The 56009-nt window shown below is 59.3% G+C and carries 55 protein-coding genes and 1 pseudogene (2 of these 56 cut by a window edge); 25 read left to right on the top strand and 31 right to left on the bottom strand.

The window, feature by feature from the left end:
• The 3 genes in view from QCD60_RS02465 to QCD60_RS02455 are tightly spaced (each overlapping or abutting the next) and all read left to right on the top strand, a layout consistent with a single transcriptional unit that may run on beyond the window.
• Window positions 1-620, top strand: the 3' portion of a protein-coding gene (locus QCD60_RS02465; protein ID WP_279782096.1) for a (Fe-S)-binding protein. Its footprint begins 1375 nt before the window's first position; the window shows 620 of its 1995 coding nt (coding positions 1376-1995); its start codon lies beyond the left edge, outside the window; the stop codon is at window positions 618-620.
• Complete coding sequence (locus QCD60_RS02460; RefSeq protein WP_279782094.1) at window positions 620-1885, top strand: electron transfer flavoprotein subunit alpha/FixB family protein; 1266 nt, start codon at window positions 620-622, stop codon at window positions 1883-1885. Before QCD60_RS02465 ends, QCD60_RS02460 begins: the two co-directional genes overlap by 1 nt.
• Complete coding sequence (locus QCD60_RS02455; protein ID WP_279782092.1) at window positions 1875-2669, top strand: electron transfer flavoprotein subunit beta; 795 nt, start codon at window positions 1875-1877, stop codon at window positions 2667-2669. Before QCD60_RS02460 ends, QCD60_RS02455 begins: the two co-directional genes overlap by 11 nt.
• Window positions 2670-2711: 42 nt before the next feature.
• On the opposite strand, the gene QCD60_RS02450 is transcribed toward QCD60_RS02455, so the two are convergent.
• Together QCD60_RS02450 and QCD60_RS02445 are read right to left on the bottom strand one after the other, a co-directional pair.
• Window positions 2712-3908 (bottom strand): hypothetical protein, encoded by a 1197-nt coding sequence (locus QCD60_RS02450; RefSeq protein ID WP_279782090.1) that lies wholly within the window; start codon window positions 3906-3908, stop codon window positions 2712-2714.
• Entirely contained in the window at window positions 3908-4162 is a 255-nt protein-coding gene (locus tag QCD60_RS02445; protein WP_279782088.1) for a hypothetical protein, read from the bottom strand. The genes QCD60_RS02450 and QCD60_RS02445 overlap by 1 nt, the downstream gene beginning before the upstream one ends.
• A 327-nt stretch (window positions 4163-4489) precedes the next feature.
• Between QCD60_RS02445 and cynS the strand changes: the two genes are divergently transcribed.
• Window positions 4490-4939 carry a cyanase gene (gene cynS, locus QCD60_RS02440; RefSeq protein ID WP_279782086.1) on the top strand — a complete coding sequence of 150 codons (450 nt, stop codon included), beginning with the start codon at window positions 4490-4492 and terminating at the stop codon, window positions 4937-4939.
• Between the two features lie 52 nt (window positions 4940-4991).
• Here the strand turns inward: cynS and QCD60_RS02435 are convergent, their stop codons facing one another.
• From QCD60_RS02435 to QCD60_RS02405, 7 genes are all read right to left on the bottom strand, one after another.
• Window positions 4992-5471 (bottom strand): MarR family transcriptional regulator, encoded by a 480-nt coding sequence (locus tag QCD60_RS02435; RefSeq protein WP_279782083.1) that lies wholly within the window; start codon window positions 5469-5471, stop codon window positions 4992-4994.
• Window positions 5472-5597: 126 nt separating this feature from the next.
• Entirely contained in the window at window positions 5598-6380 is a 783-nt protein-coding gene (locus QCD60_RS02430) for a class II aldolase/adducin family protein (RefSeq protein WP_279782081.1), read from the bottom strand.
• A 34-nt stretch (window positions 6381-6414) separates the two neighbouring features.
• A complete protein-coding gene (locus QCD60_RS02425; RefSeq protein ID WP_279782079.1) occupies window positions 6415-7419 on the bottom strand; it encodes a 2-dehydropantoate 2-reductase in 1005 nt (334 codons plus the stop codon).
• Window positions 7420-7476: 57 nt separating this feature from the next.
• Window positions 7477-8235 (bottom strand): ABC transporter ATP-binding protein, encoded by a 759-nt coding sequence (locus QCD60_RS02420; protein WP_279782077.1) that lies wholly within the window; start codon window positions 8233-8235, stop codon window positions 7477-7479.
• The gene (locus QCD60_RS02415) at window positions 8232-10034 is read right to left on the bottom strand and encodes a branched-chain amino acid ABC transporter ATP-binding protein/permease (RefSeq protein WP_279782075.1); all 1803 of its coding nucleotides are present in this window, start codon (window positions 10032-10034) and stop codon (window positions 8232-8234) included. The genes QCD60_RS02420 and QCD60_RS02415 overlap by 4 nt, the downstream gene beginning before the upstream one ends.
• A 5-nt stretch (window positions 10035-10039) precedes the next feature.
• The gene (locus QCD60_RS02410; protein ID WP_279782073.1) at window positions 10040-11092 is read right to left on the bottom strand and encodes a branched-chain amino acid ABC transporter permease; all 1053 of its coding nucleotides are present in this window, start codon (window positions 11090-11092) and stop codon (window positions 10040-10042) included.
• 206 nt (window positions 11093-11298) lie between these two features.
• Window positions 11299-12444, bottom strand: coding sequence for an ABC transporter substrate-binding protein (locus QCD60_RS02405; protein ID WP_279782071.1), 1146 nt, complete (start codon window positions 12442-12444; stop codon window positions 11299-11301).
• 855 nt (window positions 12445-13299) lie between these two features.
• Here QCD60_RS02405 and QCD60_RS02400 point away from each other — a divergent pair.
• From QCD60_RS02400 to QCD60_RS02355, 10 genes are all read left to right on the top strand, one after another.
• Window positions 13300-14430, top strand: coding sequence for an amidase (locus tag QCD60_RS02400; protein WP_279782069.1), 1131 nt, complete (start codon window positions 13300-13302; stop codon window positions 14428-14430).
• Between the two features lie 14 nt (window positions 14431-14444).
• Window positions 14445-15617 (top strand): acyl-CoA dehydrogenase family protein, encoded by a 1173-nt coding sequence (locus QCD60_RS02395; protein ID WP_279782067.1) that lies wholly within the window; start codon window positions 14445-14447, stop codon window positions 15615-15617.
• 72 nt (window positions 15618-15689) lie between these two features.
• Window positions 15690-16052 carry an IacB protein gene (locus tag QCD60_RS02390; RefSeq protein WP_279782065.1) on the top strand — a complete coding sequence of 121 codons (363 nt, stop codon included), beginning with the start codon at window positions 15690-15692 and terminating at the stop codon, window positions 16050-16052.
• A 23-nt stretch (window positions 16053-16075) separates the two neighbouring features.
• A complete protein-coding gene (locus tag QCD60_RS02385) occupies window positions 16076-16618 on the top strand; it encodes a nuclear transport factor 2 family protein (protein ID WP_279782063.1) in 543 nt (180 codons plus the stop codon).
• A 59-nt stretch (window positions 16619-16677) separates the two neighbouring features.
• A complete protein-coding gene (locus tag QCD60_RS02380; protein WP_279782061.1) occupies window positions 16678-17964 on the top strand; it encodes an aromatic ring-hydroxylating dioxygenase subunit alpha in 1287 nt (428 codons plus the stop codon).
• Window positions 17965-17970: 6 nt separating this feature from the next.
• Window positions 17971-18453: an aromatic-ring-hydroxylating dioxygenase subunit beta gene (locus QCD60_RS02375; protein ID WP_279782059.1), complete on the top strand. Its 483-nt coding sequence runs from the start codon at window positions 17971-17973 to the stop codon at window positions 18451-18453.
• A gap of 42 nt (window positions 18454-18495) precedes the next feature.
• Window positions 18496-19248, top strand: a complete 753-nt coding sequence (locus QCD60_RS02370) for an SDR family NAD(P)-dependent oxidoreductase (protein WP_279782057.1) — start codon at window positions 18496-18498, stop codon at window positions 19246-19248.
• Window positions 19249-19340: 92 nt separating this feature from the next.
• Window positions 19341-20309 (top strand): PDR/VanB family oxidoreductase, encoded by a 969-nt coding sequence (locus QCD60_RS02365; protein WP_279782055.1) that lies wholly within the window; start codon window positions 19341-19343, stop codon window positions 20307-20309.
• Between the two features lie 15 nt (window positions 20310-20324).
• Window positions 20325-20831 (top strand): flavin reductase, encoded by a 507-nt coding sequence (locus QCD60_RS02360; protein WP_279782053.1) that lies wholly within the window; start codon window positions 20325-20327, stop codon window positions 20829-20831.
• Between the two features lie 136 nt (window positions 20832-20967).
• Window positions 20968-22134, top strand: a complete 1167-nt coding sequence (locus QCD60_RS02355) for an alpha-hydroxy acid oxidase (protein WP_279782051.1) — start codon at window positions 20968-20970, stop codon at window positions 22132-22134.
• Between the two features lie 32 nt (window positions 22135-22166).
• On the opposite strand, the gene QCD60_RS02350 is transcribed toward QCD60_RS02355, so the two are convergent.
• The 7 genes and pseudogenes from QCD60_RS02350 to QCD60_RS02320 form a co-directional block, all read right to left on the bottom strand.
• Window positions 22167-23381, bottom strand: coding sequence for an MFS transporter (locus tag QCD60_RS02350; protein WP_279782049.1), 1215 nt, complete (start codon window positions 23379-23381; stop codon window positions 22167-22169).
• A gap of 133 nt (window positions 23382-23514) precedes the next feature.
• A complete protein-coding gene (locus QCD60_RS02345) occupies window positions 23515-24300 on the bottom strand; it encodes a carboxymuconolactone decarboxylase family protein (protein ID WP_279782047.1) in 786 nt (261 codons plus the stop codon).
• Window positions 24269-24763: a cupin domain-containing protein gene (locus tag QCD60_RS02340; protein WP_279782045.1), complete on the bottom strand. Its 495-nt coding sequence runs from the start codon at window positions 24761-24763 to the stop codon at window positions 24269-24271. The genes QCD60_RS02345 and QCD60_RS02340 overlap by 32 nt, the downstream gene beginning before the upstream one ends.
• An 18-nt stretch (window positions 24764-24781) precedes the next feature.
• A complete protein-coding gene (locus QCD60_RS02335) occupies window positions 24782-25552 on the bottom strand; it encodes a glucose 1-dehydrogenase (RefSeq protein ID WP_279782044.1) in 771 nt (256 codons plus the stop codon).
• A gap of 55 nt (window positions 25553-25607) precedes the next feature.
• A pseudogene (locus tag QCD60_RS02330) lies at window positions 25608-26255 on the bottom strand (NAD(P)-binding domain-containing protein); the annotation flags it as partial.
• 71 nt (window positions 26256-26326) lie between these two features.
• Entirely contained in the window at window positions 26327-27484 is a 1158-nt protein-coding gene (locus QCD60_RS02325) for an iron-containing alcohol dehydrogenase (protein ID WP_279782042.1), read from the bottom strand.
• 143 nt (window positions 27485-27627) lie between these two features.
• Window positions 27628-28071 carry a cupin domain-containing protein gene (locus QCD60_RS02320; protein WP_279782040.1) on the bottom strand — a complete coding sequence of 148 codons (444 nt, stop codon included), beginning with the start codon at window positions 28069-28071 and terminating at the stop codon, window positions 27628-27630.
• A 101-nt stretch (window positions 28072-28172) separates the two neighbouring features.
• Here QCD60_RS02320 and QCD60_RS02315 point away from each other — a divergent pair, with 101 nt between their 5' ends.
• The gene (locus QCD60_RS02315) at window positions 28173-29075 is read left to right on the top strand and encodes a LysR family transcriptional regulator (RefSeq protein ID WP_279782038.1); all 903 of its coding nucleotides are present in this window, start codon (window positions 28173-28175) and stop codon (window positions 29073-29075) included.
• Window positions 29076-29130: 55 nt separating this feature from the next.
• On the opposite strand, the gene QCD60_RS02310 is transcribed toward QCD60_RS02315, so the two are convergent.
• The 3 genes from QCD60_RS02310 to QCD60_RS02300 all read right to left on the bottom strand — a co-directional run bounded on the left by QCD60_RS02310 (window position 29131) and on the right by QCD60_RS02300 (window position 31510).
• Window positions 29131-29481, bottom strand: coding sequence for a cyclophilin-like fold protein (locus QCD60_RS02310; protein WP_279782036.1), 351 nt, complete (start codon window positions 29479-29481; stop codon window positions 29131-29133).
• Between the two features lie 213 nt (window positions 29482-29694).
• On the bottom strand, window positions 29695-30657 hold the full coding sequence (locus tag QCD60_RS02305) for an NADP-dependent oxidoreductase (protein WP_279782034.1): 963 nt from the start codon (window positions 30655-30657) through the stop codon (window positions 29695-29697).
• A 328-nt stretch (window positions 30658-30985) separates the two neighbouring features.
• The gene (locus tag QCD60_RS02300) at window positions 30986-31510 is read right to left on the bottom strand and encodes a phosphate-starvation-inducible PsiE family protein (RefSeq protein WP_279782031.1); all 525 of its coding nucleotides are present in this window, start codon (window positions 31508-31510) and stop codon (window positions 30986-30988) included.
• Window positions 31511-31858: 348 nt separating this feature from the next.
• Here QCD60_RS02300 and QCD60_RS02295 point away from each other — a divergent pair, with 348 nt between their 5' ends.
• Window positions 31859-33754, top strand: a complete 1896-nt coding sequence (locus tag QCD60_RS02295; protein WP_279782030.1) for an ATP-binding protein — start codon at window positions 31859-31861, stop codon at window positions 33752-33754.
• Window positions 33747-35276 (top strand): DUF3369 domain-containing protein, encoded by a 1530-nt coding sequence (locus QCD60_RS02290; protein WP_279782028.1) that lies wholly within the window; start codon window positions 33747-33749, stop codon window positions 35274-35276. Before QCD60_RS02295 ends, QCD60_RS02290 begins: the two co-directional genes overlap by 8 nt.
• Window positions 35277-35295: 19 nt before the next feature.
• On the opposite strand, the gene QCD60_RS02285 is transcribed toward QCD60_RS02290, so the two are convergent.
• Complete coding sequence (locus QCD60_RS02285) at window positions 35296-36489, bottom strand: YbfB/YjiJ family MFS transporter (RefSeq protein ID WP_279782026.1); 1194 nt, start codon at window positions 36487-36489, stop codon at window positions 35296-35298.
• 288 nt (window positions 36490-36777) lie between these two features.
• Between QCD60_RS02285 and QCD60_RS02280 the strand changes: the two genes are divergently transcribed.
• Together QCD60_RS02280 and QCD60_RS02275 are read left to right on the top strand one after the other, a co-directional pair.
• Window positions 36778-37101, top strand: coding sequence for a DUF962 domain-containing protein (locus tag QCD60_RS02280; RefSeq protein ID WP_279782024.1), 324 nt, complete (start codon window positions 36778-36780; stop codon window positions 37099-37101).
• A gap of 95 nt (window positions 37102-37196) precedes the next feature.
• Window positions 37197-38366 (top strand): MFS transporter, encoded by a 1170-nt coding sequence (locus tag QCD60_RS02275; RefSeq protein ID WP_279782022.1) that lies wholly within the window; start codon window positions 37197-37199, stop codon window positions 38364-38366.
• 107 nt (window positions 38367-38473) lie between these two features.
• Here QCD60_RS02275 and QCD60_RS02270 read toward each other — a convergent pair whose 3' ends face one another.
• The 4 genes from QCD60_RS02270 to QCD60_RS02255 form a co-directional block, all read right to left on the bottom strand.
• Window positions 38474-39196 carry an SH3 domain-containing protein gene (locus tag QCD60_RS02270; RefSeq protein WP_279782020.1) on the bottom strand — a complete coding sequence of 241 codons (723 nt, stop codon included), beginning with the start codon at window positions 39194-39196 and terminating at the stop codon, window positions 38474-38476.
• A 264-nt stretch (window positions 39197-39460) separates the two neighbouring features.
• The gene (locus QCD60_RS02265; protein ID WP_279782018.1) at window positions 39461-40120 is read right to left on the bottom strand and encodes a GntR family transcriptional regulator; all 660 of its coding nucleotides are present in this window, start codon (window positions 40118-40120) and stop codon (window positions 39461-39463) included.
• Between the two features lie 405 nt (window positions 40121-40525).
• Window positions 40526-42112 (bottom strand): aldehyde dehydrogenase (NADP(+)), encoded by a 1587-nt coding sequence (locus QCD60_RS02260; protein ID WP_279782016.1) that lies wholly within the window; start codon window positions 42110-42112, stop codon window positions 40526-40528.
• 183 nt (window positions 42113-42295) lie between these two features.
• Window positions 42296-42520 carry a hypothetical protein gene (locus QCD60_RS02255; RefSeq protein ID WP_279782014.1) on the bottom strand — a complete coding sequence of 75 codons (225 nt, stop codon included), beginning with the start codon at window positions 42518-42520 and terminating at the stop codon, window positions 42296-42298.
• A gap of 177 nt (window positions 42521-42697) precedes the next feature.
• Here QCD60_RS02255 and QCD60_RS02250 point away from each other — a divergent pair, with 177 nt between their 5' ends.
• The 4 genes from QCD60_RS02250 to QCD60_RS02235 all read left to right on the top strand — a co-directional run bounded on the left by QCD60_RS02250 (window position 42698) and on the right by QCD60_RS02235 (window position 47666).
• Window positions 42698-43996, top strand: coding sequence for a 2-hydroxycarboxylate transporter family protein (locus QCD60_RS02250; protein ID WP_279782012.1), 1299 nt, complete (start codon window positions 42698-42700; stop codon window positions 43994-43996).
• Window positions 43997-44216: 220 nt separating this feature from the next.
• Window positions 44217-45809, top strand: coding sequence for a sensor histidine kinase (locus QCD60_RS02245; protein ID WP_279782010.1), 1593 nt, complete (start codon window positions 44217-44219; stop codon window positions 45807-45809).
• Complete coding sequence (locus QCD60_RS02240) at window positions 45809-46513, top strand: response regulator (RefSeq protein ID WP_279782008.1); 705 nt, start codon at window positions 45809-45811, stop codon at window positions 46511-46513. Before QCD60_RS02245 ends, QCD60_RS02240 begins: the two co-directional genes overlap by 1 nt.
• A 289-nt stretch (window positions 46514-46802) precedes the next feature.
• A complete protein-coding gene (locus QCD60_RS02235; protein WP_279782005.1) occupies window positions 46803-47666 on the top strand; it encodes an oxaloacetate decarboxylase in 864 nt (287 codons plus the stop codon).
• Between the two features lie 147 nt (window positions 47667-47813).
• Here QCD60_RS02235 and QCD60_RS02230 read toward each other — a convergent pair whose 3' ends face one another.
• From QCD60_RS02230 to QCD60_RS02220, 3 genes are all read right to left on the bottom strand, one after another.
• A complete protein-coding gene (locus QCD60_RS02230) occupies window positions 47814-48035 on the bottom strand; it encodes a hypothetical protein (RefSeq protein ID WP_279782002.1) in 222 nt (73 codons plus the stop codon).
• An 89-nt stretch (window positions 48036-48124) separates the two neighbouring features.
• The gene (locus QCD60_RS02225) at window positions 48125-48895 is read right to left on the bottom strand and encodes a metallophosphoesterase family protein (RefSeq protein WP_279782000.1); all 771 of its coding nucleotides are present in this window, start codon (window positions 48893-48895) and stop codon (window positions 48125-48127) included.
• 183 nt (window positions 48896-49078) lie between these two features.
• Entirely contained in the window at window positions 49079-49549 is a 471-nt protein-coding gene (locus QCD60_RS02220) for an NYN domain-containing protein (RefSeq protein WP_279781998.1), read from the bottom strand.
• Between the two features lie 183 nt (window positions 49550-49732).
• Between QCD60_RS02220 and QCD60_RS02215 the strand changes: the two genes are divergently transcribed.
• Complete coding sequence (locus QCD60_RS02215; RefSeq protein ID WP_279781996.1) at window positions 49733-50206, top strand: DUF1456 family protein; 474 nt, start codon at window positions 49733-49735, stop codon at window positions 50204-50206.
• A 73-nt stretch (window positions 50207-50279) separates the two neighbouring features.
• On the opposite strand, the gene QCD60_RS02210 is transcribed toward QCD60_RS02215, so the two are convergent.
• Both QCD60_RS02210 and QCD60_RS02205 read right to left on the bottom strand, forming a co-directional pair.
• Window positions 50280-51053, bottom strand: coding sequence for an ATP-binding cassette domain-containing protein (locus tag QCD60_RS02210; protein WP_279781994.1), 774 nt, complete (start codon window positions 51051-51053; stop codon window positions 50280-50282).
• 86 nt (window positions 51054-51139) lie between these two features.
• Window positions 51140-51571 (bottom strand): GNAT family N-acetyltransferase, encoded by a 432-nt coding sequence (locus QCD60_RS02205; protein WP_279781992.1) that lies wholly within the window; start codon window positions 51569-51571, stop codon window positions 51140-51142.
• Window positions 51572-51904: 333 nt separating this feature from the next.
• Here QCD60_RS02205 and QCD60_RS02200 point away from each other — a divergent pair, with 333 nt between their 5' ends.
• Window positions 51905-54169 carry a type III effector HrpK domain-containing protein gene (locus tag QCD60_RS02200; protein ID WP_279781990.1) on the top strand — a complete coding sequence of 755 codons (2265 nt, stop codon included), beginning with the start codon at window positions 51905-51907 and terminating at the stop codon, window positions 54167-54169.
• Window positions 54170-54301: 132 nt separating this feature from the next.
• Here the strand turns inward: QCD60_RS02200 and QCD60_RS02195 are convergent, their stop codons facing one another.
• Together QCD60_RS02195 and QCD60_RS02190 are read right to left on the bottom strand one after the other, a co-directional pair.
• Complete coding sequence (locus QCD60_RS02195; protein WP_279781989.1) at window positions 54302-55090, bottom strand: transporter substrate-binding domain-containing protein; 789 nt, start codon at window positions 55088-55090, stop codon at window positions 54302-54304.
• A 716-nt stretch (window positions 55091-55806) separates the two neighbouring features.
• Window positions 55807-56009: the 3' end of a BCCT family transporter gene (locus QCD60_RS02190; protein WP_279781987.1), read on the bottom strand. The gene runs 1399 nt beyond the window's last position; 203 of the gene's 1602 nt are visible here — the last part of the coding sequence; its start codon lies off the right edge, out of view — the gene reads right to left on this strand; it ends in the stop codon at window positions 55807-55809.

Here is a 56009-nt window from a genome sequence, read left to right as displayed (position 1 = left end):
ATATCCAAACCCTGTCGCAGTACCGCTTCAAGCGCATCGTGACCTGTGATCCGCACAGCTTCCATGTGCTGAAAAACGAATACGGCGAGCTGGGCGGTCACTATGAAGTGCTGCACCACACCACCTATCTGAACGAGCTGGTGCAGTCAGGTGCGCTGCAGGTAAGTAAACATCTGGGCGGCAGTGTGACCTATCACGATCCCTGCTATCTGGGCCGCTACAACGGTGAATATGAAGCCCCCCGCGAACTGCTGCGCAGTCTCGGTATCGAAGTGAAAGAAATGGAACGCTCCGGTTTCCGCTCACGCTGCTGCGGTGGCGGTGGTGGTGCGCCGATTACCGATATTCCCGGTAAACAGCGTATCCCCGATATGCGCATGGACGATGCCCGTGCCACCGGTGCCGAGATTGTGGCCGTAGGCTGCCCACAGTGCACCGCGATGCTGGAAGGGGTGGTGGAGCCGCGTCCGCAGATCAAAGACATTGCTGAGCTGCTTGCTGCGGCGCTGATCGAAGTGGACACACCTAAAGTGCAGAAGGCTGCCGTGCAGACCGCTGAGCCAGTGACCATGGCTGCGCCTGCCAGAGCGTCAGCCAGCAAAACAGGGGAGCCTGCCTGATGAGCGATATTATCCGTCGTGATCCCCGCCGCGAGTGGATTCTGCGCAACCGTCTGCATCCGCTGCACGCCAGTCTGGCAGCGCCGCAGGATCAGTGGATGGGCCCCAACGGGGTGGTCCGCAAGAATCCTCATGCGGTTGGCTTTATCGGCCCCAACGGTATCAAACGTATTGACCGCAGCGGCGGCCAGACCGGCGACGGTGGCAGCGTACGCCGCAGCGGTACCACCGAGGTTCAGCTGCCGCTGTTCCGGGTGGAGCAGCCGGCGTTCTACGTGGTGGTGGTACCCGACATGGTCGGTGGCCGCCTGACCAGCCATGATAAAGATGTGCTGGGTCTGGCCCATCAGCTGGTCAGACAGACCAGTGCCCGCACGGGCAGCGAGGGCGCGGTACTGGCCGTGGTGTTCGGTGCGCACAAGGAAAGCGGTTTTGATACCGCTGGCGTGGATCGCCTGCTGCAGCTGGATGACAGCAAATACACCGGCTATGCCCCGGAACAACGTCTCAATGTGCTGACGACGCTTGAGCGCACGCTGGAGATCAGCCAGTGGCTGTTACCTGACTCCCTGGAAGGGGGCGGTGATCTTGGCCGCCGGCTGGCAGCCAAACTCAAGCAGCGTCCGGCCACTCAGGCCTGGGCACTGGCGGACGGTCAGGTCACCTGCCGCGCCGCCGGTCAGCGTGAAGACTGGCAGCGCCCGGCCTCACGTATTCTGCTGATGGCCAATGAGTGTGCCGAGCCGGTCAGCGAAACTCGTCATGAAGCCAAACCGCTGCTGGAAGAGCTGGTTCGCCAGCTGGAGCTGCCAGCGCTGATCAGTCGCATTGAAGACAAGGGACAGGTGGCGGTCGATCCGAGCGCTGTTCCTCTTGGCGAAGCAGAATTTATTCTGTCGGCCGGTAACGGTATTCGCGATTTTGCCCTGTTCCACAACGCCGCCAGTGTGCTGCGTGCCACCGAAGGCGCCTCCCGTGTGGCGGTGGATAACGGTGATATGCCGCGCTTCCGTCAGGTGGGAGCCACCGGTACCTGGGTCACCGCCCGTGTCTATCTGGCGGTGGGGATTTCTGGGGCGGTACAGCATCTGCAGGGTATCGGCCAGTGTGACAAGGTGATTGCCATTAATACGGACCCTGGCTGCGATATGGTCAAACGTGCGGATCTGTCGGTGATTGCCGACTCTACCGATATGCTGGCGGCACTGATCAAACTGGTAGACGGCTACCGTGGTGCCGAGGAGGGCGAAGAAGATGCAGCCTAAACAAGACGCCTCTGCTGAACTGAACGTCAGCGTATTGCTGTCGGTCGGGGCGCATCCCAAAACCGCCCGCAGCCGTCGTGCCGATCAGGACGCCAAAGCACTGGAGCTGGCACTGTCACTGCCCAAAGCCCGGGTCGCGGCGATTCATGCCGGTGATGCTGAAGACGAAGCGCTGCGCCAGTATCTGGGGATGGGGCTGCCTGCCCTGCAGGTGCTGCCGCAGCCTAAAGAAGCCGATGTGGTGCCGGTACTGGTCGATTATCTGCGTCAGCATCCGGCTACGCTGGTGCTGACCGGTGGTAAGGCAGAGCAGGGCGAGTCATCCGGTATGCTGCCTTATTTGCTGGCACAGGAACTGGGCTGGCCCGTGGTGCCGCGGGTGGCGGCGGTGGAGTCTGTCGGTAATGGCAAAGCGTCGGTATTGCAGGCGCTGCCCCGTGGACAGCGCCGCGCCCTGACCGTCAGTCTGCCCTGCGTGCTGTGCATTGATGAAGCGGCGCCTGCGCCACGGCAAAGTGCTTTTGCACTGGGACAGCGCGGCAGGATTGAGGTACTGAGCGCTGTGGTTACGACCGATAGCGAACGCAGTGAATGGACCACGCAGCCCGCGCGTAAACGCCCGAAGCGTCTGAAGGTCGTCAAGGCCAAAACCGCTGCCGACCGCTTCAAGGCAGCAACGGCCAAAGCCTCCGGCGATGGCGGTCAGGTCATCGTGCCGAAAACCGTGGAAGAAGGCGCGGCGGCTATCCTGAAAATGCTGAAAGAGGAGGGGGTACTGCGCTGATCCGCTCGGTTTACTGAACAGGCTTTATTATCTGCTACCTCTTCAAGCTGAATGCTTGCTGCCCGGTCGGTGCTTACCGCCGGGCTTTTTTTGTTTGGCCAGATAGCTGAAGTGCTCATCGGCAAGGGTGGCTGCTTCGTGGGAGATGAACGGCACCTCCGGGCAATAGCAGGCAATCCACTGCAAAACCGCTTCTTCGTTGGCTTTAGGGGCGACGATAGTTTTGACGTTGGCGAGTGGAACGGTCGGGCCAAGCAGGATGCCTTCATTGCCTGAGTTCACGTACTCCCGCCTGATGTTGTGCTGCTGGTTGAAGTCCTGCTGCTTCTGCCGGTCAATGCAGAAGGTGACGGGGAACTCATCAAACCATCTGACAACATGATAAGACGCCTCCTTGATCCCTCCCTCTGATGAATAAACATCACCCAGACCACCACTGCCTCCGGTTTTGGGTTTGCCTTCATTATCCCGCTCACTGAACCATTCCCCGGTGGCAACAGGCAGGTTCTTGCTGACCAGTGATTCGGCACTGCTAATCGCCTGGGTTTCACCAATACCATGAAGCCCTTTCAGTGCTTCCGAGCCGGTGCCATGAAACAGGGTGGTGCGGTGGCCCAGATGCTGCTCAAAGAACTGCGGCCTATCCAGCAGTTCATTGATTTCATGCAGCACCGGTGTGGAGACGTAAAACCTGAACTGCAGCCAGGAGGCCAGATATTCTGGATCTTTGGCCACCGTAGCAGGCAGGGGTGACCACTGTGACTGCCTCAGCAGGCTGCCTTTCACGGGTGCAAACCGCCCTTCGCCATCATCCTCCAGCGTCATGGTTTGAGCGGGCATGGCCACAGATCGCAGATAACGTTTTACGAAATCTGCAATCTTTGCTCTGGGCTGGGCTAACTCTCCTGATGTGGCCATACCGGCCGGGCAGAAATGCTCAGTAAAGGTATCGAAGTGGCGCACGGATGACAGCCATTGCAACGAAGGGTCACGCTGGTTATCCGGGTGGTGAGCAGCATTGTAAAGGTGATACAGCATATCCAGTGTTGGCAGGTGTTCCCCTACAGAGGCATAAGGATGCTGTCGCAGCGTCTGCACCCACTGGTGCATTTCGTTTTTCAGTACCTGTGGCAGCGCGGCCGGGCTGACACCTTTGTCCCGTGCAATTTCGTCGATGTTTCTTACGTGCAGATGAACAAAGTGCTCTGGCAGGCTGTTGCTGCTCGTCTGATGTGTCATTACATGGGCTGGGCTGGGCTGGCGTCCCAGCGGGCAGTCAGGCGTTCGGCCCGTTCGGCAGAGGCGACCCAGGGGCGATGCTGTACAGGCGAGACAGGCCCGCTATGGTTGCCAAACAGACACTGGCTGAGGCTGTTGAGTAACCCGGAGGTGCGGGGGCGCTTCGACAGCGCTGCATCAGTAACCGGTTCTGAGGAAGAGGCTGGGGATGTGGCTGCGGGTGGTTCAATGGCAGCCAGATCCTGCGTAGACACAGTGCTCGCCTGAATGGGACGCATGGCGTTCCTCTCGTTGTTATGGGCTGTTTCGGTCAGCGGTACGGTGCGATCAGTGCAACGCCTCTGCTGATCGTTGATTAAGTTTGTCTGATCACTGAATCGGTTCCGTAATTGCATGGCGGGAATGGATAGTGCTGCCGACAGGCTGGAGTGTCTGCCCGCTGGAGAGCAGGGCACCGGTGGTGATTGAGCTACGCTTTTACTTCAGCGACTTAGGCAGTGAGATCCGTTACCTGAGTGTGTGCAGTTCCCTTACATCTCAATCAGGCATTGATATGCCGTTGACTCATAAAGGAATTATCTATGATCAGCTCCCGTGAAGACGTAACCCGCATGATTCTGGCGAGTAAGGTGCGCAAGGGCCTGCAGTGGCATGAGGTGGCCGAGATGATCGGCCAGTCAAAGGAGTGGACCACCGCCGCCTGCCTTGGCCAGATGACCTTTACCAGGGCGCAGGCGGAGAAAATCGGCGCCATTTTCAATCTCAATGATGAGGCGGTGGCATGGCTGCAGATTGTGCCCAGCAAAGGCTCGCTGAGCACGGCGGTACCAACCGATCCACTGGTCTATCGCCTGTACGAAGTGGTCAGCGTGTACGGCAGTACCATCAAGGAGCTGATCCATGAAGAGTTCGGCGACGGCATCATGAGCGCCATCGACTTCACCATGGATATTCAGCGTGAGGAAGATCCCAAAGGAGACAGGGTTAAACTGGTGCTGTCAGGCAAGTTTCTGCCTTACAAGACTTACTGATCTGTGCAGGTAGCGTGCAGAGCGGCACAGCCGGGCGACTGTGCTCTGAGGGTCAGTGTTCGGGCAGGTTGTTGAAGATGGTTTCCAGCATGCCGTTGAGGCGGTTGATCTGCGCCTCGGTCATGCCTTTGAAGCTCTGACGGAACAGGGTGCCGGTGACTTCCTGAATGCGGGCGATGGTATCCCAGCCTGCTTCGGTGAGAGACACTACCGTCACACGGCCATCTTCGGCACTTGTTTGGGTATCCACCAGACCGTCCGCCTTCATGCGGTAGACAATCTTGGTGATGGTGGGCAGCTTGGCGATGGCGTGCTCAGCAATTTCAGAGATGCTGGAGTGGCCTTCTTCCTTGAGGATAAACAGGATGCGCCAGCGGGGAATATCAACGCCTGCCTTCTTCAGCGCCTTTTCCATGGCGAGGCTGTAGCGACCGTGAACCCTTGCCAGCCAGTAGAAGGGGAACTCTTCCTTCTGGAATTCTTCGCTGGCGGGATCGTAACGGTGCTGGCGCTTCTTTCGTGTTTCGCTCATTGAAATCAGTGATCAGAGAGGGCGTTTGACTATACGAGATTGTTCGCTTGGGGGTCAACGCAGCGCACTGCCTGACCTTGACCTGGCGCACCCCGGTGCGCCAGCACGAGCGATAGCGGTGCTGATTTACCAGCCTGGCCCCCGTTCGGCGTGCATCTTGCGCACCATGGCGTTGAAGAATTTCACGGCAAAACCGCTGTCTTTAATCAGCATCTGCGTCAGGTCGGCACACTTCTGGCTGACCTCGGTGTTCAGTGCCACATCCGCCCCGCCCAGTGCGCCGGCAGTGACCTGAATTTCTGCTGCCCGTTGTACCGTCCATAGCAGGAAGAAGGTGCGTTCAATATCCGCTTCACCCACCGCGATGCCGTGATTGCGCAGCACCAGAATATGCTTGTCGCCCAGGCTTGCCAGCATTCTGACCTTTTCCTCGGCAAACAGGGTGATGCCCTCGAAGGCGTGATAGCCGATACGACCATAGAGCTGCGCGCCGTAGAAGTCATTATGACCAAAACCGGCCTGTTTCATGGCAATGGCCGAGACTTCATTGGTGTGGGTATGCACCACACAGTGAATATCTTCCCGGGCACCGTGAATGGCGCTGTGCAGGGCGAAACCCGCCGGGTTGGCATCGTAGGGGGAGGGTTCCACCTTGTTCCCCTCAAGATCGACCTTGAGCAGATTGGCCGGTGTGACTTCGGTGTAGTTGAGACCGAAGGGGTTCACCAGATAATGCTGGGCCGCACCCGGCAGGCGTGCCGAGATATGGTTGAAAATGGTTTCGGTCCAGCCGAAGAAGTCGACCAGATGGTAGCAATGGGCCAGTTTGACGCGCAGCGCCCATTCTTCCTCACTGATATGGTCGGGGCGAACGATGGCCGTTTCGCTGACAGCTAAAGCACGGTTCATGACAGAACTCCTTATGGTGAATGACTACGCCGCGTCACGGTGACGCCGTGTCGTTGTGACGGAGCGCGGCGATAAAACGGGTAAGCGCGAGCGTGTGCCGGGTCATCGGCATCGGCAGACCAATACGTTCGGCCAGTTCCACCACTGCCTCACCAATGGTGGCCAGCTCCAGTGGCCGGCCAGCTTCGTAGTCCTGCAGCATCGAGGTTTTGACCGCCCCCATGCCGGCACCGAGCTGCATGAAGGTAGGCGGATTGAAACGGATGCGGGCGCCGTAGGCGGCTGCAGTCAGCAGGGTTTCGTCGAGAATGGCACGTACCAGCGGCGCCAGCTGCGGGTCGGCATAGAGCTGCTCCAGCGTGGCACCGCTGACCACCGACAGTGGATTGGAGGTCAGGTTGGCGATGATTTTGGTCCACAGCGGGTCACGAATGCTGTCGGTGGCGCGGGCTTCAATGCCTGCCGCAGCGATCAGCTGCCGGACCTGCTCCAGTCGTTCGCTGGGCTGGTTGTTGATTTCACCCAGAGTAATCAGATGCGGATTGGTGGAAATGACGCGCCCCGGGCGTTGTGTCTGAGCGGTCATAAAGGTGACGGCTCCCAGCACATGCTGCTCGGGAAGCAGGCGCTCCAGTTCACCCAGCGGATCAATGCTCTGCAGGCGGCTGGCCTCATCACTGTGCCCCAGCCCTTTGAAGTACCACCAGGGCACGCCATTGACGATGGGAACCACCACCGTGTCAGCTGCAATGGCCGGTTGCAGCGTACGCAGGATGGCGGGCAGTGCCTGCGCTTTGGTGCAGATGAAAATCAGCTGCTGCGGGCCAAGCCCGGCCGGATCAGCACTGACCTGCGGCCAGCCCTGGTGCTCACCGTCAAGATCGGTGAGATGCACTCCCCCGGCGGCAATGGCTGTCAGGGTATCGCCGCGGGCCAGCATGCTGAGGCTGAGGCCCGGCACACTGGCCAGTCGCGCGGCGAGCGCGCAGCCGATAGCACCGGCGCCTGCAATGCAGACCCGCGTAATGTTCCTCGTCATGGTCGTGTCTCCTGAGCCGGGAGGGGCAGGCCATCCCGGCGATGAGCAAAAAGCAGATCAGCTGGCCAGCAGCTCCTGATGTTTGCTGGCCAGTCCCAGATAGGCCTCGATCACCCGCTGATCATCCGCCAGTTGTGCTGCAGGCCCCTCCATGGCCACGGCGCCGCCTTCCAGTACGTAGGCATAGTCAGCCACCCTGAGGGCGGCCCGGGCATTCTGCTCCACCAGCAGGATGGAGACACCCTGACGGCGCAGATCGGTAATGATGCGGAAAATTTCCCGGGTGATCAGGGGGGCCAGCCCGAGGCTTGGCTCATCCAGCATCAGCAGCTGGGGTTTGCCCATCAGTGCCCGGCCAATAGCCAGCATCTGCCGCTCACCACCTGACAGGGTGCCTGCCTGCTGATGACGGCGCTCAAACAGACGGGGAAACAGGCTGTAGACTTCCGCCAGCGTGGAGGCCAGATGGCGGTCACCACGGCGATAACGCAGGAAGGCCCCCAGCTCCAGATTGTCCTGCACGCTCATGGTGGCGAACAGCTCACGTTTCTCCGGTACCAGCCCGAGGCCTTGCCCCACCAGCTTTTCCACTTCCGGCACTGGTTGCAGTCTGCCGTCGAAATGCACTTCGCCCTTCGATGGCAGGATACCCATGATGGCCGAGAGCAGGGTGGTTTTCCCCGCACCGTTGGGGCCAATGACGGTGATGATCTGGCCTTTGGGAACACGCAGATCAATGCCGCTCAGGGCTTCCACCTTGCCGTAGGCGACCCGCAGCTGGCGGACATCCAGCAATAGTTCGGCTGCATTCATCATTCAGCTCCTCCCAGATAGGCTTCGAGCACGGCGGGGTTGGTCTGTATTTCTTCCGGCAGGCCTTCGGCGATCTTTTCACCGAACTCCATCACCACGATGCGATCGACCAGCCCCATGACAAAGTCCATATCGTGCTCCACCAGCAGAATGGCCATGCCTTCGCTTCGCAGTTTCTGCAGCAGCTCAGCCAGTGCCTGCTTCTCTTTAAAGCGCAGGCCAGCGGCAGGCTCATCCAGCAGTAACAGGCAGGGGTCGGCACAGAGGGCGCGGGCGATTTCCAGTATGCGCTGCTGCCCCAGTGCCAGGCTGCCGGCTTCCTCATACAGATAGTCGCCCAGCCCAACCCGCTGCAGCTGGCGTCTGGCCTCCTGCAGCAGGCTCTGCTCTTCGGCGCGTTCGAGTCGCAGGGCCGCACTCAGTACGCCGCTCTCTCCACGCAGGTGCGCGCCGATGGCGACGTTCTCCAGCACGGTCATAGCGGGGAGCAGTTTGACGTGCTGGAAGGTGCGGCTCATGCCCATAGCGGCCACTTGCCGGGATGACTTGCCGCGCAGACTCTGGCCGAGGAAGCGCACTTCACCCGAGGTCGGGGTGTCTACCGCCGACAGCTGGTTGAACATGGTGCTCTTACCGGCACCATTGGGGCCGATCAGCGCCACGATTTCACCGGCATGCACCTGCAGGCTCATATTGTTGTTGGCAATCAGGCCACCAAAGCGGCGGGTGACGTCCTGTGCTTCGAGGATCAGTTCGCCCTTGCGCGGCGGACGACGCTGATCCAGCACCTCGGCATGGCGGTCGTCACTGAGCAGCGGCCGGTGCTTCATGCTGGCTGGCACAAAGCGCATCAGAATGGGCCACAGACCACCCGGGCTACGGTGCATGACGGCGATAATCAGCAGGCCAAAGATGATGGTTTCATACTGGCCATCGCTGCCAAGCAGGTGTGGCAGCAGATCCTGCAGCCACTGCTTGAGCATGGTCAGCACACCGGCTCCCACCAGTGCGCCCCAGACACTGGACACACCGCCGATCAGGGCCATGAACAGGTAGTCGATGCCCATGCTCAGGCCAAAGGGAGTGGGGTTTACAAAACGCTGGGCATGGGCATAAAGCCAGCCAGATATCGCGGCGAACAGGGCCGAGATAAGAAAGATCACCAGCTTGGAGCGGAAGGTGTTGACCCCCATCGCTTCGGCCATCAACTGGCCGCCTTTTAGCGCACGAATGGCGCGACCTTCGCGTGAGTTGAGCAGGTTCTGGGTGATGACGATGGCCAGCAGCAGGACCGCCCAGATCAGATAGAACATCTTCTCACCCTTATCCAGCGCAATGCCGAACAGGGAAATGACCGGCAGATTGCTGACGCCGGTATGGCCGCCAAGCTGTTCCACCGTACCAAACAGGTAATAGAGAGAGATACCCCAGGCAATGGTGCCCAGTGGCAGGTAATGGCCGGACAGGCGCAGGGTCAGAGCACCGAGAATCAGCGCCACCACCGCCGTGAGAGCAATCCCGACCAGCAGTGCCAGCCAGGGGGAATGTCCGGCCCAGGCCAGCCAGTCTGGCAGCTGCTCTGTAGTGGTCAGATAGGCTGAGGCGTAGGCGCCCAGCCCGACGAAAGCTGCCTGACCAAAGCTGGTCATGCCGCCCACTCCGGTCAGCAGCACCAGCCCCAGCACCACCAGCGCGTAGAGGCCGATGTAGTTGAGCAGAGTGACCTGATAGGTCGGCAGCAGTACGGGAGACAGCAGCAGCACCAGAATGAAAATCAGCAGTGCGGGACGTTGTTTCAGCATGATGATTACTCCTCTTCCTCAACGTGGCGGCTGGTAAGCGAACGCCAGAGCAGGAAGGGAATGATCAGGGTGAAAACAATGACCTCCTTATAGTTGCTGGCCCAGAACATGGAAAAGGCTTCCACCATGCCGACGGCAACGGCACCGATAGCCGCAACCGGATAGCTGGCCAGCCCGCCGATGATGGCGCCGACAAAGCCCTTGAGGCTGATGATAAAGCCCGAGTCAAAATACAGGGTGGTGATGGGAGCAATCAGAATGCCTGACAGGGCGCCGATAAAGGTGGCCATGGTGAACGTGGCTTTGCCGGCAAATACCGGGGATATTCCCATCAGCCGCGCGCCCATGCGATTGACCGCGGTGGCCCGCAGGGCCTTGCCATAGAGGGTGCGTTCAAAGGCAATAAACAGCATCACGATCAGGGCAATGGACACCAGAATCACCCACAGGGTCTGGCTTTTCAGCATCACCGGGCCGAGATGAAAGCCGCTGTCAGAGAACGGCGCCGTGCGGGCTCCTTCTGGCCCGAACAGCAGCAGGCCGATACCCACCATGGCCACATGCAGGGCGATGGAGACAATCAGCAGCACCAGCGAATGAGCAGAGGCAATGGGCTGGAAAAACAGACGATAGAGAATTGGGCCGAAGGGTACCACCAGCGCCAGGGTCAGTAGCGCCTGCGCCAGCATGGGAATATCAGCCAGTGTCAGGCTGTGAAGCAACACCAGCAGAATAGCGGTATAGCCAATCTTGATGGCGGACCATTTGATTTCGCCGTAATTCATGGCGCCAGCCTGCTTGCCGGTTTTCCACATCTGGCGCAGATCAAGCGCGCAGTCGATCAGTACCAGTGCCAGCAGCAGCCAGCCCAGTGCCGTGGGCTTACCGGCCTGAATCGCGGCCATGGTCAGGGCGCCAAAGGTGACAAACTCGCCCTGAGGAATCAGCAGGATGCGTGTGACGGTAAATACCAGCAGGATCGACAGCGCCAGCAGGGCATAGATGGCCCCGTTGGTGACGCCGTCCTGCCCGAGCAGAACTGCAATCTGAAAATTCATTGCGGATGAATCCTTGAAATGCCCTGCCGGTGGTGGTCTCGGTCAGCATGTCTGCGCGGAGGCGAGACATGAGCGGGTGCAGCGGTCGTCCTTTTTATGGCTGCCGCACCTTGCCACCTTGAATGAAGGGCACAAAGCCAATCTGAAAGGCGAGGGGAGCAAGCCGCTCCCTGCCTTACTTCACCAGATACCTGCCTGACGCCGGGTTATTTCAGCAGCGCCCATTTGCCGCCTTTGACGGTAATCAGCTCGCGGCCACGCTCATCAAAGCCACTGTGGTCAGCCGGGGTAATGTTGTAGACCCCCTGAGTGCCGGCGAGTTCGTGGGTCTGCTCCAGCGCATCACGCAGGGCTGCACGGAATTCAGCGGTTCCCGGCTGCCCGCCTTTGAGAGCGGTGGGAATGGCGTTGGCCAGCAGCAGGCCAGCATCGTAAACGTTGCCGCCGAAGGTGGCGGGGTTTTCACCGTACCGCTGCTTGTAGTCGCTGACGTACTGGCTGGCGATGGTCTTGGAGGCGCTGTCGGGCACTTCATCCAGCACCAGCATCAGGCTGGCCGCCAGAATGGTGCCCTCAACCTGCTTGCCACCCAGCTTCAGGAAGGCATCCAGTGCGGCACCGTGGGTCTGGTAGACGGTGCCCGCATAGCCCTGATCCTTGAGGGTGGTTTCCGGCATGACGGAAGAGCTGCCGGGGGCGGCGATCAGTACGGCATCCGGGCTGGCCATCAGCATCTTGAGGCTCTGTCCGGTCAGGGAGGTGTCCTGGCGCTGGAAGGTCTCACTGGCGACGATCTTGATGCCTGCTTTCTCAGTCAGGCCCTTCATCACCTTGGCCCAGTTCTCCCCATAGGGATCAGCGGTGCCCATCAGTCCCAGGGTTTTGACGCCGGACTGCTTCATCTGATCCACCAGCGCGGCAGCAATCAGATCATCGTTCTGGGTGGTCTTGAATACCCATTTCTTCTGTTCTGTCATCGGCAGTACCACCGCTGCCGTACCCACGGGGGCCAGCATCGGCGTGCCGGACTCGGCGGCGAACTGGATCACGCCCATGGCGTTGGGCGAGCCGCTTGGGCCGATGATGGCATCAACATGATCTTCATCGATCAGCTTCTTGAAGGCTTTCACGGTCGCTGTGGGGTCACTGGAATCATCCAGCGGGATGTAGGTGATCTTTTCGCCAGCCACGGTTTCGGGCAGCAGGGCGACCGTGTTTTTCTGCGGGATACCCACCAGGGCTATGGGGCCGGTGGAAGACGTAACAACGCCGATCTTGATGTCGGCATGGGCCAGTGAGGAAAGGAATGTCGTGCTGAGTATCAGTGCAGAAAGCGTTGTCTTCGACAGCATGTCGTTCTCCAAATAGGTATTTGAACCGGGATCTGCAATCAGGCCTCGGGGTATCGCTGCAATAGCACCTGCGCGGTTAAGCCGCACTCACCGGCAAAGGTGAAGGTCATAACGTGGCAAAGCCAATGCTCAGGCGCCTATACGCCCGGAGGTGAGTCATCCACCTGTCCTACAGACTGGTCCGGTCCGGTCTTTTTTACCAGAGCGTCGTGAAAGGTCGTTAGCAGCGAATGTGCCAAAACTCCCTTCGCGCCGATCTGCATCAAGGAAGTCAGTTGAAAAATATGCCTCTCGGGTGTTCTGCCTCGTGCTGTTGCGAGGGCTTTTCAGGGAGTGGGGTGTTCGGAATAAATACTTGAAAAGACAAGCATTTTTCTGCGCTTTTTATTGGGTTTGGATACGTGATTTTTATCATTATTTTTCGTCTTTTTTGTGGGTTGTAAAAAACGTCTTTCCGCCGTGTCAGAGCTATTCAGGATGACCTGTCTCTGTGCCATGACAGCGTTCGTCTGTGCTTGGATTTTTAAAATTAAACTATTGAAATTAAAGGATTTAATGTCTTTTTAAGTCGCTGTTCTGGTTGTTTTTATCAACGGCTTCATTGCTCAAATATAGTGCGATAAGCGCAAAAGTGCACTACAAAAAAGCATGAATGTTTTTTGAAAAAATCAATTGACATGGAAAGTAATTATTTGGATTTTAGAAAAAAGCCGGACGTGACCGGATCGGTCACGGTAAACGCCTGTCAGAACGTGAAAACGCTGTCAGGCAGGGCTGGCGATAACCAGACAACAGGCCACCGGGCATTCAGTGCAATGAGCGGTGGCCACAGCGAGCAACAAGAGGTGGGAAGCGATGACCGCAGTGGTAGAAACCCTGAACCTCGGCCACGGGCCACGCACAGTGATGGTTAAAGACACCATCGATGTGGCGGGCTATGCCACCCGGGCTGGCAGCAGGGCGCTGGCTCGGGCCGCCGCCGCACAGCAGCATGCTGCTGTGGTCAGTGCCCTGCTGGAGGCTGGCTGGCAGATCAATGGCAAAACCAATCTGCATGAACTGGCGTTCGGCACCACAGGGATCAACCACTGGACCGGCACGCCTGTGAATCCTGCTTACCCCGCGCTTATCCCCGGTGGCTCTTCCAGCGGCTCGGCCGTTGCCGTCGCTGCAGGTCTGTGCGATGCCGCGTTGGGTACCGATACCGGTGGCTCGGTGCGCACTCCGGCTGCCTGCTGCGGTGTCTTCGGTATGAAGCCGACCTTTGGCCGGGTCAGCCGCGCTGGCGTCATGCCTGCGGTAAGCAGCCTCGACTGCGTTGGCCCGCTCAGTCGCAATATGGACACACTTATCCAGGTAATGGCGGCTATTACCCCTGATTTTGCCGCTGTTCCCGAATTTTCATCTCTGCCTGCCAAACCGCTCGGCGTGCTGACTGCGACCGCTCAGGCCGGGGTCAGTGCTACCGTCAGCGACGCACTGAGTCGGGCACAGCTGCCGCTGATAGCGGTGGCATTGCCCGGAATGCAGGAGGCGTACAGTGCAGGCATGGTGATCATCAACCGTGAGACCTGGAATGCCTGCGAGCCGCTGGTCGCCAGCGGTCTGGTCGGCAGTGATGTTGCCGACCGCCTGCTGGCTGCCAGTCAGACCAGTGATGAACAGCTGGCGCAGGCCGAGCAGACCCGCAACCGCTTCACTGCAGAAGTGGATCGCCTGCTGGAGCACTGTCTGGTGCTGGCCATGCCGACCCTGCCTGACTATCCCGTCGCCCTGGCAGATGCCGCGGATACCCGCGCACTGCTGGGCATGACGTCCTTTGTCCGACCTTTCAACCTGACCGGTCATCCGGCTATCACCCTGCCATTGCAAGGGCCTTCCGGCCTGCCCGTGGGCCTGCAACTGGTGGCTGGCAGAGGGCAGGACGAGCTGCTGTGCAGTGTCGCCCGTGAGCTGAGCGAACGTCTGGAACTGAACCGAGTTTGATCGTGGAGAAGCACATGACCGCCTTTGAAGCGTCCCTCCGGGGGACAGCCCATGCTGCGCTGGGTGGCGACACCTTTGCGGCTCTGCTGCAGGACATTCGTCAGCGTGCCCGCAGCGGTGAGTTTGATCAGCAGCGCTATATCTCGCAGGACATCATCGAGCGTCTGCGCGATATCGGCATCTACCGGGCACTGGTACCGCGTCGTTTCGGTGGCGATGAATGCAGCCCGCGGCAGTTCTGTGAGCTGATCGAGGCCATTTCTCATGCCGATGGTTCGGCGGGCTGGGTGGCCAGCTTCGGGATGGGGGTGGTCTATCTGGCTGCGCTGCCGCCGCAGACGTTCGCCCGTATTTATGCCGACGGCCCGGACAAGGTCTTTGCTGGTGGCATCTTCCCGCCTCAGCCTGCCGAATTTGTTGAAGGAGGCCTGCAGGTCAACGGTCGCTGGAAGTTTTCCAGTGGTTGCATGGGGGCCGATCTGGTCGGTGTGGGGATTGCGCCACGGCAAGGTGAAAAGCTGGGTTTGCCGCGTATGGCAGTGATGCCCGCAGGGCAGGCACGCATTGATCCGACCTGGGATGTGGTCGGCCTGATCGGGACTGGCAGCCATGATCTGGTGGTTGAGGATGTGGTGGTCGCTGAAGACTGGACCTTCGTGCGTGGCGGCGCCTCCAACCTGAATGAGCCGATGTTCCGCTATCCCACGCTGTCTTTCGCCACCCAGGTGCTGTCGGTGGTGGGGCTGGGAGTGGCACGGGCGGCACTGGATGAGCTGCAGGCCATGGCCGGTGGCCGGGTGTCAGTCACCGGCGCGCCCAATCTTGGCCAGCGTCCTATTTCTCAGGTGGAAATCGCCAGAGCCGAAGCCGAATTGCGCGCAGCACGCGCCTTCTTTTACGACGCCATTGATGCGGCCTGGGCCTCGCTGCTGAGCGGTGATGAGGTACCGGCAGAGCAGATCAACCTGCTGCGGCTGTCATCTACCCATGCGGTACGTGTTGCCGCCGAAGTCGCCCGTTCGGTGCAGATGCTGTCGGGCATGACAGGCGTCTATCGCGACAGCCCGCTGTCACGCTTCGTCAACGACACCCTGGTGATCACACAGCATGCCTTTATGGGAGACATCACTTACCAGAACGCGGGAGCGATGTTTTTTGGGCAGCCGCCCTTACCCGGCTATCTCTGATAACGAGGTCAGAGAGATCGTGCTGCAAGCCTGAATCCTGATTCAACCGACTGTTTTCGCTGGAGACTGACTATGACCGACAAGAAACCCCTGCGCGTGCTGTTCTGCATGGGCATCAACCAGAACTTCTTCGATGCACCACGCGCTGAGCAGCTGGAGGTGTGGGCTGCGTTTGGCGAAATGTGGAACGGTATTCACGACATGGCCGGTATCGGTGTGCTCGGCAATATGGATGACGACCAGAGCATGGTTGGCCCGTCCGACGGCTGGCCCTGGACGACCTATCTGCTGGCGGATGTCGCTGACATCGACACCGTTCATGCCGCCTGCAATCTGTTTCGCACCACTGCGGTGGGCGATGGCACCTACAAACTGTGGCGGTACGCCAGGGTGGAAGCCCGGGTTGGCCGCGAACTGATCGTGCAGCGTGCCTGAGTCAGACAGAGGAAAGCAGGGCAATGACGACCGATGACGTGGTGACGCTGCAACAGCAGGTGGCGCAGCTCACGCTGCAGGTGGACCGCCTGCAGGCTGCACAGGCGGTCAGTGCCTGCCTGCACCAGTACATGCAGCTGTGCGATGAGCTTGATGAAGGTTTCGACCTCGCCCCTCTGTTGGCGCTGTTCACCGACGATGCGGTGTGGGAAGGCAAGGGCAAGCGCTATGCCGGTACTTTCGGACGCTGTGAAGGCAAGGCAGCCGTAGCGGCGATGTTCGCAAAATATACCCGGCCTCCGGCGCACTTTGCCCTCAATGTGCACTTTCTGACCTCTGAATGGGTCGAGGTAGACAGCGCTGACAGTGCACGTGGCCGCTGGGTGCTGCTGCAGACCGCGACTTTCGCTGATGGCCGGTCACAGCTCAGCAGTGCCTTGCTTGAGGTGCATTTCCGCCGTCAGCAGGGACGCTGGCTGATTGCCCGTTTCTGTACCACCAGCCGCTTCAACCGGCCAGTAAACAGCCCCTGGGATAACCCGGCCCCTTTGCCCGTACCCAAGTGACTGCCGGTCCGGTCAGCGGGGCTGGCCGGGTACAGCGATTAGACTGTGAGAGCGTAACGATGAGTGAATTGATCAAACTGCACAACGTCAGCCTCAAGGCGGCTGAGATGGTGGAAGAAGGGCGGGTGCACAAGGCGCTGTACTCTGACCCGGACATCTTCGAGCAGGAGCTGGACCGGGTGTTCAATAACACCTGGGTGTTTATTGGCCATGAAAGCGAAGTGCCCGAAGCCGGTAGCTACAAGACGGCCTGGGTCGGGCGGCAGCCGGTGATTCTCAGCCGTGACCGCAAAATGAACCTGCATGTACTGCAGAACCGCTGTCGCCACCGGGGCGCCACGGTCTGTGAAGGGCGCAAGGGCAAGACCAAAAGCTTCACCTGCCCCTACCACGGCTGGGGGTATGCGCTGGACGGCGAGCTGCGCGCCCTGCCCAAGCCCGAAGAGTATGACGGCGTGATCGACAAGAGCGAGCTGCCGCTGATGCGCCTGCGTCATGAGTCCTATCGCGGCATGGTGTTCGCCACGTTCCGTGAGGATATCCAGCCGCTGGAAGACTTCCTCGGTGGGGCGAAAAAGTGGATTGATCTGTTTATGAAGCAGGGCGGTGGCTACCCGGTGAAGGTGCTGGGGGAGCATCGTTTCAATTTCCCCGGCAACTGGAAAATCCAGCTGGAGAACACCACCGACGCCTATCACTTCCCCATCATTCATAAATCCTTTGTGTCATCGCTGGATGATGCCACTGCGGATATTTTCGACTTCCTCAACGGTGACGGCTTTGTCGAAGACCTCGGCAATGGTCACAGCGTGATGGTGATGATCCCTGAGCTGGTTGATCTGGAAGCGGATCTGGAGCAGCCGATTCCTGCCCGCTTCAGTGAGCTGGCAGCGGCCCTGCGCGAAGAAGGCCGCAGCGAGGAGGAGGTGAAACGTCTGGTACGGGCCGCTCACGGCACCGGCTTCAACCTGAACCTGTTCCCCAATGTGTCCTGTTCGATGGCGTTCTTCCGCGTACTGCGCCCGGTATCTGTCAGTGAAACCGAGATCCAGCATGTGGCGCTGGGTGGCGAGGGGGCACCGGTCGCCTTCAACCGTAAACGTATGCGCCTGCATGAGCATTTTCAGGGGCCGATGGGCTTCGGCACGCCGGATGACGGCGAAGCCTGGGAGCGGGTACAGAAAGGTTCACTGGCTGGCACCGATGGCTGGATTTTGGTCAACCGGGGTATGGGCAGGCTGCGTCAGTCTGCCGATGGCAACGTCGCCGGTGCGGTCTGTTCAGAGACCGGTATGCGCGGTGCGTATCGCCAGTACAAGAAGATGATGGCGGCGGCTGAGGAGTAAGCAACGATGAAAACCAACACCGAACTGCTGAGCAAAGTGGCCGGATTCATCTGGTACGAGGCTGATCTGCTCGACCACAAGGAGTATCAGCACTGGTTGCAGCTGTGGTCTGCCGACGGGCTGTATATCGTGCCGACCGATATTAACGAGACGGATTACCTCAACACCCTGAACCTGGCGCTGGACGATGCAGATATGCGCCGCATGCGGGTCGCACGGCTGGAAAGCGGCGAGTCGGTGTCTGCCGATGCGGCCGGTAACACCGTGCGCATGGTGTCGCGGATTCGCCTGCTGGAGGCGGGCGAGGAGCTGGTGATCGCCCGCTGTGCCATGACCCTCAATGAACTGCGACACGGCAGACTGATTACCTATCCGGCTGATGTGGAATATCAGCTGCGGCCGGTCGGTGACGGCTTCCTGATAGAGCGCAAGGTTATCCGGCTGCTGCACGCCGAAGGCTTCCTGCGTACGGTCAGCTTTATTTTCTGACAGTGATTCATCTGCTTATCTTTACCCGCTCAAGGAGCCCGTATGAACCCTTCAGAGCAACAGGTTGCCCTGGTAACCGGCGCGGCCCGTGGCGTTGGCCGGCACATTGCCCGCCGTCTGCTGCAGGCAGGCTATCGTGTGGTGATCACCGATATTGACGGCGCTGCTGCCACCCGTACCGCACAGGAGCTGGATGCCAGTGGTGAACAGGTGCTGGCGCTGGCCCTGAATGTGGCGTGCAAGGACGATTTTGTCGCGGCACTGAACGCGGTGCTTGAGCACTGGGGCCGCCTGCAGGTGCTGGTCAACAATGCCGCGGTCACCCGCGCCACGCCGGTCATGGAGATTGACCTGCAGGAGTTCAACGAGGTGGTCAGCATCAACCTTGGCAGTGTGTTCGCCGGCTGTCAGGTCATCGGTGGCTACATGGCGGAGCAGGGTTATGGCCGCATCATCAATATGGCTTCCCTGGCCGGACAGAATGGTGGCACCTCTACCGGTGCACATTACGCGGCGTCCAAGGGCGGCATCCTGACCCTGACCAAGGTATTTGCCAAGGAGCTGGCTAAAGGCGGCGTGACGGTCAATGCCGTGGCGCCGGGGCCCATTGAATCACCGATGGTCAGGGAGCTGGTCAGTGCCGAACGTTTGCCTGCACTGCTCAGTGCCATCCCGGCCGGACGACTGGGTGATGCCGACTTTATCGGCGATGTGGTGGTGCAGCTGGCCCGCCCGGAAGCCTATTTCACCACCGGGACCACCTGGGATGTGAATGGTGGCCTGTTTATGCGTTAAAGGCGTTGTCACGGGTTTCTGCACTGGTGATTACGTTCTGACTGGCTGTGTTGTGCAGCAGTTAAGCCATTACCGTCGGCAAAGGTGCTGATATGTCTGAAGTGATGTCTGATTTACTCAAAGTCGTGGTGCGTCGTCGTGAGCAGCACGGTGAGGCGGTGATCGCGCTGGAGCTGGTCGACCCGAACGGGCAGCCACTGCCTGCCTTTGAAGCGGGTGCCCATATTGATTTGCATCTGGGGGAAGGGCTGGTACGCCAGTATTCCCTCTGTGGTGATCCGGCTGATACCAGCGCCTATCGTCTGGGGGTGCTGCGTGATCCGCAGTCACGCGGTGGTTCGGTGGCTGCTCACGCCCTGCAGGAAAGCAGCGAAGTGCAGATCAGTGCGCCGCGCAACCTGTTCCCGCTGGCCAGCAATGCAGGCCACTCGCTGCTGATCGGCGCAGGCATCGGCATTACGCCGATGATCGCCATGGCCTATGCCCTGCACCGTGCCGGGCAGTCGTTCGAGCTGTATTACTGTGGCCGCTCCCGACAGAGCAGTGCCTTTGTCGAGGATCTGCTGCACAGCCCGTTTGCCGCACAGGTACGGCTGCACTTTACCGCCGAGCATGGCGGTGCGCGTCTGGAGCTGCCGCAGCTGCTGGCCGGTGTCGCAGCAGAGCGTACCCATCTTTATGTCTGTGGCCCGGTCAGTTTCATGGACGCGGTGATCAGTGCCGGGCAGCAGCATGGTCTGGCCGACAGCCAGATTCATCGTGAATTCTTTCAGGTGGAGGTCGACAGCCATGGCGACAGCTTCGAAGTAGTAGCGGAGCGCAGTGGCAAGACCCTGACCGTGGCTGGCGATCAAACCATCGTTGAGGCGCTGGCTGAGGTCGGTATCAGGGTCAAGGTGTCCTGTGAGCAGGGTGTCTGCGGCAGCTGCCTGTGTGATGTGCTGGAAGGGGAGCCGGATCACCGGGATGTCTATCTGACCGACGATGAAAAGGCCGATAACGACCAAATGACTCTGTGCTGTTCCCGGGCGAGAAGCCCGCGGCTGGTGCTGGATATCTGAAGCAGGAGATTGACCATGATCGACTCACAACAATTTCGTAATGGCATGGCCCTGCTGGGCGGTGCGGTGTCCGTCATCACCACTGACGGTGAGGCAGGGCGCTTTGGTTTCACAGCATCGGCAGTATGCAGTGTTACCGACAACCCGCCGACGCTGCTGGTTTGTATGAACCGCAGCTCTTACGCCAACGCCCACTTCAAGGCCAACAGGGTGCTGTGCGTCAACGTGCTGACCGGTGCTCATCAGGGGCTGTCAGGCGATTTCGCCAACCGTGACATGACCAGTGATGAACGCTTTTCCAGCCACGGCTGGAGTACGCTGGAAACCGGTGCACCGGCACTGGATGAGGCGCTGGTCAATTTCGACTGCCGCATCAGTGATATCCATGAGATTGGCTCGCACACGGTGTTCTATTGCCAGATCGCAGATATTCGCCTGAGCGGTACGGATCACGGGCTGGTCTATTTCAACCGTGCCTATCACTGTCTGGGGCAGACGCAGCAGCATGTCGCCAAAGGTTGAAGTGCGTCTGCGGCCGGTATCCATTACCTTCCTTCCACCTGCTCACCCTTGGGTGAGCTCCTTCCAGCCTTCGCCGCGTGCACCCTGGCACCACCAGCCGGTGTGCGCTGGCTGATGCAGATAACAGGGATGAACTATGCGGCGCTACTACCGGGGGCACGACCTGCAGCGGATTCACAGTGTGGCGGAAATGGCGGCGGCGGCGCGGGCGTGCCTACCTCATTTTGCCTGGGAGTACCTGGCTGGTGGGGCAGAGGATGAACTGACCCTGAGTCGCAACCTCAGCGATCTGCAGGCCATCGGCTTGCAGGCCCATACCCTGCGGCCCTGTGCGGAACCTGAGCGTGCCGTCACCCTGTTTGGCAAGCGCTATCCCTTACCTCTGGGTATCGGCCCCAGCGGCTATAACGGCATGCTGTGGCCGGAGGCTGATCTGGCACTGGCCCGTGCCGCTGCCCGGCGTGGCCTGCCGTTTACCCTCAGTACGGTGTCCAATGCCACGATAGAAGCGGTGCGGCAGGCGGCGCCTGAGCTGGATTTCTGGTTTCAGTTGTATCCGATGAAAGCGGCCGAGATGCAGGAAGACCTGATCCGGCGGGCTGAGCGTGCCGGTTGTGAGGTGCTGGTGGTGACCACCGATGCCTCCATCCTCGGTAACCGTGAGTGGGACCGGCGCAGCTTTGCCCGGCCACGACAGCTGAGCCTGCGCAGCAAGCTGGATGTGCTGCTGCATCCCGGCTGGATGAAGCGGGTACTGTACCCCGGTGGTATGCCGGTGCTGGGTAATCTGGCGCCCTATATTCCACTGGCGGAGCGCAATGCGCTGGGCTCGATGAAGTTTGTCAGCGAGCAAATGGATACGCAGTTCAGCTGGGACAAGCTGGCGCGGCTGCGGCAGCGCTGGCAGGGCAAGCTGGTACTCAAGGGGATTCTGCACGAAGACGATGCGCTGCAGGCTGTTGCGCTGGGTATGGACGGTATTGTGGTGACCAATCATGGCGGTCGTCAGCTGGATGGCTCGTTCAGCAGTATTCAGGCGCTGCAGCGGATTGCACCGGCAGTTGCCGGGCAAACCACGCTGCTGTTTGACAGTGGCATCCGTCGTGGTACGGATATCGTCAAAGCGCTGGCGCTGGGCGCCGATGCGGTGCTGAGTGCCCGCGCCACCCTTTATGGGGTGGCCACCGCAGGCGAGGCGGGCGCAGGCCGGGTACTGGACCTGCTGGCCGATGAGCTGAAGCGCACGCTGCAGCTGATGGGCTGCGAGGATATTGCTGCCCTCGGCCCGCGCTGGCTGGGTTAAGTCCGGCCCCGCCGTTCGCGGTGCACTGCGTTTTAACCTCGCTCAGCCTGGCGGTGATGGCCGCTGACAGAGTGGTTATGCTGTCGCAGCTGCAGCAGGCTGATGGCGCCCCAGCCCAACACCGCCAGTACCCCGTATGCACTGGCAATCTGCAGCAGACTGAAGTGACCTGACAGCTGCCCGGCAATCAGGGTAGGGATCGCGGCACCGCTGTAGGAGGTGGCGTAAATGGTGGCGAGGATGCCCGCACGGTCTTCCCGGGCGGTACCATCGACCAGCGTATGAATGCTGCCACTCAGGGTCGCTCCCTGACCCATGCCCACCAGTGCACTGGTGAGCAGGAACCACAGCAGCTGGCCGTGCGCCAGTGACAGCAGCACCCCTCCCACCGCCAGCGTAAACAGTGCCATTCCGCCCCATTGCGCTGTGCGTGCAGTCAGCCTACCGGCCAGCGATGCACCGATCAGGCTGGGGGCCATGACCGAGGCAAACACCAGAGCGGCAGCCAGTGCGCTGGCCGAGTGCAGTTGCTCTCGTGCCATAGCGGGCCCGAAGGCCTGATAAAAACCACCGAATGCCCAGGTGCAGACAAATGCCCATGCCGCAACGGGAAAGGCTTTGCGTGCCTGCTCAGGCAACGCCAGCCTGGGTTTCAGTGAGGCAATCACCCCCGGCTGGCGAAGGATCGTTTCGTTGCCACGGGTGAGTAACCAGGCACAGGGCAGTAACATCAGCCCTACCACGAAGAAGGGCAGCTGACGTGGCAGCGGTGCGATGTCTACCAGCGTGCCGGCACTCAGCCCGCCCAGCGTTAAGCCTACCATCGGGCCACAGCTGGTGATGGCCGGCGCCAGCCATGCGGGCGACCGCGGTGCGCTGTCCACCACCCAGGCACTGAGAGCGGTAGAGGCCAGCCCACAGGACAGGCCCTGCAGCAGACGTCCCACCAGCAGCGGCCCCGGACTGTGAACATTGAGCAGTACAGCGCACGCCAGTACCACCAGCAGCAGGGCCAGTAGTGACAGCGGTCGCCGTCCAAGATGGCTGGATAGACGACCCAGCACCAGCAGAGCGGTGACGGCACCCACAAAGTACACTACGGCGCTGAGAGACAGATCGCCGTAACTGAGACCGTCTTGCGCACGGTACAGCCCGTAAAGTGGAATAGGCGTGGCCGATGCGGCGTAGACCACCAGCAGGGAAAGGCTGGCACCGATAAAGGTTCGCCAGTCAGCGTCAGGCTTCATGCGCGGCTACCTCGTGATATGTGAGTGTTGTGCTGAATAAGCAGAAACGGCAGCGGCCCCGTGTTGCTGCGGGGCCGCTGCCTGACCGGTGTGTGTGCACCGGTCGGTGCGGGGGCAGAACTGCAGAAGGCGCTTACTGGCTCAGGGTTGCCAGATGGCGTGCCAGTGCTTCCCGGGCGCGGCTGGCCATGGTGCTGTCAGTGCGGTCAGCCAGCACGTTGCCAAGCTGCTGCAGCTGGGCGGCTGTCAGCCCGGTATTCATGCTGATACGGATATGTGCCTGCAGCTGGGGTTCGGCACCGGCTATAGCCGACAGCATACCGACGGTAGCCAGTTCGCGGCTCTGCCAGTCCAGATTGTCACGCTCGAAAATATCGCCGAACAAATGGCTGCGCAGGAACTCGTTGGCGGCCGGGGCAAAGTCAAACAGGGGCCCGCCGACCGGTGCGCCCGCCAGACGGGTCTGGTTTGCAGTACCGGCGGCCAGCAGTGCCTCTCCCTGCGGAATCGGCTTGCCGGGCTCACGGCCGGGTGCGTCGTTAATACCCTGCTGTTTACGCGCTTCGACCACCTTCATCAGCTCAGCCAGCGCATTGAGGCTGCGCGGAAAGCCTGCATAGGCGTAGAGCTGCAACAGTACTTCCTTTGCTTCGCTGATCGTCAGCCCGGCATCCAGCCCTTCATTCAGTGCGCGCTGTAAACCGGGCATATCGCCTGCGGCGGCATAGGCCGCAACAGGAATGATGGCCTGCTGACGCCGGGTCAGAGTGTCTGCTGTAGTCACTGCCGTGGCGGGCTGCTGGCTGTCCTGCTGCTGAGCATGGGCGGCTTGCGGCAGTTCACCGAGCCCCAGTGCCAGCGTCATGGCGCCAATGGCCAGACCTGACTTAGTGGTTTTGGGCTTGCTGGTATTGCTCATCGCTGACCTTCTCCATCCAGTTAACGTTATTGCCATCGACAGTGGCGGTGACGGCCATATGCGTCATCGCTGTAGCGGAGGCCGCGCCGTGCCAGTGTTTGACGCCGGGAGGGCACCAGACCACATCGCCGGGGCGGATAATCTGCGCCGGCTTGCCCCACTCCTGTGTCACACCGACACCTGAGGTCACCACCAGCCGCTGACCGGCAGGATGGGTGTGCCAGGCGGAGCGGGCACCAGGCTCGAAGGTCACGAGGGCGCCTGAGGCATTAATGTGGTCGTCGGCAGGCCAGACCGGATCGATACGTGCGCTGCCGGTAAAGAACTGGGCGGGGCCGGCAATCGATGCCTGTTCACCTGCGCGCACAATCTGCTGTTGTGATGAGGCGACATCATCCGCATGTGCTGCACCTGCATACAGTGCTGCTGCAGCGAGCAGCGTTAGTAAACTCCGATAAGGCATGTCTTCACTCTCCTTTGATTAACGTGCGGTGTAGCCACCGTCGACCGGCAGTGCCACGCCCACCACGAAGGTGGCGCCGGGGCTGGAAAGCCAGAGAACAGCGTCAGCTATTTCCTCTGAGGTACCCAGACGACGGATGGGTACGTCTTTCATCATCTCGTTCATGACGTCGGTTTCGCCTTCCAGCATGTCTGCGACCATCGGTGTTGCGATGATGCCGGGGCAGATCGCGTTGATACGAATCCCCTGCGCCGCGTACTCCAGTGCTGTGCTTTTGGTCATCCCGACCAGTGCGTGCTTGGCGGCGTGGTATGCCACCCGTCCGGGTACGCCTACCAGTCCGCCCAGTGATGAGTTGTTGACGATGGTGCCACTGCCCTGAGTCCGCATCTGCAGCAGCTGGTACTTCATGCACAGCCAGACTCCGCGCATGTTGATATCGATAATGCGGTCAAAGACTTCGCTCGGGACATCTGCCGTCTCCACGGCGGGGCTCTGAATGCCGGCATTGTTAAACGCCGCGTCCAGACGGCCGAAGGTTTTGACTGTTTTTTCCACCAGCAAACTGACATAGGCCTCGTCGGTGATATCGCCGGGGACGGCCAGAACCTGATGACCTGCGGCGGCCATCTCATCGGCGGCGGCCTGTAAGGCGTCACGGCGAATATCAGCCAGCACCACGGCCGCGCCTGCTCTGGCAAAGGCGCGCGCTGCTGTCAGCCCCATGCCTGAGGCTGCACCGGTGACCAGCGCCACCTGGCCACTGAAGTTGTACTCAACAGAAGTCATACATACATTCCTGCAATAAACGTGAGCCCGTCAGGGGCGTAGTGGCATCCGCTCCTCAGCTGAGCTGGTAGCGCGAAAAACGATAGGTCAGTGCAGGCCCCTGACGGTGGCCATAAGCCAGCTGCGCAGTGAGCATGGCAAAGGGTTCTATGTAGCGGGCGATGTGCAGAGGGCCGGCATCTTCCGGTGCAAACCCGGCATCGCTGATCAGCGCTGCTGCTGTCTGCCGGGCTGCGGGGACGTCACTGCAGTACAGCAGGGAAGGTCGCGGTGACTGATGACGATGTTCATAAACCGGCAGCAGCACTTCACTGGGCGTGGTCTGGAAGGTGGCGACCACGGCGGCATGGGGCAGTCGCTCGGCCACGACTTCTGCCCCGGAGTGGTGATGGGCCACCACCAGCTCGGTATCGCTCAGATTGAGTGGCACACAGCACGTCAGTACCACCTTGCCTGACAGCGTGCCAGCCTTAGCCAGTACGTCATCGAGCTGGCTCCAGTGCACCGCCAGCAGGATCACCTCAGCGCTGGCTGCCTCTGCGACCGTACCTGCCCGGGCGTGACTCCCGGCATGGCGGGCCAGCGCCTGCAGACGCGCTTCACTGCGCGAATAGCTGAACGTCACCTCGTGACCGGCACGTGCCAGCACAGTACCTATGTTGCCGCCCATGCGACCTGAACCAAGAATGCCTATCTTCATGGGTGTTCTCCGACTGCTGGTGCAGAGGCAAGGCGTGAGTCTGGCGGTGGCAGGGCGCCACCGCCGCGGATCAACTACAGGGCCAGCTGCAGAATGTTGACCACATCCTGAGGAGTGATGTCGCCATGCTCACCCAGCTGCACAAACTGATGTTCTTTGAGCTTGGCTACGACTTCGGCAATCACGCGCTCGTCCAGACCGTAGGCTGACAGGCGGGTCGCCACGCCCATTCTTTCGAAGAACTGGCGTGTTTGCTCAATCGCTTTAAGGGCAACCTGCTCAGGCTGGGTATCCTCGATGTGCCAGACGCGACGACCGTACTGCACCAGCTTTTCCTGCTTCTGCTGCAGTTTGTAGGTCCAGATGGCCGGCATCATGATGGCCAGTGTCTGGCCGTGGTCCAGACCATAGAGCGCAGTCAGCTCCTGCCCGATCAGGTGGGATGCCCAGTCACCCGGTACGCCGGTGGACAGCAGTCCGTTGAGGGCCATGGTAGCGCTCCACATCAGGTTGGCGCGTACCTCGTAGTTGGTCGGCTCACTCAGTGCTTTGGGGCCTTCTTCGATGATGGTCGACAGCAGACCTTCGGCAAAACGGTCCTGCACTCTGGCATTGACCGGATAGGTAACGTACTGCTCCAGCACATGAACCATGGAGTCGACCACGCCGTTGGCTACCTGACGGGCAGGCAGGGAGTAGGTGGTACGCGGATCAAGGATGGAGAACTGTGGGCGCACGTAGTCAGAGTTGAAGAACAGCTTGTCTTTGGACGAGGCGCGGGTAATGACGGAGGTCGGATTCATTTCTGAACCGGTCGCCGCCAGGGTCAGCACACAGCCAATGGGCAGTGCGCCCTGCACGGCGGCGCCAAAGCTGGCGATGATCTCCCAGGGATCGCCCTGATGGGCCACGGCTGCGGCGATGAATTTGGTCGCATCAATGACCGAGCCACCGCCGACCGCGAGGAGGAAGTCGACCTGCTCAGCGCGCGCCAGGGAAACGGCTTCAAGACAGGTTTCCAGATGTGGGTTGGCTTCGATACCGCCAAACTCAAACCAGGTAACTCCTTCCAGTGCCTGAGTGACCTGAGTGAAGATGCCGTTGTTCTTGATACTGCCGCCACCGTAGACGATCAGTACGCGTGCCTGAGCCGGGATCTGCTCGCGCAGGGCAGCAATCTGTCCCTCGCCGAAGATAATCCGGGTGTTATTGAAGAAGGTGAAGTTGTTCATGTGAAGTCTTGTCCTCAGCGACTCTGCCGGTGGCGAGAGCCCTGTTGCTGCGCGGCACGCAGTGGCCGCGATGAAATACGGGGAGTCGGGTGGCTGGCAGGTCAGGGCGGTGATGGCTGCCTGACGTGCCTGCGCTGCTGAACTCAGTCTTTTTTCACCGGACCGGCGAGGTAAACCTCATCGGTAACGGGTTCCAGCCAGTCAACGGGTTTGCCATCCAGAAATTCGTTGATGGCAACATGCTGCATGGCTGTGGTGTCGGTGGCGCCATGCCAGTGGCGACGTCCGCAGTTACACCAGATCAGATCACCGGAGCGGATCTCTGTCTTAGGGCCGCCTTCACACTGGGTCCAGCCTACGCCGTCAGTGACCAGCAGAGCCTGACCCAGCGGATGGGTGTGCCAGTTGGTGCGGGCGCCCGGTTCAAAATTGACAACGGCCACTCCCACACGGGCGGGAGCCGGCGCAGTGAAGATGCGATCAATGCGTACGCGGCCGGTAAACCACTCGGCAGGCCCGGTAATGGCTTTGCTGGCGCCGGCGCGATGTACTTGCATGTCGTCATTGGTCAGATCGGTATCAGTCATGGCGGTCACCTTGTTCTGTAGTGAATGAACAAAGTGTAGTGACTGGCTATTAATTCGAGTATATGCAGAATAAAGAACTCGGAATGAAGCAGAGCTTAATAATGTTCTTGAACGGAATGAACGATCTGGTGGTGTTCGTGACGGTGGCCCGGGAGGGGAGTTTCACCCGTGCGGCAGCGCATCTGGGGGTTTCGCCGTCCGCTGTCAGTCAGACCATGCGTGGTCTGGAGGAGCGTCTTGGCGTGCGTTTGCTGACCCGTACCACTCGCAGCGTCACCCGTACCGAAGCCGGTGAGCAGCTGCTGAGTGAAATCGCTCCCCTGCTGGACCAGATCGAGGCGCATCTGAGTGCGGTATCGGAGCTGCGCCGGCGCCCTTCAGGCACCGTGCGTATTACTGCCGATGAGTTTGCAGCGCGCCATGTGCTGTGGCCCAAGCTGCTGCCAATACTGGAAAGCTACCCGGAGGTAACGGTTGAACTCATGACGGACTACGGCCTGACCGACATTGTGGCTGAGCGCTTTGATGCTGGAGTGCGTCTTGGCGGGATTATCGATGCGGATATGGTGGCGGTCCCCATTGGCCCGGATATGCGCATGGTGACGGTCGCGGCACCGGCTTATCTGGCCCGTTATGGGGTGCCAGAGCAGCCGGAGGAGTTGATGGCGCATCGCTGTATCAATCTGCGCCTGCCCACCCATGGTGGTCTCTATCCGTGGGAGTTTGGCAGCGGGGAAAACGAGTTTCGCGTGCGTGTCTCAGGCCCGCTGATCATGAACAGTGTGCTGCAGATTCTTGAAGCCTGCCTCGCCGGTGTCGGGCTGGCGCAGCTACCGGATGCCCAGGTGCAGCCCTATCTGGACAGCGGTGCCCTGACGGAGGTACTGGCACCATGGTCTGACAGCTTCCCCGGTTACCATCTCTATTACCCCAGTCGTCGCCAGCAGACGGCAGCATTCCGGCTGGTTATCGAGCATTTGCGCTACCGGCGGGACGCGTCATAAAGGCCAGAACGTGGCCGTGAAGGGGGCGGCCACGTTCTGCAGGAACCCCGGATGGCTACTCTGTCCTGCGCATCGTCACCTGCATGGCGCTTTTGCCGGCGAACAATGACATGTCAGCATTGATACGACCCAGAGATACCAGACCTTTGGCATAACCAAAGTCGCGATAAAAAATCGCCAGATTGCCCCAGGGGGCATAGTAAGTGATATCGCCCACCTCCGGATCGATGCCTGCCGGAGCCCCCTGCAGGGAGAGTTTCTTCGGCAGGTCGGCTATCTTTTCGTTGGAGGCATAGTCTGTCAGCGTCAGTGTTAACGGCAGCAGTGACATGAAGTCCCGGCTGGCGGCGCTGTCGTTGAGGGTGGCATCAAGGGCTTTGCCATTGACGAGCAACTGTATTTTCACGGTGAATGATTCCTCTTCTGAAGTGCGGTGGGCCTGCGTGAGGCTGTCAGGGCTGACAGGACTATCATGGCTGTCATGGATGACAGGGGAGCTGCCGGCTGCCCGGCAGACTGTCATATCCAGCAGCATCAGTACCCACAGCAGCAGCGTCGCTGTTATACCCGACAGTTTGCATGAGGACAGGTGCCTTTGTGTGCTCATCCTCTGCTCTGCTCACAGCCCGCTGTGTTCAAAGTCGAGGATAAGGCGCCCGCGCAGCCGGCCCTGATCAAGACGGCGGTGAGCAGCTGCCGCCTCACTGGCGGGAAACACGGCTTCTACCCGCATCGGTAACAGACCGGCGCTGACCTGATCTGCCAGCTGCCTGATGGCAGGCTGGTCGGTGGCGCGCTCCCGGACATTAACGAAACGGGTAGTAATGCCGCGCTCCAGTGTTTCGTTGCTGGCTGGGCGCAGGACAATAATCTGCCCCTGATCACACACAGCCGCCAGGATCTGTGGCTGTATACAGGCGGCATCGACGACGGCATCGACCCCCTGCGGGAAGTGCTCCCGCACGCGCTGTGCCAGATGATCTCCACGCGCTATCACCATGGCTGCGCCCAGCTTGTGCAGCAAAGGCTCGTCGGCTGCTGTCGCTATGGCAACGGGTTCAAACCCTGCTGCTTTTGCCAGTGCCACAGTATAGGCACCCACTGCACCGGCAGCACCGGTCACCAGAATGCGTGCGCCCGCTGCGAGCGTGAGATTATCCAGCGCGTTTCTGGCTGTCAGGGCATTCATCAGGAACGAGGCTGCCTCGGCAAAGGAAGCCTGCGGTGGTGCTGCGGTAACGGAGCGTGCGGGCAGGCAGACATATTCACTGTAGCCGCCGTAGTTGCCGAAGTTATCAACGATGCCGGTGACCCGCTGACCCACACGCAAACCCAGTGCAGGGTCAACGTCGGCACTGATCTCATCAAGAGTGCCGGCGATATCCATCCCCGGGATGTAGGGGTAGGGCGCACCGGCATACCAGCTGGCGAGGTCGCCAGAGCGCAGCATTTCATCGACCGGGTTGATGCCAGCAGCATGGACCTTTACCCGCACCTGCCCGGCGGTTGCATGGGGTGTCGGCAGTTCAAAGGCCTCAAGAACATCAGGTCCACCGTACTGATTCAGTCCGATTACTCGCATCGTTATGCACCTTCAATGAGCAGGAGGAGGCAGGCCGGGATCACTGTTTATTGCCGGCCGTAACTGCCGGCATTGTCGCTGCAGGCCAAGGGCAGCCGGTATCACAGTTCACCGGATTTCTTGCCTGTTTCTACAGCCGTCTGTGCGCTCTGCATCCGGCAGGCGGTTCGATCTGCAGGCCCCACAGCAACAGGCCCAACATGAATAGAGGGGGCGAGGTGACAGAGGAGAAGTCGCCCCGGCAGGGACGGCATAAAGGCGCGGACGAAGTGTGCGTCAGCGCCTGGGTGGCCGGTTTATTGTTCCGATGATTTATTGTTCCGATGATTTATCGGGCGGGGCTGGCAACGTGCTCCGCTGTGCTGGCGGCCAGCGTGGGCTGTTCGCTGGAGCGGCTGGCCAGGTGGCTGCGCACTTTGCTGTTCTCCACAGACGGATAGCGCGATGAGGCATAGCGCACCACCAGATTGGCAAAAGCCAGCAGCAAAATGGCGCCGGTGATGTAAACAATGCCCAGATCAGGCTCACTGTGGTGGGAAATGTCAGCAATCAGCAGGCGGGTCAGGGCCGTGATGGCGACGTAAATCAGAAAACGTACTGGCATGTGGTTGGTTTTGAAGTAGATGCCGACCATCGCCCCCAGTTCGAGGTAGATAAACAGCAGCAGTACGTCATCTACGCTGATGTGATCCTTGGCCAGAATCAGCAGGAACTCGGCAATGGCGGCCCAGGCCGTGACGCCGCCGATGGCAAACAGGGCAAGGTAGTGAAAGCCTTCCACCAGCAGATTACCCAGTGAGTCTGCACCGTCATGCATGCGGTGGCGCAGGGCTTCTGCCCAGTCGGTATTCATAGTCATTTCCTTATCTGTAAAAAAGCCGCTTTTTACCCCGGTGTCATCCGGTACAGTCAGCTACTGTGCCCCTGCAATCTACTGCCCCGGCATGACAGTTGTTCACCCGGCTTACATCTGATCTGGCGAGGGCTGGTAGCCTTTTGGCACTATCCTGACATGCAGAAATAAGGCCAGAATAAGGAAGGTGCGCAGCCGCCTTCTGCACGGTGTTTGGCATGGAACTGTATTGACCGCCGTTCACCACTCATATTCACTTGCCGGTATGCATTTTTATGATGCATTCCCTTTGTCTGCGGATGACCTCAGCGTAATGGACAGCTCCTTGATTACAGACGGAAAGGTGTTATGGCGTCAGGTCTGAAATCTTCCTGGTTGAGCCGATGGTGTCGCCGTGGCGGCCGGCTTGGTGGATGGTCACTGGCGCATTTGCTGGCCTTCATGATTGCGCTGGGCGCTGCGTTGTCCGGGGTGGCGGCGCCGGAGCGGCGGCTGGTGGTGGGCGTCTATGACTTCCCGCCGCTGTTGTCCATGGAAAACGGCAAGGCCACGGGTTTTGCCGTGGAGGTACTGCGTGAAATTGCCGACCGTCATGGCTGGCAGCTGTCATTTCGTGAGGGCAGCCTGTACGAGCTGACCTATCAGCTCAATCACGGTGAGATTGACGTGCTGCCCGGTGTGCTGGTGCGCCAGCCAAGGGTGGAAAGCAGCGGCGTTGCCATTGTGGACACGCCGCTGGTAGACGACTGGGGGGTGATCTACAGCGCACCCAATGCCGCGGATGTGCAGTCACTGTCGGAGCTGAGTGAACACCGGCTGGCCCGGCTTGACTCAGACTGGCTGGGGGGGCTGACGGAGTCCCAGTTCAACAGTGTGGGACTGGGAGTCACCTGGTCTAGCTTCCCTACCAATGAATCGATGATCAAGGCGCTGCTCAGTCATCAGGTGGATGGCATCCTGTTTTCTCATCTGTTCGGCGATTATCGGGCCGGCTTCTATCATCTCAAGTCGTCGCCGCTGATGCTCAGCCCGGAGCCACGCAGTTTTGCCCTGAGCCGCCAGAGTGCGGCACTGAAGCCTGCCTTTGAGCGGGAGTTGCTGCGGTTGCGGGCGGACCGCGCTTCGCTCTATTACGAAGCACTGGATCGCTACTTCAACACCTCCTTTGTCGACAAGCAGCGGCGCAATTCGGTGATGTTCATGAGTCTGGCCGGGGTGGGGCTGCTGCTGGCGCTGCTGATACTCAGCCGTTACCTCAATCATCTGGTGGATCGCCGCACTGAAGAGCTGTCAGAAACCAATGAGCGGTTATCGGAGCTGAACCGCAACCTTGATCTGATTGTGCGCTCCCGCACCCTGGCACTGGAAAAGAGCAACCAGCAACTGGCACACAGCAATACGGCACTGGAACAGTCACGCACGGATCTGCAGAGCAGTCTCAACTCTCTGCGTGATATGCAGTCGCAGCTGGTAGAGGCGGAGAAAATGTCGTCGCTGGGCGGGCTGGTGGCCGGGGTCGCCCATGAAATCAACACACCGCTGGGTATCGCCGTCACCAGTGAGTCGCTGCTGGATGAAAAATTGCAGAATCTGGTCACAGCCTATCGGCAGGGCACCATGACCCGCACCGATCTGGAACGTTTCTTTGAGCTGGCGGGGGAAAGTGTGCAGATTCTCAAGGGTAATCTGCAGCGGGCTGCCGAGCTGGTGCAGAGCTTCAAGCGGATGGCGGTCGACCAGTCTACGCTGGAGCGGCGCGAGGTAGTGCTGACCGACTATATTGACGAGGTATTGCTGACCCTGCGCCCGCAGCTGAAAAAGCATGACGTCAAGGTTCGCATAAATGGTGACAAGCAGCTGTGCTGGACTACCTGCCCCGGGGCGATGGCGCAGATACTGACTAATCTGATTATGAATAGCGTCTGTCACGCCTTTGCTGAAAACCAGCGTGACAGGCGGGTCGAGATTGAGGTGGAGCGTGAAGAGCGTGGCCTGCGCATCACTTTCAGCGATAACGGCCGGGGTGTATCTGCCGAGGTACTGGCCAAGCTGTTTGAACCCTTCTTCACTACACGCAGGCTGGAAGGGGGCACCGGACTGGGACTGCATCTGGTGTATAACCTGGTGACTCAGAGCCTGAAAGGGAGGATTCAGGCCAGCAGCGAGGAAGGTCAGGGGCTGAGTTTTGTTATGCATGTACCTGAACTGGGCATGTTTGATACAGGAGCAACCGTGGATGTCTGATGATCTGTTTGCGCCCGAGCGGGCTGAAGAGGGGCCGAGCCGTCAGCCCTGGTATGTGCTGATCGTCGACGATGAGGCTGAAGTGCACCGTATTACCCGGCTGGCCCTGCAGGACTTTCAGTTTGACGGACGCGGGCTCAATTTTATCAGCGCTTATACCGGCACCGAGGCTCGCCTGCTGCTGAAGAACCGTCATCAGGACATCGCTGTGGCGCTGCTGGACGTGGTGATGGAAAGCGACGATGCCGGTCTGACGCTGGTGGATTTTATCCGTAATGATCTCGACAACCAGCATATGCGGCTGGTGCTGAGAACCGGTCAGCCGGGACAGGCACCGGAGCATCGGGTGATCGTCAACTACGATATCAATGACTACAAAGCCAAGACCGAACTGACCGCGCAGAAGCTGTCGACCCTGATGTACACCAGTCTGCGCGGCTATCGCGACATCATGACCATTGAGGCCAACCGCCGCGGGCTGACGCAGGTGATTCAGGCATCCGCCGACATTTTTCAGCGCCAGTCACTGATTCCGCTGCTCGATGGCGTCATCGAGCAGCTGATCGCACTGGTGAAAATGGACAAGGGCCTGCTGCTGGAGCGTCGCCGGCATTTTGCTGCCCGCACTGAAGGGCTGGATCTGGAAGTACTGGTCGCCAGCGATGGTTATAACCATCTGGCAGGTATGACCACCGATGATATTCTGGCTCCTGCTGAGCGCGGTCTGATCCGTGAGGCCATTGCCCGCAATCAGCACATTTTTACCGAAGAAGGCGCGGTGCTGTTGTGCTGCAATAATGCCGAGCGCTCGCTGGTGCTGTTTCTGGAAGGCGGCAAGCCCATTGATCAGATGGACCGTCATCTGCTGGAGCTGTTTATCCATAACGTCGCGATAGCCTTCGACAATGTGCGGCTGAACAACGAGGTGGAGGAGACTCAGCGCGAAATCGTCTATCTGCTCGGTGAAACCGTGGAGACTCGCAGCCATGAAACCGGCAATCACGTTAAACGAGTGGCGGAGTTCTGTTATCTGCTGGCGACCCTGAGCGGGATGTCAGAGGAAGAGGCCAGTGTGCTGCGCTATGCCTCACCCCTGCATGATCTGGGCAAGATCGGCATTCCTGACCATATCCTGCACAAACCCGGTCGCCATGATCATGACGAAAGGGAAATCATGCAGACCCATGCGTCCCTCGGTCACAGCCTGCTCAGCCGTTCACAGCGGCCGATTCTGCATGCGGCTTCCATCATTGCTCATCAGCATCATGAAAAGTGGGACGGGTCAGGTTATCCGGCGGGTAAAAAAGGCGAAGACATTCACATCTTTGGCCGTATCGTCGCCCTCGCTGATGTGTTCGATGCCCTGTGCAGTGAGCGCTGTTACAAGCCAGCCTGGTCAACAGCCGATGCGCTGGCGTTTATTCAGGAGCAGTCCGGCAAGCACTTTGACCCGGCGCTGGTCGCGGTATTCATGGCGAATATCGATGACTTTCTGCTTATTCGTGCGGCCTACGGCGACTGAATGCCGGCACGGAAGCCGTTCACTGGCTGGTGCGCACGATGCTGGCGCCGGTATGCAGAGGGCTGACCCGGTGCAGCATCACCAGCAGGCCGATACCGAGGGTCATCATTGCGGCGGCCATCCACAGCGCGCCACTGTACTGACCGGTTGCCGCGGCAATATAGCCGGTGATGGCCGGCGCGATAATCTGCGCAGCGCCATAACTCAGGGTCAGACGGGCCATGGCCTTGGCCGGATTGGCAGGGTAACAGCGGCCAATCAGGGTCAGGGTCAGGCTGACAATGCCCATAAAGGTGACGCCATAGAGGACGGCGCAGAGCAGATAGGCGGGCAGTGACTGGCTGAAAACCGGCAGCATGATGGAAATGATCTGCAGCAGATAGGCCAGCATCAGGGTAGGAATATCCCCCAGACGGCGGTTGAGCTGATCCCAGATAAAGGCGGCCGGTGTTGCTGCCAGCCCCACCACAATCCATATCAGACTGCCACTGCCCACCTGCGCTGAAGGTTGTTCTGCCATCTCGACAATAAAGGTCGCACTGATCACATAGCCAAAGCCGGCACAGAAGTAGCTGGCGATCATCAGCAGCATCCAGCGCCGTTCGGGGGCGGCAGAGGTTTGCTGATGCTGGCGGCTGTCCAGCGTGACCGGCATCGGCATCCAGCTCCACGCCGGAATGAAGAACACAATGCCCAGCACACCCAGTGCCAGCCATAGCTCGCCCCAGTGCAGCAGTGGCAGCAGGGCCGCGACAGCCAGCCCGGACACCACAATACCCAGCCCCATGCCGGCAAAGTGAATGCCCAGTTCCAGACGCTGGTTGTGTTGCAGCAGCCAGTTCAGCACCAGCCCGGAGCTGATCAGCAGGCCAGCGACACTGCTCATGCCGCTGATATAGCGCAGGATGCCCCAGGTAATCACATTGTCTGTCATGCCCATGGCGGCGGTGCTGAGCAGGGCGGCCAGCAACCCCAGACGGTAAAGCTGAAACTTGATATCGAGGCGTTTGATGGTGGCAGCCAGCAGGGCACCGGACATATAGCCCGCATAGTTGAAGGTCGCCAGCCAGCCACCGGCCACTTCGGTCAGCCAGGTCTGGTCACGCATGACGGCCAACATCGGCGTGTAGGCGAAGCGGGCCAGACCCACAGTGAGGATCAGACTACAGATCCCGGCGAAAACCACTTTCCAGGCTTGGGTGGAGTAAGCCACACACTCTCTCCTCAGGGCGGTTGTTATTGTTGTCGATCAGCAGGGGAAGCGTCGCAGGCATTGCTGTCAATCAGGACGCAGACCGATCTCCCGCCATTCTAGCCTGCAAAGGATAACTTTCGCTTTGAGACCAAAGGTCTAGCAGCTGACCAGCGCTGCCTTCCACCATTGGTCAGGTGATGTGCTAAGGTGAACCGAAGTCACTTGTATGCAGGCAGGGGGGCTGCCCGCCAGGTGTCTTTGGCACAGCCTGCCTGTGTCGTTCTGCTGCTCGGGGAAAACAATAATATGAATCCGCTCCATCAGCGTGCCGACCGTTTCCAGCGTTTTACTGATTTCTACCCGTTCTATCTCAGCCAGCACGCCGATCCGGTGTGTCGCCGTCTGCATTTTGCGGGCACCAGCTGCGTACTGATGCTGCTGGGCTACTGCCTGTTCAGTCAGCAGTGGAGCTGGTTGTGGCTGGTGCCGCTGGCAGGTTATGGCTTTGCCTGGCTGGGGCATTTCTTTTTCGAGAAAAACCGCCCGGCGACCTTTACCTACCCACTGTGGAGCCTGTTTGGCGACTTTGTGATGTTCAGGGACATGTTGCTGGGCAAAGTACGCTGGTAAGTCGCTACGCTATGCCTTGAACCTGAGCGGGTCTGACACTAGAGTGGCACCTTCATGCCATAAACCCGCACTTTCCCGTCGTGGAGAGGTTCATCGTGTCGCAGTTATCCGCCAGTTTCGCCGCCGGAGTCGATCCGGCCGTGCGCCGTGCCCGTGTTGCCGTCGCTTTTGTCTTCTTTGCCTGTGGAGTGATTTTCTCCTCCTGGGTGCCGCACATTCCGCTGGTACAGCAGCGCATCGGTCTTAGTGATGGTGAGCTGGGGCTGGCGCTGTTCTTTATGGCCATCGGTGCCATCAGTGCCATGCCGCTCTGTGGCTGGCTGACCGGCAAGGTGGGTGGCAAGCGGGTGTGCAGCATCAGTTCGCTGGCGTTCTGCCTTGCTCTTTATCTGCCAACCCATGCCGACAGTTTCGTCCAGCTGGCGGCGGCCCTGTTTGTGTTCGGTGCTTGTAGCAGCGGGATGGATGTCTCCATGAATGCCGAGGCGGTGCGGGTAGAGAAGGATTTCGGCCGGGCCATCATGTCGTCCTTTCACGGCTTTTTCAGTCTGGGCGGCCTGACCGGCGCTTTGATCGGCGGCGGCCTGCTGGCACTGGGCGTGTCCTCGCAGCTGCATATCACCCTGATGATTGTTCTGATCGCCGCTCTTTGCCTGCTGGCGTTTCGCTACTTCCTGCACAATGCGCCGGAAGCGGCGGGGGGCCATACCTTTTCCCTGCCCAGCAAGCCGGTACTGGCGCTGGGACTGCTCGCCTTCGGTGCGCTGATGGCGGAAGGTGCGATGGCGGACTGGACCGGGGTGTATCTCAGCTCCGTGCTGGGCACCAGTGCCAGTACCGCGGCCATGGGGTTTGCTGCGTTCTCCATTGCCATGGCCGCGGGGCGACTGTCGGGGGATTACTGGACCCGCCGTCTTGGTCCGGTCAACCTGATGCGCTGCAGTGCCGTGATTGCCTCTGCAGGGCTGGTGGTGGGTCTGCTGTTTGCCGAGCCTTTGCTGGCCATGGTGGGTTTTGCCTGCGTGGGGATTAGGCTGGCCAATATCGTGCCGCTGGTGTTCAGTGCGGCAGGCCGGGTGCCGGGTATGTCGGCAGGTAATGGCATTGCCGCGGTTGCAACCTCGGGCTACACCGGTTTTCTGGCGGGGCCGCCGCTGATTGGCTTTCTGTCGGAGCTGATGGGGCTGGCACTGGCACTGGGCGTGGTGGCTGTGATTATTCTGGCTGCCGGCCCTTTTGCACACGTGCTGCACAACCGGGCGTAGTTAGCTGGCGTTCAGCACCAGAAGCAAAAAGGTCAGCCGGGTGCTGACCTTTTTGTTTAGCGGGGAATGCCGTGTGCTCAGATCACACCACGTTCACTTTCATGTTGTTACTGGGAGCGCTGGCCATTCACAAATGCCGCCAGACGCCATTCGCCTTTCTCCTGTGCGAAGCAGAAACGCGGCAGCTCCCAGAAGCTCACCAGTGAGGAATGCACGTAGGCTTCATTGAGGTGGTTGAACTGTACCTTCAGCCAGAGATCGGGTGCTGAGGTCAGAATATTGGCCTTGGGCGACAGTGCCAGCGGCTCACCGCTGTCGGAGCCCACCACCATCACATCGGCATTGCTGACTTCGTCCAGTACCGCCGACTGCAGGCTGGGCGCCGCGCGCAGCCGCACATTGCCCTTGTCGATACTGGCCAGATAGTGCAGGTCAGTATGGGCGCGAATATCTTCCAGTGCTGGCAGCGGTGCCGGGCAGACGCCCCACTGCGTGGAGAACAATAGGCGCGGGCTGACGCTGGAGCGCAGGTTTTGCCAGATTTGCTTCTTGTAGCCTTCAGGCACCGGTGAAGGCAGGAAGACCCGGGCAAAATTGTCCTTGCCACTGCTCTGTTTGCTGAAGATACCATCAGGATCGCGTTCATAGCGGAAGTTATCGGCAACCAGTGCCATCACCGCTTCCCTGTCCTGCTTTTCAATGGCCTGACTTAAATCCCGGAAAAAACGGGTGAAACTGTCGGTAGGCTGGAACAGCTTGTCGGTGGCCTGACTGAGGCCGCTGACCATGATGAGTACTAAACCGATGGCGAATCTGAACGCCGTATGCATTTCCTTACCTTACTTGTCTGGTGGAGTGCCACAAATCCAGCGCAATAGACTAGACCATCCGACCCCGAAGTGTAAGCAGTTTATCAAATTGTTTCTATTCGCCCGGGTGGTCTGAGCGTACCCGTGACGCCCGGTCTGCGCTGTCATGGCAGGCGGAAGCGGCCTTGATCTGAGGTGCTGAGAAGGGCAGGTTACGGGCCTGCTGGGTGTTCACATCGCAGACCTGCTGCGATGTGACCGGTGGGGCAGATCAGCAGGGGAGGCTTACTTGCGCAGCAGAAATTCGATGGCTTCGCCCGCTTCGATGATATGGCGCTGCAGCAGGCTGACGGCTTCTTCGATGTTGCCCTCACGGCACAGATCCAGCAGGCGCTGGTGTTCCCGCTCGGCTTTGACGATCCCTTCGGTGAGCACCAGCTGCAGGCGAATATAACGGTCACTGCGCATATTCAGGCTGGCAATCACTTCCATGGAAAGTGGTTGATTGGCTGGCGCGTAAAGCGTCGCGTGAAACTCCTGATTGAGGCTGCTCCAGCTCTCAATCTGGGTACCGGTATTCAGGGCATGGTCGAAGGCGGTGAGGATGACTTCTGCCTGACGGAAGGTATCCGTCGTCATATTGGGGATGGCTTTGGCCAGAATATGGCTTTCCAGCACTGCGCGCAGACTGAACAGCTCATGAATGTGTTCAACCGACAGCTCGGAAACGGTCGCACCCTTGTGTGGCTCAAACTCCACCAGCCCCTGCGCTTCCAGCAACAGCAACGCTTCGCGGACGGGGATGCGGCTGACGTTCAGTTCCTTGGCCAGAGCATCCTGACGTAACGCGGTGCCTGCCGGTATATCGCCACTGAGAATACGATCCTGCAGGATTTCGGCTACCAGCTGGGTACGGGTCTTATGAACGGGAACGGGTTTGGCCATAGTTCTCTTGTGTGTAGCAGAGAGGGTGCGCGTACTTCAGCACGGGGAGCACCATCGGTTGTCAGTCGGTTGCTGTGCCTGATATAGCGAACCCGCGATACGCGTCAGTCGGATAACCGGGCATATGGCGGGCGTTCGTCACTTCATCGGCAGCTTTTATTCTTGTCTCGCAGGTTGCTCTGGCATCGCTGCGCAGGCTGCAAGTGTGGTGCATTTTGCCGGTGATGGCAAACGGCTGCTCCTTTGGGTGGATGATCCGCAGCCCGGGTTGCACCGCGGATGACCTTTATCTCTTCATATTTGCATCATCACTCCACGCTCCACCGGCCTGCACTGGCAGACCGGGGAGGAGAGGGTCGCGGTGCCTGTCAACAAGCAGGATTGATGCCAGACGTCACGGGGTGATCAGTCAGTCACCTTCAGCTGGCCATCCACCGTGCGGCTGGTATTGAGTGGATTGCTCGCCTTCAGGGCCACAGGCAATAAGCCATCGGGCAGATTCTGCAGACATACCGGGCGTACAAAACGCTGGATGGCACTGGCGCCTACCGAGGTGCTGCGACTGTCGGTCGCTGCCGGGTAAGGGCCGCCATGCTGCATGCCATGACACACTTCCACGCCGGTGGGATAGCCGTTGTACAGCAGCCGGCCGACCCGGTTCATCAGAATGCGTACCAGCGGCTGTGCTTCCTGCTGGTCAGCGGTTTCACCCTGCAGGGTCGCCGTCAGGTGGCCACTCAGGCGGCGGGCGACCTGCAGCATCTGTTTGTGGCTGTCGCACTCCACCAGCAGGCTGCAGGGGCCAAAGATTTCTTCTTCCAGATGAGGGTTAGCCAGCCAGTCGCATGCCGAAGTGCGCAGTATGCAGGCATGGCCATGGGACTGATCGGGGTGGCCGGGCCGGGCTTCGGCCAGCACTTCCACTCCCTGCTGCAGTTTCAGGCTGGCCAGTTGCTGCTCGTAGTTGGCGGCAATGGCAGGGGTCAGCATGGTTTGCCAGGGCTGAGCCGGGATCAGCGCCTGCAGCTGTGTTTTCAACTGCTCCAGTGCCTCGCCTTTTACTGCAATCAGCAAGCCGGGGTTGGTGCAGAACTGGCCACAGCCCAGCGTCAGGGAGGCGACGAAATCCTGAGCGATGGCCTCACCGCGCAAACCCAGTGCATGGCTAAGCAGGAAGACCGGGTTGCTACTGCCCAGCTCACCGTAGAACGGAATGGGCTCTGGCCGCTGACAGGCAATGTCAAACAGAATGCGGCCTACTTTTAGCGAGCCGGTAAAGCCGACGGCCTTGATACCAGGGTGGGCAACCAGTTTCTGTGACAGCGCGGGCGAACGGCCCTGTAACAGGGCGAAGCAGCCTGCAGGCATTTCACTTTCGGCCAGGGCTTCGGCAATCACTTCTGCGACCAGTGCGGCCGTGCCGGGATGTGCCGGATGGCCCTTGACGATCACCGGGCAGCCTGCCGCCAGTGCTGACGCGGTGTCGCCACCGGCAGTGGAGAAGGCCAGCGGGAAGTTACTGGCACCAAACACGGCCACTGGCCCCAGCGGTACAGGCATCAGGCGGATATCCGGGCGGGGTGGCTGGCGCTCTGGCAATGCCGAGTCGAGGGTAAGGTGCAGCCAGTCGCCAGCACGCAGGACGCCGGCAAACATACGCAGCTGATTACAGGTGCGGCCCATTTCACCGTTCAGGCGGCCTTCTGGCAGACCTGTTTCCTGCATGGCGCGCTGAACAATGACGGCCTGATGGGCTGCCAGTTTGTCGGCAATGCAGTCCAACAACGCGGCACGCTCGCTGTAGCCGTATTCCTGCAGAATCTCGAAGGCTTCACCAGCGACGGCCACAGCACTGTTCAGCTCGGCTTCGGTCGCTTCAAAAAAGGACTCGGGCAGCGGATTGTGGGTCGCCGGGTTGAGTGCGGAAAACACCTCAGTACCTGAGCTGGTCCACTGGCCATTGATCAGTTGTTGGGGGGATAACGCCCGCATCAGATACGCTCCTGTGACAAATGAATAATTTCAGTTCCATGGGCATCAGCGCCGTGACTATCAAGCGGCGATGATGGATCGCGACGGTTAAGATGACGATGAGCCGACCCTGATCAATGATGCTGGCAGCCGTCGCCCAGCATAGCCGGGTCGGGAAAGCGGCGATGACCCAAAAAAGTGCGGTCATAATTGTATATTGCATGCAATTTTGCAACGCTGGCCTTCGCCTTCGCCTTCGCCTTCGCCTTCGCCTTCGCCTTCGCCTTCGCCTTCGCCTTCGTGCTCGTGCTCTGCCGTGAGCTTTATCCAATGCTGAAAAGCACTGTCTAATCGTCTGTACGGGGATGGTGTGATGCCCCCGTCAGCGCTGTTTTTCCACCACTCTTTTGGCGTGGATTTAATGGACATAAAGGCGTTTATGGCGCCAAGCCGCGAACGGCGCGCGCTCAGCCTGCTCTCCTGATAATTTGTCGGCCCTGCGCAGGGGCATATGGAGCCCCTGACCGTGTCTGGTCGCTCTACCAGACACCACGGACGGTTCAGTCACGATTCCAGCAGATAACAATTCCAAAAACAGGAGAGGCTATGAACGCACTCGTATCCAAACTCGCCCCCGGTCGACAGGTGGGCGGCATGCCCTGGATCATGTTCGCGCTGATGGCAGCGTGCATTCTGTTCGCCAGCATCGAAGGCAGCCTGCCTGCCGGTATGGTTGGCGCTCTGGCGTTGATGTTTATTCTCGGGACTGCCCTCAATACGCTGGGGGATCGTCTGCCCGTCGTTCGCACCTATTTAGGTGGTGGTGCCATTGTCAGTATCTTCGGCGCCGCTGCCCTTTTTGAATATCAGCTGTTGCCCGCCAGCTCCGGCAAGATCATCAGTGACTTCATGCAGTCCGGTGGTTTTATGGGCTTCTATATCGCCAGTCTGGTGACCGGCTCGGTATTCGGCATGAGTACCGATCTGCTGAAGAAAGCGGCCCTGCGCTATATCCCGGTGATCATCGCCAGCGTGGCCTTTGCCCTGCTGTTCGTGGGGATCGCTGGCATGCTGATGGGCTATGGCTTCAAGGCTGCGGTGTTTCTGATCGGCCTGCCCATCATGGGCGGTGGCATGGGGGCTGGCGCTGTGCCGCTGGTGGAAATCATGTCTGGCCCGATGCAGACCAGTGCTGCTGATCTGATGTCGAAAATGGTCCCGGCGCTGGCCATGGGCAATGCCATTGCCATCGTTACCGCCGGACTGCTGCACCGTCTGGGGCAACGTTACCCCGGCCTGACCGGCAACGGCCAGCTGATGCGCAGTGCCACCTTTGCGCCTGCCGATGAAACCGAAAGCGTGAAGGCTGATCCACAGTTTCTCGGCGTTGGTCTGTTCCTTAGTGCTTCTATGTTTGTGCTGGGTGCGGTGCTGAGCAAGTTCATCCCCATGCACAGTTATGCCCTGATGATTCTGTGCATTGCACTGATCAAGGTACTGGGTCTGATTCCCCGTCGCTACGAACTGGCTGCGGCCCACTGGTTCCAGTTTGTGGTGGTGAACTTTACCCCGGCGCTGCTGGTGGGTATCGGTGTGGCTTATACCAATATCGATGAGCTGATCAGCACCTTCTCCCTGACCTATCTGGTGCTGGTGTTTGTCACGGTTATCGGTGCGGTGGTCGGCTCTGCGCTGATTGGCTATCTGCTGGGCTTCCATGCGATCGAGGCCAGTATTACTGCCGGTCTGTGCATGGCCAACATGGGCGGCACCGGAGATGTGGCGGTACTGGCGACCAGTCGCCGCATGACGCTGATGCCTTTTGCCCAGATTTCTTCCCGTATCGGTGGGGCGATGATGCTGGTGCTGGCGACCATGCTGATTCAGCTGTTTGCCGGTGGCTAGGAACACGCGTTTCAGGCCGTAGGTGATGCGGGTCTGATTCGGCCCGCAGTCAGTTTCCTCTTGTGGCACAACTCCGGTTGACTCCACAGTTTCTGGAGAGGTCGCCTTGTGCTTCCTCTCCATTTTTTCAGCGTTAGCCCCTCCGGGCGGCCACTCTCTTGATTTACACCCGACCGTGTCACACCATCAGCGTTCCCATCCTTCAGGCATTCTTCCCACGATGAAGCTCCGTCAGCAGATCGCGCTGTATTCTGTCGGCCTGTCACTGGTACAGGCCCTGCTGCTGACGGCCCTGCTGGTGGTGGGGCTGCGGGTCGATTATCTCGATACCCTGACCCGCCACGGCGATCAGCTGGCGGAGGTGCTGGCACAGGATCAGGAAGTGATTGCCGCCCTGAGTGCTTCCACTGTGCAGAGCACGGCGCAGTTACAGCGCAGCATCGAACACAAGCGCCAGCTCTCCGGCGCCGCCTATATTGTGGTGACTGACGAACAGGCCAGACGCCTGACGCACCCCCGCCCTGAGCTGATCGGGCAGCGCTTTATCGGTGAAGACATCTGGCCTGCGCTGCAGCAGGGGCGACAGTATCACTCCGAAGCGACCGGCTCCCTCGGTAACGCCGTGCGCAGTTTTGCCCCGGTGCGGGATGCGAAAGGGCAGATTATTGGTGCGGTGGTGGTCGGCTATCTGCAGGCCACTATTAAGGAGCTGCTCAACGACAAGTTGCTGTGGCTGGTGGCACTGGTGCTGCTGGTGTGCTGTCTCACTGCTGCGCTGGCCTGGTTTATCCACCGCCGCTTACGCAAGACCCTGATGGACTGGGAGCCGGAGCAGATAGCACGCAAGTTCACCGAGCAGGCACTGGTACTGGAGAGCGTTTTCGACGCCATTCTGGCCATTGATGCCGGGCAACGCATTCTCACCATCAACCAGACGGCCGTGCAGTGTCTGAAACTGGGCCGCTACAGCCCGGATGAGCTGGTCGGCCAGCCGCTGGCTGAGGTCTGCCCGCTGGTGCTGCCGATGTTCAGTGCCAATGCGCAGGGGTTGTCAGAGCAGGGCTTCACGCTGGCCGGGCAAAGCTATTCCAGCAAAGTACTGCCGATTCTCTGGCGCGGCCGTGCCATGGGGCAGGTGATGACCTTCCGCGCTGAAGGGGACGTCAATGAGCTATCCCACCAGATCAGCCATCTGCGCCAGTATGGCGATATGCTGCGTATGCAGACCCACGAGTACGCCAACAAGCTCAACTCGCTGGCCGGGCTGCTGCAGATGGGAGAGACCGACAAGGCACTGGCGCTGATTCACACTGAGAGTGAGGACTATCAGGCGCTGTTACAGCAGGTAATGGCGGCCATTGCCGACCGCCCGGTGGCCGGTCTGATTCTCGGCAAGTTCAATCGCGCCCGTGAGCTGGGCGTGGCGTTTGAGTTCGACCCCCTGAGCCGCCTGCAGGAATATCCCCATGCCCTGTCAGTGGAGCTGATCACTATTCTTGGCAATCTGCTCGACAATGGCCTGCGTGCCGCCCGTGCCAGTGCTGCCTTGCCTGCCCGTATCAGTCTGTCGATCAGTGATGCCGGTAAGCACATCATTCTGGAAGTGGAAGACAGTGGTGCAGGCGTGGATGAGCAGCTGGCGGACCATCTGTTTGAATACGGCGTCAGCCAGCAGGCGGGGGACCACGGCGTGGGCCTCTATCTGGTCAAGGAGATCGTCAATCGTTATCAGGGCAGTCTGGTGTGGGAGCGCACACCGGAGCAGACCACCCTGTTCAGTGTCTACCTGCCCAAACCTGAGGAGAGCAACTGATGAGCACACCCGCCCATCCCTTTCGGGTGATGATCGTCGAAGACGATCGGCGCATTAACCCCATCGTAGAAAGTGTGGTCAGCCAGCGTGCTGCCTTTGAAGTGATGGGGGTCGCGGAAAGTCTGGCCGAAGCCCGTACCCTGCTGCTGGGCGAGGTGCCTGATCTGCTGCTGGTGGACATGTCGCTGCCCGATGGTGACGGCCTCGAATTGGTGCGTTACTGCCGTCAGCAGGGCATGGCGTGCGACGTCATAGTGATTACGGCCAGCCGCAGTACCGAGGTGATTCAGGCTGCCATGCAGGAAGGGGTGTTCGACTACATCGTCAAACCCCTGCGGCTGGCGCGCATTGCCCAGAGTCTGGAGCACTTTGTCGAGGTCAAAGCCACCCTGCAGCGGCAGGCAGAGCTGGATCAGCACAGCATCGACTCGCTGCTTGGGCGGCCCACGGTGCCTGCACCACAGCGCGGCACCCCCAAAGGCATTGATGAGGTCACTCTCAGGGCGGTCACCGAGCTGCTGCGCGCAGCGCCGGATGAAGGCTTTACCATCGAGCGTATTGCGACCGAGCTGACCATTGGCAGAACCACCGCACGACGTTATCTGGAATATCTGGAAGCCGAACAGTTACTGAGTCTGGAGCTCAACTATGGCACCCGCGGCCGGCCTGAGCGGGTGTTCCGCTGGTGCGGAACGGCAGCATAATTCTGTAATGCTCCTGATGCAGGCTGGATAAAATCGATCCTGACTCTGTGCATGGACTATGAGTTTTCGTTTTATTACTTAAATTTATTGCCATAGGTGTTGGGACGAAGGAACGAGTTTTGCTAGACTCTTTTCGACTTTAGTCTAACAGTTGATTGAACATCTTCCGGTGCACTCACCTGAAGCACAACGGAGCCACCTCTGCCGGTGGTGCCGGTTCACTCTTCTGCTAAAACCCATTCGCCCGGTGTTCACCCGATCCGGATACCGGGCCTGTCTGGAACAGCCTATGCAACACGCTTCTCATCATGATCTGCGCCTGAGCTTCCGTCAGCTGCTGGAAAGCCAGGAGTGCTTTTACACCGCCTCCGTGTTTGATCCCATGTCTGCCCGCATCGCTTCTGACCTTGGTTTCGAAGTGGGGATCCTCGGTGGCTCGGTCGCGTCCATGCAGGTGCTTGCCGCACCTGACTTTGCGCTGATCTCCCTTAGTGAATTTGTTGAACAGGCCACCCGCATTGGCCGCGTCGCCGAGCTGCCGGTGATTGCTGATGCTGACCATGGCTATGGCAATGCCTTCAACGCCATGCGTACTGTGGTGGAGCTGGAGCGTGCCGGGATTGCCGCGCTGACGCTGGAAGACACCATGCTGCCAGCCAAGTTCGGACATAAATCCACCGATCTGATCAGTATTGAAGAGGCCGTCGGCAAACTGAGTGCGGCACTGGAAGCGCGGGTTGATCCGGCGTTGTCCATCATTGCCCGTACCAATGCCTCGGTCATCTCTACCGATGAAGTCATCCGACGGGTCAGCGCCTATCAGGCGACCGGCGTGGATGGTATCTGCATTGTGGGGATTGAAGACTTCGAGCATCTGGAGCAGATCGCTGCCGCAGTCAGCATTCCGCTGATGCTGGTGACCTATGGCAACCCCAAACTGAATGATCGTGCCCGTCTGGCTAAACTAGGTGTGCGTATAGTGGTCAACGGCCATGCGGCTTACTTTGCTGCCATCAAGGCCACCTACGACTGCCTGCGGCTGGAGCGTGGTGGTGAAGCCTCTCCGCTGTCAGCAACGGCACTGGCACACAAGTACACCAACCCGGAGGAATATATTGTCTGGGCGCGTGAGTATATGGATGTAGAAGAGTAAGGCTTTACAGCTGAGGCACTGTATTTGCCTCGTGATGACATCCCGGCGTTAAAGTTGGTCTTTGAGCGAGTGGTGGCGCTGTCAGCAGCGGCCCTTGTTCGGCCAATTTAACCCAGGGATCTTCAGCCCCGTGCTGTCCCAGCGCGCCTAGTCGCTCCCTCCACCCCCATCTCCGCTGTCACAACCTCCACTGTCACTGCCTGAGTTGCAGCTGTCATGAGCGCTGCCAGACGAGGCATCGTCATAGCTGTTGTTCATCGAAGTATCTGACGTGCTGCTGTCGTGCTGGCGAGATTTTGAGCCACGGATCAGGCGCACACAGATCCAGATCAATCCCAGCAGTGCCAGTATTCCTATCAGTTTTCCCATCTTGCTGTGCCTCTCTGAAGTGGCCCTCTGCAGTGGCCCTCTGCAGTGGCCCTCTGCAGTGGCCCTCTGCAGTAAAAGTGATGCTCCTGTCAGCTCGTAGAATGCAGCCCCCGGCCCGTTCGCAGGTAATGCGCCCAGTCATGGCGGCCACGGTTGGCAGCAATGCGTGCGGCCAGTTCATGGTCATAGGGGACGCGCACCAGTTCCACCTGCCAGCCCGCTTCGTGCCATTCCAGCAGGGCATAGCTGGCATGGGGGCTGAAGGTTTCCATACTGTGCGGTACCGGTTCGTCATCCATATAGGCGGGCAGACCGACACTGCCGGGGTTGACGATAAGCTGGCCGGTGCTGAGTTTGACGACCCGTGGTGTATGGGTGTGGCCGCAGAGAATCAGGGGGGACCGATGGCCATCCAGCAGGCTGATGATTTCATCATCGCCACGCACTCTGGCGCTGCCGCTTTCCACATTTTCCAGCAGATAGATCAGATCGTTACTGGGTGAGCCATGGCACAGGTAGATCTCCCTGCTGGCATCCCCTTCAAACAGCCAGGCATCGAAGGGCAGGCCCTGCATCCAGTCCAGAGGTTCCTGTTCCAGATCCTGCAGGATAAACGCCAGCGTCGGATTGGCGGCAATGTCTGCCGGGCCGGATTCGTAGATCTGCCGGTCCTGATTGCCACGAATGGTAATGAAGGAGTGCTTTTTCAGCACATCGTAGGTAGCACGTGGCGCAATGGCGCCGTACAGGATGTCACCCAGATTGAGCAACTGCCTGGCTCCACGCCGCTGAGCGTCATTGATAACGGCTTCCAGTGCAAAAACATTGCTGTGAATATCAGACAACGCGGCAATCTTCATGGGCGCATCTCGTGGCTACAGACGTGTTGAGTTGAAGTCGAAAAGACTCTTCTGGGCGCCGGATGCTGCACGCCTCTGAAGACAGGGCTACTGCGGTGCTGCAGTGATCAGCAAAGCCGATTCACTGAGGTATTGCAAGCTGTTTCAGGTGAGGGGTAGAAGCCTGTTCACGCTGTGCGGTGGTCAGAGCAGCAGGCTGCTGTCGACAGGGTGGAAAGCACTGGCGGCGTTGATCAGGCTGCTGGCCGTCAGGCGCGGAACGCCATAGACCTCGGCTTCAATACCGTACTTGTCGCGCACCTTGTGCAGCAGCAGATCAAAATCCCCATCGCCGGACAGCAACACAATGCGCTCCACCGTGGCCGCGGTTTCCAGCACATCAATGGTGATGCCGACATCCCAGTCACCCTTGGCTGAGCCGTCGCTGCGCTGGATGTAGGGTTTGAGTTTGACCTCGAAGCCGATGTGCCTCAGGGCATCCTGAAATTTTAGCTGCTGTTCATCACCGCGATGAATGGCATAAGCGCAGGCGGTAACAATCTGCCCGCTCATGCTGAGCCGTTGCCACAGGGCGCGATAATTGAACGACCGGCCGTAGGCCTGCTTGCAGGTGTAGTAGATATTCTGTACGTCGGCAAAAACGGCAATACGCATGAGGGGCTACCTGCCTGACGGCACCGTAAGGAGTAGGGGGCACAGGATGCGCAAGACTATAGCACAGGGGCGTGGTGTGATTGGCGCGAAAGGGCGGCCCGGCCACGGCCGATTTCTGGTAAAGTAGCCCGTTCTTTCGGGCGGCATGCGCGCCTGCCGCTGCCCATGACTCAGGTTGGTAATGTGACAAAAAACGATATTCTGCGCCGTATCCGCTATGTGTTCGATTTCAGCGACGATCAGATGATCGGCCTGTTTGCTGCGGCTGATGTGACGGTGACCCGAGCTCAGGTCAGCAACTGGCTGAAGAAGGATGACGTGGCGGATTTCGAGAAGATCCCTGATGTATTACTGGCCACCTTCCTCAATGGCCTGATCAACCAGCGTCGTGGCCGTCGTGAAGGCGCTCAGCCTGAGCCGGAAAAGCGTTTGAATCACAATATCGTGCTGCGCAAGCTGCGTATTGCACTGGATTTCAAGGAAGAGGACATGCTGGCGGTGCTGGGTCTGGCCGACTTCCGCATGGGTAAGCATGAGCTGAGTGCGCTGTTCCGTGCGCCGACTCACAAGCACTATCGCGAATGCCAGGATCAGGTATTGCGTAACTTCCTCAATGGCTTGCAGATCAAGTTTCGCGGCGCCCAGCAGCCAGACTGATCACGGTTAATGGCAGGCGGTGGCCATCACCGCCTGCGTTCACGCCCGCAGGCTTAGCAGCCTGCACAGCACTTCACTCCAGCCACAGACGATACCAGCCATTGTGCTGATGCAGCTCTACCGGCAATCCGTACATCTCACTGAGAATGGCACTGGTCAGCACTTCCTGCTTGGGGCCATCCGCCAGCACCCGACCCTTTTGGATCAGAATTACCCGGTTGATCTCGGGGATGATTTCATCGATGTGATGGGTCGTCAGTAACAGGCTGTGCTGGGGCGTGCAGTAGTCGCGCATCAGTTTCAGCAGCCCGGCGGCAGCACCGATATCCAGCCCGTTGGACGGCTCGTCGAAAATCAGCAGATCCGGGTTATGAATCAGGGCACGGCCCACCAGTAGTCGGCGCTTCTGGCCGGTCGACAGGCGCTGGAACATGGTGTCGTGATAGTCGGCCATGCCCAGTCTGGCCAGGGTCTGCTCAGCAATCTGCTGCTGTTCCGCTGTGGCCTGCAGATGGTCATGCTGACCAATAGCGCCAAGAAAGCCCGACAGGATGACCTCAAAGGCGGTGGTATAGGGGGTGTAATCGTCCTGCAGGTCCTGCGACACCATACCGATATGCTGGCGCAGCTCCACCAGACTAAAACGCTGACGGCCAAACAGACTGATATGGCTGTCGTCTTTCACTACCGGATAGATTTCCCGGGTGATCAGCTTCAGGAAAGTACTTTTCCCCGCGCCGTTAGGGCCAAGAATGGCGACCTTTTCACCGGCTTCAATAGTGATGTTGAGGTTGTCGAAAACCTTGTTGTCCCGCTGGAAGGCGGTGACGTTCTTCATTTCGATCATGCGGTTGCCTGCTAAGGGTGGGAAGGTGCTCAGAACGTTTTCTCGATCTGCTGCGCGTGGGCCAGACAGGGTTGAAAAGAGGCTGATCAGACATTGGGGTTATCGCCTTCAATCCATGAGTAGACTTCAAAGTCTTCACTGCGATTCTTCCATTGCATTTGCCGCCAGAAACCGTGGCCGTCCTGATTGTCTTTCAGCACGAATAAATGGCTTTTCAGTATGCCCTCGGCAGCCAGCGCATCGACACAGGCTCTGGCCAGCTGACGGCCAAGACCATTGCCACGGGCGGAGGTCGCGACAACCAGATGCTGCAGATAGCCGCGTTTGCCATCGTGACCAGCCATGCAGCAGCCGGTGATGCGGCCCTGCTCTTCGGCCACAAAGCTTAAACCGGGATTACGCTGCAGATAGCGGTCGATGTTTTCCCGCGAGTCGGCATCGCGCACGCTGATACCGGGCGTGGTGGTGAAGAGGGTGATGAGGTCGTCGTAATCCGCCAGAGTCATGGGGCGAATCATGGTGGGCATCCTTGTAGCTGGAGAGCGTTAGCGATTTGTCGCTGGAAAGTGTTAGCGCTTTGCAGGTGGTAAGTGTCAGCGCTTTGCAGTTGGTAAGTGGTGGCGCTGGAAAAGTAAAGCGAAGGCACAGAGTAGAGCCATGCCCCTAGCGCCGCAAGATAAAGTACGGCAGCGGTATCACTGCAGCCAGCGACAGACTGTTGTGTGATTGAGCAACGCGGGAACCCTGCCTGTTTTCTGTACACCCAACAGGGTAGCGAAAATGTTATCGGCGCAGCGGGAGCAGACGGGTTCAGTTGCACGGTGGCCGGCAGATGATAAAAGGAGAAAGCCATGCGTGTCGGGAGCGGTAGTATTCAGGTACAGATAACCTTGACGGATGGGCCAGAGCCGCAGGCCAGCCTCGCTCCGCCGACACCGTCGCGGGGGCAGGGGGTGAGCTTTGGTACGACGAAAAACACGGCGACATCCTCATCTTCATCATCCACGGCTGCCAGCTGTAACCAGCCAAGCCTGCCCGACAGTGATCTGACGGCATCGTCGCTGTTCAGCGCCATCGCGGCACTGTTCAATGGCCACACCAGCAGCCCCCAGACGGTCAATCAGCAAAACCCAGTCGGTCCTCAACCGGGCGTGACGGACCCTGCTGCGCCAGCGGCTACTGCTCCGGCAGCAGCTCCCACTGCAGCGCCATCTCCGACGGCGGCCGTTACCGACAGTAAGACGGATCCGGCAGTCCTTGCCAGTATCGACAACTCCCGTTTCAGCAGCCCTGAACAGCTGAAAAAGTGGGACAGTATGGTCAGCCATTTGCCACCCGAACAGCGTGAAGCGGCCGCGAAGGAGCTGAACCGACCCTATGCAGCCGCGCGGATGGCGGCGGGCAAAGGCAAGGAGGCCGAAGAGGGGATGGCCTATCTGATGGCCAACCCGGCGCTGGCGACGGCCATTGATACCGGCGGAAAGGACGGTAAAGCCGATGGCAAAATCACCAAAAAGGATCTGAAGTCCTTCGCCAAAATCATGGACAAGCAGCTCAAAGGTGCTGATGAGATGATGAAGGACTATATGAAGGCTCATCCTGATGCTGACCCTCAGAGCCTGAGTATGGTGCGCTCTGCTGCCATGATGTATGCCAACGACGCGGTGCTGCGTGGTGCCGCTGATTACAAAAAGGTCGGCGCGAACAATCAGCAGGATACCCATTACAGCGCCACGGCTGATTTCGAGGCGCTGGCTAACCCGGCCAATAACCCTGATCTGTCACCCCAGCTGGCGGAGGCCGCCAGGCTCTGGTCCAAGCCCGGTATGCTCAGCATTCTCGAAGATGCCGGGCTGAAAGGTAAGGATGTCGCGCGTCACGGTGGCGACGGGCTGGTAGCGAAAGGGGACTTCAAGGCCTTTGTGGAAAAGCTGGCACCGAAAAATGGCGCTGAGTTTTCCGACTTTATGGCCTACGCGGCGATGCTCAATGCCGCCGCCAAGGTGGACATCAGCAAGCTCGACGGTGATGTGTTCGAGCATCCCGATCAGTACAGCGGTGCCGCCAAGGCGGCAGTACTGATGAAGCTACAGAAAACCCAGCAGTACGTGGTGGCAGGGCGGGATATTCGTGATACTGACGAAACCGAAAAAGACATGCAGGCCAAAATCGATCAGTTGCAAAGCGATGCCGATGTGCAGCGCTTTATGGAGACGCAGGTCAAGGCCAACAAGCAGGAGATCATCAACTCCTCACCTGAACTGGCCCGTAACGTCGGCCAGTATATGCAGAGCGATGTGCTGACCGGTAACTCGCTGCGCAAGAGTCTGGATCAACTGGGCGCTAATCCCTCGGCAGGCCAGGTCAGTAATGCGCTGGAGGACTTCCGTGGTGAGGTCCAGCAGTATCAGGATCTGACCGGCAAAACGCTCGACGTTGCAGATATTGTGGCCTCCCGCCCTGATCTGGCTCGTACCCTGCAGCAGGCAGACAAGAGTGTGATGGACGGCAGTGCGCTGACTGAGCAGCTCAAACAAAAAGGCGCAACCACCGAGAGCGCTTTGGACGGATACTGGAGTAGCGTGGCCTTTATTGATGATGCGCTGTCGAAGTCACCCGGTGGCGGTGGGCGCATGCCGAGCGCGGAGACGGTGACCAATGCCCTGCGCAGTGCCGGTGTCGACACCTCTAAACTGGCGGCAATCAAGGATGCGACATTGCAGGCGCTGCTGAAAAAGGGTGATAACCCTATGCTGGATTTGCTTGATCACTCCCGCAGCGGTGGCAACCGCCTGCTGAATGAGGTGAAAGAGAAAGCCATTAAGACCGCCGCCAAGCAGGCGGCAAAACAAGGGGCCAAGTTTGCCACTCAGCTGGTGGCCAATATTGCCGGACGCGCCATTGGTCAGGCTGCTGGTATGGCCGTTGCCTCTACCATCAGTGCCGCTGCAGGCCCCATCGGCTGGGCAGCAGGTGCTGCCGTGAGTCTGGGGTTCGGTATTGCCGAGCTGGTGGACTTCTTCAAGGGCAAAGCCAAGAAGCGCCGCGAACGCCGGGATTTCGACCGTACCGTATCACCGACGCTGGATCAGTTTGGTATTGCCAAACCTAAGTAAGGGGTATTGCCAAAACCGAAATCAGCGGCAGGATGCGCTGGGGGGGGAATGCAGAGGTGAGAGCCCCCAAAGCGTTTAACACAAAAAGCCCGGAGAACCGGGCTTTTTGTTGTCATACAGCTCAGGGAAACCTTACTGGGTGATCCACTTGGCTTCGAGTTTGGCAAACTCGCCTTTGTCCTGCATCTTGAATACCCACAGATCGACCCAGTTATCAAAGGCAAAATCGTCACGGGGCATCATGTAGCCAAAGTCATCCCTGGTGTAGGTGTTGGTCGGATCGACCGCATACAGCTCAGGATGATGGCGGGCAGAAATGACGGCTTCAACGTTATCGGTAAACATCACATCGGCATTGTTGGCGATCAGCTCACCGGGGATGTCCAGGTTTTTGGGAACAGTGATGATCTGTGCCTGCTTGATGTTGGCCAGCACAAACTTTTCGTTGGTACCACCTGGGTTTACGGCAATCCGCACGCCGGGCTGGTCGATGTCAGCCAGTGACTTGAAGCGGTCTTTGTCAGCCAGACGAATCAGGGGGGATTTGCCGGTCTTGATATAGGGCAGGCTGAGGTTAACCTTCTTCTGGCGAGTCAGGTTACGGGTAATACCGCCCATGGCGATGTCGTATTTGTCACTGGTGATACCGTCCACCAGCTCCTTCCAGGTGGTAGCCACAAAGCGCACTTCCACTCCAAGATCCTCACCCAGTTTCATCGCAGCATCGATGTCATAGCCTTCGTATTTGCCGGTCTCGGGGTTGAGGTAGGTGAAGGGTTTGAAGTCACCGGTGGTACCCACCAGGATGTAGCCGCGCTCGATGATGGTATCCAGACGCGAGTCGGCAGCCTGAGTTTGCAGGGCAGTCAGGGCCAGCAGGGCAAACAGGGCATAGCTGAAGAAATGTTGCAGTCGTTTCATACGTAAAGGTCTCACAGGTTGGAGAGGTAAGAGCGTGTTCACGTCCTGCTGCACGTCGGCCATAGGGCGTGGTCTTCGGAAGGCGTATTCAGGCTGGCTGAGCTCCGCTTCCTCAGTGCCTTTCGCCTTGTAGGGTTCTGGCGTGCGAGATCGTGAATAGGTTCTGAGAGTACATCCAGGCTCACAGGTGGCATTCATCCGGGGGGCGCATTGGCCAGCTGCTCTGGCTCTGGTTTGCGCCGGGTCTGTGTCCTGGCAGGGATAGTTATTCAATTAACGCGCCATTCTGCCATCTGGATGTAGTTATCTTTTGTCTTTAACGATCATGATTGAAAGATGTTTTCTTATTTTTAAATTTTTAGTTAAAAAGTTTTCTTCATAGGCGGGATAGATTGTTCAACATCGCAGCCGTTTTCGGAAAGATAATTTCTTTTACACAAAACCCTGATGACGTCAGGACGGCTGCTGGATGTGACCCTGAAGCCGCGGGGCTGTGAGTAATGGATGTGCATCAGCTGGTGAAAAGGTAACAAGGTGGGGCAAAGGAAACACGATACGCAGGGCTGAGGTGCAGGTAGCAACCTTGGGCGGGGAAAGGATTCGGTGGTCAATCAGAGCGGAAGGGAATGCAGCGCGAGGCACTAGACAGTGCGCGGGGGAACCCGGACGTTCCCTGTCCGGGCAAAGGTTCTCAGTGTTCAGTCAACTGCCAGCAATCAGGCCGTTTCAGTCACACCCTGAGCCTTGGCTTCACGAGTGAAGCTGTAGTGCATGTGCTCTTCCTTCAGCCCTTTCAGCAAGCCGAACATCATGATGATCATGACGAAGGAGAACGGGAATGACGCGGTGATTGCCGAGGTCTGAATGGCTGACAGACCGCCACTCAGCAGCAGCACGGCGGCTGCACCGCCCATCAGTG

This window comes from Pokkaliibacter sp. MBI-7 (assembly GCF_029846635.1).
In the GTDB taxonomy this organism is placed as follows: domain Bacteria; phylum Pseudomonadota; class Gammaproteobacteria; order Pseudomonadales; family Balneatricaceae; genus Pokkaliibacter.
Note: the sequence above shows the minus strand (reverse complement) of the source record. Positions and strands in the feature narration are given on the sequence as shown.

Excerpts from the sequence above, each read along its gene's own strand:
- QCD60_RS02460 (WP_279782094.1), top strand. The coding sequence starts at position 620 with ATGAGCGATATTATCCGTCGTGATCCCCGCCGCGAGTGGATTCTGCGC.
- QCD60_RS02455 (WP_279782092.1), top strand. The coding sequence starts at position 1,875 with ATGCAGCCTAAACAAGACGCCTCTGCTGAACTGAACGTCAGCGTATTG.
- QCD60_RS02450 (WP_279782090.1), bottom strand. The coding sequence starts at position 3,908 with ATGACACATCAGACGAGCAGCAACAGCCTGCCAGAGCACTTTGTTCAT.
- cynS (WP_279782086.1), top strand. The coding sequence starts at position 4,490 with ATGATCAGCTCCCGTGAAGACGTAACCCGCATGATTCTGGCGAGTAAG.
- QCD60_RS02435 (WP_279782083.1), bottom strand. The coding sequence starts at position 5,471 with ATGAGCGAAACACGAAAGAAGCGCCAGCACCGTTACGATCCCGCCAGC.
- QCD60_RS02430 (WP_279782081.1), bottom strand. The coding sequence starts at position 6,380 with ATGAACCGTGCTTTAGCTGTCAGCGAAACGGCCATCGTTCGCCCCGAC.
- QCD60_RS02425 (WP_279782079.1), bottom strand. The coding sequence starts at position 7,419 with ATGACGAGGAACATTACGCGGGTCTGCATTGCAGGCGCCGGTGCTATC.
- QCD60_RS02420 (WP_279782077.1), bottom strand. The coding sequence starts at position 8,235 with ATGATGAATGCAGCCGAACTATTGCTGGATGTCCGCCAGCTGCGGGTC.
- QCD60_RS02415 (WP_279782075.1), bottom strand. The coding sequence starts at position 10,034 with ATGCTGAAACAACGTCCCGCACTGCTGATTTTCATTCTGGTGCTGCTG.
- QCD60_RS02410 (WP_279782073.1), bottom strand. The coding sequence starts at position 11,092 with ATGAATTTTCAGATTGCAGTTCTGCTCGGGCAGGACGGCGTCACCAAC.
- QCD60_RS02405 (WP_279782071.1), bottom strand. The coding sequence starts at position 12,444 with ATGCTGTCGAAGACAACGCTTTCTGCACTGATACTCAGCACGACATTC.
- QCD60_RS02400 (WP_279782069.1), top strand. The coding sequence starts at position 13,300 with ATGACCGCAGTGGTAGAAACCCTGAACCTCGGCCACGGGCCACGCACA.
- QCD60_RS02395 (WP_279782067.1), top strand. The coding sequence starts at position 14,445 with ATGACCGCCTTTGAAGCGTCCCTCCGGGGGACAGCCCATGCTGCGCTG.
- QCD60_RS02390 (WP_279782065.1), top strand. The coding sequence starts at position 15,690 with ATGACCGACAAGAAACCCCTGCGCGTGCTGTTCTGCATGGGCATCAAC.
- QCD60_RS02385 (WP_279782063.1), top strand. The coding sequence starts at position 16,076 with ATGACGACCGATGACGTGGTGACGCTGCAACAGCAGGTGGCGCAGCTC.
- QCD60_RS02380 (WP_279782061.1), top strand. The coding sequence starts at position 16,678 with ATGAGTGAATTGATCAAACTGCACAACGTCAGCCTCAAGGCGGCTGAG.
- QCD60_RS02375 (WP_279782059.1), top strand. The coding sequence starts at position 17,971 with ATGAAAACCAACACCGAACTGCTGAGCAAAGTGGCCGGATTCATCTGG.
- QCD60_RS02370 (WP_279782057.1), top strand. The coding sequence starts at position 18,496 with ATGAACCCTTCAGAGCAACAGGTTGCCCTGGTAACCGGCGCGGCCCGT.
- QCD60_RS02365 (WP_279782055.1), top strand. The coding sequence starts at position 19,341 with ATGTCTGAAGTGATGTCTGATTTACTCAAAGTCGTGGTGCGTCGTCGT.
- QCD60_RS02360 (WP_279782053.1), top strand. The coding sequence starts at position 20,325 with ATGATCGACTCACAACAATTTCGTAATGGCATGGCCCTGCTGGGCGGT.
- QCD60_RS02355 (WP_279782051.1), top strand. The coding sequence starts at position 20,968 with ATGCGGCGCTACTACCGGGGGCACGACCTGCAGCGGATTCACAGTGTG.
- QCD60_RS02350 (WP_279782049.1), bottom strand. The coding sequence starts at position 23,381 with ATGAAGCCTGACGCTGACTGGCGAACCTTTATCGGTGCCAGCCTTTCC.
- QCD60_RS02345 (WP_279782047.1), bottom strand. The coding sequence starts at position 24,300 with ATGAGCAATACCAGCAAGCCCAAAACCACTAAGTCAGGTCTGGCCATT.
- QCD60_RS02340 (WP_279782045.1), bottom strand. The coding sequence starts at position 24,763 with ATGCCTTATCGGAGTTTACTAACGCTGCTCGCTGCAGCAGCACTGTAT.
- QCD60_RS02335 (WP_279782044.1), bottom strand. The coding sequence starts at position 25,552 with ATGACTTCTGTTGAGTACAACTTCAGTGGCCAGGTGGCGCTGGTCACC.
- QCD60_RS02325 (WP_279782042.1), bottom strand. The coding sequence starts at position 27,484 with ATGAACAACTTCACCTTCTTCAATAACACCCGGATTATCTTCGGCGAG.
- QCD60_RS02320 (WP_279782040.1), bottom strand. The coding sequence starts at position 28,071 with ATGACTGATACCGATCTGACCAATGACGACATGCAAGTACATCGCGCC.
- QCD60_RS02315 (WP_279782038.1), top strand. The coding sequence starts at position 28,173 with ATGTTCTTGAACGGAATGAACGATCTGGTGGTGTTCGTGACGGTGGCC.
- QCD60_RS02305 (WP_279782034.1), bottom strand. The coding sequence starts at position 30,657 with ATGCGAGTAATCGGACTGAATCAGTACGGTGGACCTGATGTTCTTGAG.
- QCD60_RS02300 (WP_279782031.1), bottom strand. The coding sequence starts at position 31,510 with ATGAATACCGACTGGGCAGAAGCCCTGCGCCACCGCATGCATGACGGT.
- QCD60_RS02295 (WP_279782030.1), top strand. The coding sequence starts at position 31,859 with ATGGCGTCAGGTCTGAAATCTTCCTGGTTGAGCCGATGGTGTCGCCGT.
- QCD60_RS02290 (WP_279782028.1), top strand. The coding sequence starts at position 33,747 with ATGTCTGATGATCTGTTTGCGCCCGAGCGGGCTGAAGAGGGGCCGAGC.
- QCD60_RS02280 (WP_279782024.1), top strand. The coding sequence starts at position 36,778 with ATGAATCCGCTCCATCAGCGTGCCGACCGTTTCCAGCGTTTTACTGAT.
- QCD60_RS02270 (WP_279782020.1), bottom strand. The coding sequence starts at position 39,196 with ATGCATACGGCGTTCAGATTCGCCATCGGTTTAGTACTCATCATGGTC.
- QCD60_RS02265 (WP_279782018.1), bottom strand. The coding sequence starts at position 40,120 with ATGGCCAAACCCGTTCCCGTTCATAAGACCCGTACCCAGCTGGTAGCC.
- QCD60_RS02260 (WP_279782016.1), bottom strand. The coding sequence starts at position 42,112 with ATGCGGGCGTTATCCCCCCAACAACTGATCAATGGCCAGTGGACCAGC.
- QCD60_RS02255 (WP_279782014.1), bottom strand. The coding sequence starts at position 42,520 with ATGTCCATTAAATCCACGCCAAAAGAGTGGTGGAAAAACAGCGCTGAC.
- QCD60_RS02250 (WP_279782012.1), top strand. The coding sequence starts at position 42,698 with ATGAACGCACTCGTATCCAAACTCGCCCCCGGTCGACAGGTGGGCGGC.
- QCD60_RS02245 (WP_279782010.1), top strand. The coding sequence starts at position 44,217 with ATGAAGCTCCGTCAGCAGATCGCGCTGTATTCTGTCGGCCTGTCACTG.
- QCD60_RS02240 (WP_279782008.1), top strand. The coding sequence starts at position 45,809 with ATGAGCACACCCGCCCATCCCTTTCGGGTGATGATCGTCGAAGACGAT.
- QCD60_RS02235 (WP_279782005.1), top strand. The coding sequence starts at position 46,803 with ATGCAACACGCTTCTCATCATGATCTGCGCCTGAGCTTCCGTCAGCTG.
- QCD60_RS02230 (WP_279782002.1), bottom strand. The coding sequence starts at position 48,035 with ATGGGAAAACTGATAGGAATACTGGCACTGCTGGGATTGATCTGGATC.
- QCD60_RS02225 (WP_279782000.1), bottom strand. The coding sequence starts at position 48,895 with ATGAAGATTGCCGCGTTGTCTGATATTCACAGCAATGTTTTTGCACTG.
- QCD60_RS02220 (WP_279781998.1), bottom strand. The coding sequence starts at position 49,549 with ATGCGTATTGCCGTTTTTGCCGACGTACAGAATATCTACTACACCTGC.
- QCD60_RS02210 (WP_279781994.1), bottom strand. The coding sequence starts at position 51,053 with ATGATCGAAATGAAGAACGTCACCGCCTTCCAGCGGGACAACAAGGTT.
- QCD60_RS02205 (WP_279781992.1), bottom strand. The coding sequence starts at position 51,571 with ATGATTCGCCCCATGACTCTGGCGGATTACGACGACCTCATCACCCTC.
- QCD60_RS02200 (WP_279781990.1), top strand. The coding sequence starts at position 51,905 with ATGCGTGTCGGGAGCGGTAGTATTCAGGTACAGATAACCTTGACGGAT.
- QCD60_RS02195 (WP_279781989.1), bottom strand. The coding sequence starts at position 55,090 with ATGAAACGACTGCAACATTTCTTCAGCTATGCCCTGTTTGCCCTGCTG.